The organism is Pedobacter sp. BG31 (genome assembly GCF_042464845.1).
In the GTDB taxonomy this organism is placed as follows: Bacteria; Bacteroidota; Bacteroidia; order Sphingobacteriales; family Sphingobacteriaceae; genus Pedobacter; species Pedobacter suwonensis.
The window spans coordinates 115,344-173,014 of sequence record NZ_JBHNZK010000010.1 but is presented as its reverse complement, the minus strand read 5'-3'; the positions used below and the strand labels follow the sequence as shown (position 1 = coordinate 173,014).

Genomic DNA, 57,671 nt, shown 5'->3' with positions numbered 1-57,671 from the left:
CGCTGCCAGCCATAGCGCCAGCTTTCAAGTAAATACATTGGTGTACGGGTACCTTTGGGTTTAAAAGTTTTGCGGTCGAGCTCTACACCATACATGGGGTAATTATTGCTACTACCGTTGTACATATAAAACTTACCATCATCATCGGTAAAAAAGGCTGGATCCCAGCCACCTATTTCCAAGGAATCAACTAAAGGAAACCATTTGTTGCCTTTAGGGTCTGTACTGCCCCAAAGAGTGAAGTTTTTAGTATAAGTGCTGCCAAAAACCACCATGGTATCGCCAACAATGCCCACGCCGGGCGCACAGAGTTCATCTTTGGTTTTGTTCCATGGACGCAAAAATTTTCTTTCGTGGAATTTCCAGTTCAGCATATCGGCACTATGCCAATAACCCCATTGGTTGGTACTAAACAGGTAGAAATCGCCCTTATAGTTTACAATAACCGGATCGGCTGTAGCCCTGTGTTTGCCCCATTCAGTAAAAGACTCGAAAGGCGTATAACCATAATCTACATTGATGGGATTACAGTAGGTTTTTTGCTGGGCCCGTGATGTAATAGTTAAGCTGATTAATATGATGAATAGGATATTCTTCATTTGATGTAATGATTATCAATTTTTCTTCAATGCCGGGCTTTCAAATCCCAATTTAATTAAGCCTTTCTGTACGTCTGGATTGTTCATAAATAGTTTCCAAAGTAATCCCGACCGGTAATTTTCAATCATCACCACAATTGGTCCCTGATCAATACCCAAATATCTTTTAGGATACCAATTATCGGTCTCTGAAAACGCATCGTAGAAACCGTATTTTCCCCAAACTTTGTCGCCCAGATCTTCATAGAGGTGCCTGATCACTTTAATCGATTCTTTTGGGGTATAGGGGATAGAGGATATGGCTGCGGTAGGAGAGATTACGCCAAAATCCTCTTGTATACTGTGAGCGGCATATCCTTTTACAGAATAACTGGCCGTTAAACCCCAGCTATTTTGGCCATAGCCTTTAAATTTCTTTGGATTAGTTACGCAATAATCATGTATGGCTAATGTTTGATTGACATTATTTTGCCAATAATCGGCATAGCGGTCTTTTAATCCTTTTGGATTTAAACCTAAATAGGAATAGTGCGCCCAGAATAACGGACCCACAGAATTTTTTGCACCTTGATAATCTAATGGGATATGATGCCCGTATAGATCGAAATTTGCCTTGATTGCTCCATTTCTTGCCCAGCCTTCATGGTAAACTTCGGCTGGTATACTATGGGTAGGGGAAGAGGCTCCCAATACGTACATAATTAAACATTCGTTATAGCCTTTAACAGGAAAATTCATTTCCCACTGGTATTCCGGCGACCAATGCCAGTACAATACATTCTGGCTACCATTGCGGTACCAGTTAAAATCAATACCTTTCCAAAGTTTGTCAGCTTTTTCAGCTAAAGCTTTTTCGGCATCTGTTCCGTTTTTATAATATTCTTTAATGCAGATTAATGCCTGTGCAACAAATGATGTTTCTACAAGATCGCCCCCGTTGTCTTTTTGTCCGAATGGACGTACTTTACCGGTTTCGCCATAAATCCAGTGTGGCCAGGCACCATGAAAGCGATCTGCTTTGGATAGAAAATCCAATATTTTATTTAACCGGTCTAAACCTTCTTTTTTAGACACATAATTTCTGTCAATCCCGCTTAAAATAGCCATCAAGCCAAAACCAGTAGCACCGGTTGCAACGGTGTTCTTGTCATTTTCGGGATAAACATTATCTACATGATAACGTTCGCGACCGGCACCAGATGTCGGTTCTGCACCATCCCAAAAATACTGGAAAGTCTGTTTTTGAACGAGGTCAAGCAATTGCTCATCACTAAGGTTTTTTTTAATGCTGAGGTCAGGATTATAGACCTGAGTTTTGGCTTTAGAGCATGCACCGAAAACCAACAACGAAACCAAGATAATTGATAATAATGAAATTCTTGTAGGATAGATTTTTAACATCATAGAAGTGTGAAAAAAGGGTTGCCAGTTATCTGGCAACCCTTTAAAATTATGTTTTAGTAACCAGGATTTTGCTTAAGCAAACCTCCACTTAAATCAATTTCAGTTTGTGGAATTGGCCAAACTTCATTTTTATTGGCTTTCCATCCTTTAGGACCAAATACGGTCAATGCTCTTCCTTGTCTGATTACATCGAAATAACGATCGTTTTCCATCGCAAGCTCAACCTGTCTTTCTTTCCAGATAGCTGTTCTTAATGCCGTCTGGTCCGTTGTAGTCACATCAGGTAAAATTGCAGGATTTGAACCTCTGGCACGTTTACGCACTCTGTTTAATGAGGTAAGTGCCTGTGAAGGATTTCCTAATTCGTTAGCAGCTTCCGCATTCATTAGCAAAATATCTGCAAATCTTAATACCCTTATGTTCTGTTGAGCGCCTTCATTGAAGCCTGATACTCTGGTGTTAAACGGAACATAAGATTTTTGATTATAACGTGGATTCGGTACAGAAGTTGGAACAAGGTCGCCTTGTGGAGTAGTCTCTCCTCTGAAAAGAATGGTCGCATCTTTCCTTGGATCTCCGGTTTCATAAGCGCCTTCCAATTCTGCAGATGGTGTGTTAAAACCCCATCCCATTACGCCTGCCACTCCCTGAACCTGACTGTATTGAGAATTAGATGCAGCAGCGTTGCCTTGAATTAAAGAAGCTTGTACTTCAAATAAAGATTCTACACTGTTTTCATTTGCTTCCCTAAATCCTTTTTCATAATCAGGAAACAGATCGTATCCCAAAGTCATTACCTGATTGGTTAGCGCCAGTACATCAGCCCATTTTTTCTGATACATGGCAACTTTTGCTTTCATGCCCAATGCAGCGCCTTTTGTTGCTCTACCTAAATCAGTTGCCGGATAAGACTGTGGTAACACAGCAGCCGCCTCTGTAAGGTCTTTTTCTATCTGCGCATATACAGCTGCTTTATCAGACTGAGGAAGGTTGTATTCTGAATTATCTTTAGGAACGTTTAATCTTAACGGAACGTTTCCGTAAGCCCTAACTAGTCTGAAGTAAGAGTATGCACGTACAAATTTTGCCTCGGCAAGATATCTGGCTTTTAATGTAGCGTCCATATTGATGTTGGGTACATTATCCAACACCTGGTTACAAAGATTTATATTTTGATACTGCCCCGTCCAAAAGCCCAATAAAGATCCTTGAGTAGAAGTTACTGTAAACTGATCAAAAAGGTTAAAGAAAGTTGCATCGGTAGGGGTACTGCCTTTGTCTGCCTCATCTGATCCGGTACTTTCAATAGCAATTGCGTTAAATGCCACGTTATCCCAGCTACGTAAATTGGCATAAATGGCATTTACACCTTTTAAAGCATCGTCACCTGTTTTCCAAAAGGTAACAGATGGTTGCTGGCCTTGTGGCGGAACATTAAGGAAGTCTTTTTTACAAGATGCGGTAAAAAGCATTGTACCTAAGGCTGTAGCCACAAGGCAAGACTGTATATTTATATTTTTTTTCATTTTGATGTCGATTAGAAAGTTACGTTAACTCCGAAATTATAAGTTGCGAACAAAGGATAAACGTTTGTATCTATACCTGCATTGGTTGGCGTTCCACCTACCTCTGGACTAAATCCTTTGTATCCAAAAATGTTAACAGCATTCTGAGCATTTAAAAATAACCTTAAACGTTGCATTTTCCATTTATTAACAATTGCAGTTGGTAAGCTATAACCCAGTTGGATGTTTCTTAATCGGATATAATCACCCTTTTCTACATAAAAGGAGTTAGGTGCATTGTTTAAGCCTCCCGCTAGGTTTGCTGAAGCATAGGTATTGGATGTACCCGCACCAGTCCAGCGGTGATCAAAGAAATCTTTGGTGTAGTTTTCATTACCAAAACGGTTGCTTAGATTAGCGTTAAATACATCAACATCGGCAACACCTTGAATATCGAGTGTTAAATCGAAGTTTTTATAGGCAAAGTTTGTATTTAAACCATAGGTGAATTTAGGATTTGGGTTACCCAGAACAATTCTATCAGAAAGGTCAATTTTTCCATCACCATTAATATCAGCATATTTAAAATCGCCTTTTTTGAAACCTGGGCATGCTGCTGCCTCCGCATCTGTTTGGAAAACGCCTATAACCTGATAGCCGAAAAACTCGCCGATAGGGCGGTTATTAATCGTTCTTGTAGATCGATACCCACTAGTGATTCCATCTCCACCTTTGTAAATTGGATTCGCGCCAGATGTTACATTCATTACCTTATTATTGTTGATGCCAACGTTTCCACTGATCGAGTAAGTAAAACCGCCCGCTGTTTTATCTGCCCATGTGGCCAAAAACTCAAAACCACGATTGCGGATATCTGCCTGGTTGGCAATTAATGAACTATTTACAGTACCTAAACTACCTAATACAGGGATATCGAAAATAGCCTGTTCCGTTTTTCTGTTGTAATAATCAGCTTCAATGGTTAACCTGTTGTTTAAAAAGCCCATTTCTAAACCTACATCTGTACCCGCACTTCTTTCCCAGAATAGTGTAGGAGGTACTAAAGATCTGATGCTTGCGCCAGTATAGGGTATGCCACCAAAAATGGCGATTAAGGCTGCTGATTGATCTACCGTTTGAGTAGAAGGGTTGAAAGGAACGCCGGCATTACCCACTTTACCCCAGCTTCCCCTTAATTTTAAATTGCTGAAGATTTTTTGATCTTTCATAAAATCTTCATTGCTGATTACCCAGCCTGCACCGATTGAAGGGAAGTTACCCCAAACATTATCAGAACCAAAAAACTGTGAAGCACCATCTCTTCTAACAGATGCATTGATTAAATATCTGTTTTTGTAACCGTAATTTACCCTGGCGAAATAGGATGCAAAGGTTGATAACTCGCCCCTGTCTACTATACCTCGGCTAGCTGCATCACCCAATGCCAGATACAAATCTCCTTCTGAAGTATAGGGTACGTTTAATGCTTCTGCATTAATGGCATAAAGTTTATTGCGCTGAGCGGTTTGTCCCAATAAAACAGTTAAGCTATGATCTGCCCACTTTTTATCATACGTCAGCGTATTTTCGATAATCCAGTTTCTGTTTTCAACGCGATCTATATCCAGTTTACTGTTTGTATTTTGCTGGGTATTACTTGCTTTGTAAACCGGTACATATCCCCTAACTTCTTCCTGGCCAAAATCACCGCCAAAGCTCGTTTTAAAGGTAAAGTTCTTTAGGAATTTTAATTCCGCATAGATATTACCGGTAACTTTATACTTTGTGGTGTTTTGATTAAAGAAATCAAGTGTAGCCTGAGGGTTCATGTTACTTCCGTTACCAAGTTTAAATGCATTTGGATCGCCGTAGCTGCCATCTGCATTAAACACAGGAACCACTGGTGATGCTGCATATAGTGCCCTAAAAATACCTGAAGGGGCATCTTTTGATTTGCTAGAGGTAGCAGTTACATTATAACCCACTTTTAAGGGCTCAAAAATTTGGAAATCGTTTGATAATCTTGCTGTATATCTTTTATAGTTATTGTTTTTTACGATACCATCCTGATCTAAATAACCAAGCGATAGGTTGTAAGTGGATTTTTCTGTTCCACCACTTACGGATAGCTGGTGGTTGGTTACCAAAGCTTCCCTTAAAATTACATCGTACCAGTTTGTGCCTTCGCCCAGATTGGTATTTGCGAATAAAGGAGCCACTGGTGGATCTTGTAAGCTGTATGCCTCATTTACAGCAGTGGCATATTCCGATGCATTTGCCATTTCAACCTGATTGGTTACTTTCTGAAAACCTACCGTTCCGTTGTAGTTAATAACCGCATCGCCTCGTTTTCCCTTGTTGGTAGTTACCAAAACTACTCCATTTGCAGCCCTGATACCGTAGATAGATTGAGAAGAAGCATCTTTTAATATACTGATGCTTGCGATATCTGCAGGATTTAAGAAGTTAATGTCGTCATACCAAACCCCATCAACCACGTATAGTGGGCCAGTTTTGCCATAAATTGTTCCGGTACCCCTAATGGTAATGGTTGGTGAAGCACCTGGAGTTCCTACGTTTGTGATGGAAACACCGGCAACCTTTCCTTGTAATGCACTTACCGGATTGACAGAAGGTTGTTTGGAAATATCCTCGCCCTTAACATTTGCCACAGATCCAGTTACATCAATTTTTCTTTGTGTACCATAACCTACCACCACAACCTGCTCTAATTGCTGTGTAGAAGATGCCAATGATACATTAATGGTAGTTTGATTGTTTACAGCTTGCTCAGTTGCTGTGTAGCCTACAAAGTTGAATACTAATGTAGCGTTGGCCGGCGCGCTAATAGAGTAGTTGCCATTTACATCTGTTTGGGTGCCACTTTGTGTGCCCTTAATTAAAATAGATACGCCAGGTAATGGGGTCTTGTCACCGCCATCGATTACCTTACCTTTTACAGTAATGTTTTGCGCTAATGCTACGTTAATTGTTAGCAAACAAAATGCAGCGAGAACAGAAATTCTTGTAAAGATTCTTTTCATGCTTTATTATAAATTTAGTTTAATTGTTAGTTAAATGTGGGGTTGTTTTGGTAGATGTGCAAGTGATTTTACCTCTACATTAATACATCATCATAGCCGTTGGAGTTTCGAAGACAAATAAACCAAGCGCGATTTCAGGTCAAAAACAGAGTTTTTTCCAGTTTTAATGGAATGTTAGCATCTTGCTTTGTGTAAAAAGTACACCAAGTATTTTGTGGGGATCGCAAAATTGTGATGAGAGGTAATGATGTAGTCCCTGACGAACCGAAAAATCGTAAAAAGCCGCGAAAACGATTTTTTAAAATAATAATCGTTAAATGATGATGTGTTGGCTTTGCATGGATAATCATTAAAAAAATGAAATCCAAAGGCTAGAGTTCCATTAAAAATTCGGTTAAATTTTTGTCGTGTGGCACCTCGAGTTTTTTACGTAAACGGTACCGGCGAATTTCAACTCCTCTTAAACTGATATTCAATAACGACGACATCTCCTTACTGCTCATGTTCATCCTCAAATAAGCACATAGTTTTAAATCATTCGGGACCAGATCAGGATGCTGGGCTTTTAACTTTTTAAAGAAGCTCTCATGGGCTTCGTTAAAACTGTTCTCGAACAGGTGCCAGTCGCGTTCATCATTCATCCCGTCGTTGATCACCTTTTGTATTTTACGGGTCTGCTCTTCCGAAAGTTTCTTACCATTTTCATCCTTTAACTTGGTAATGTCGTCAGCCAGTTTTTGAAGCAACTCGTTTTTGTATACCAATGTCATTGCAGAATTAGCCAACTCCCTATTCTTCGAAGCAAGTTCAGCCTGGAGTTTTTCCGTTTGTAATTTAATAATCTGCTTTTCGCTTATTTCAGCTTCCTGCCTCAATTTTTCTTCCTGCTCTGCTTTTAAACGATCGGTAATTTTCTGACTATCACGCTGCAGTTTCTTTTCGTATATTTTTTTACCTAAAATTAAAACTGCCACAAACAGGATGGTATATAATAAAATAGCCCAATTGCTCAAATACCATGGTCGTAGGATGGTAAATGTATAAATGGTTTCATTACTTATTGTATTATCGTCAACTTTTGCCCTCACTTTAAAGGTATAAGTGCCTGCGCTTAAATTGGTGAAATCTTTTTGCGTAGCCGAAGACCAATCAGACCAGCTGTGTGAATAGCCTTCCAGATAAAACTGGTATTTCACTTTAGCTTGTCGGTAATAAGGAAGCGCATAAGAGATGCGGATATTGTTTCTGCTATTATGGATTTCTGCTTCTTCGTTGCTATTTCCACCTTCACTGATTAGTGAGAATTTGTCAGTAATATCTTCTACCCGTCTGATTAAAACAGAAGGTAGTTTTTTCTTTTCCTGGTTGAGCTGTTCAGTAGGATTATAGATTACAAAACCATCATCAACACTGATGAGATAAATGGAGTTACTGATGCGACTGATATTTTCATAGTATTGCACCATCCGGCCATCCAAAATGCTGAATTGATTAGAATCTATTTCAACCTTGCCCGGCTCACTAAAGTTAACCATTGCCGTTTTGCCATGATTAATAAACCAGTATTTTTTACTTCCTGCGGGGATGATTTTATTGGAAGTTTCGAATGAACCCAGGCTTTTATTGAGTGCCTCATATTTGGTGAATTTGTTGCTGAGTTCATCATAGGTATAAAAGCCTGCATCAGACGAAAAAACAATTTTATTCTCCAGGTTGAAAATGTTAATGTTATAATTACCGGGTAAGCCATTCTTCTCATCAAAGTATTTAGTGCTCGTTACTCTGGTGTAATCGGGGCTAAGGCTTAATTTAAATAAACCTTTATAGGCATGTCCAACCCAGATGTCTCCTCTGTTATCTTGTTCAACATATCTGGAAGGCGCTTCAAAGCCAGCTATTTTAGTCGCGAACTTTAATCCAGAACCTGGCGACTTAGTAAATAAAGATAAGCCTGTATAAGTTCCCTGAACAAGGTAATTTGGATTTGAATTTAGTTTTTTGATGGTCCAGCCACCGGCCGACCTCGATATCCATTCTATTTTATCGCCCAAAACTTTAAAGGTACCGCTGTTATGACCGCAAATTAGCTCATTATCGATAACTGTCAGCTCCCAAACCTGACCCTGCGAATTAGGAATTAAACGGAAATTGAAAGGCAAAAGATTATCTGGCGACCACTCGCTGTAAAACAGCCCTTGATTAGTGCCTAAGTAGATTTTATTGTTGAAAATAATACTGGAATAGACCGTTCCAAACTGACCAGTTTTATCGAAGTAAAAATATAAGGGCGAATTCAGTTCTATCCGGTCGATTCCGTTGTCAAGTCCTGTCCAGAGATTTTGCTCGTTATCCGCGTATAAGCTTAAAACCGTATTATTCTGCAAACCGCTAGATTTATTGATCCGCTGTACAATTTTTCCATTTTCATCGAGTATGATCAAACCGTTAAGAATGGTACCATATGCGAAATACTTGCCCAACAAACTTACTCCATTGTTGAGCTGGTAGGTTTTCAGGTAGTTATTAGCGGGAGTATTTAAAGGCGTAAAATCGTTGCCATCATAAGTAAACAATCCCTGTTTGCTTGTCCCGATAATCAGGCCAGTATGCTTATAGGGAAGAATAGATAATATACCCTCTTTGCCTAGTTTGTCACTATTGTGAATATAGACTAACTTGTTGCCGAGCAGTTCAAATAAGCCTTTTTCCAGCACTTCTATAAAGTATCTGTTATTTACCTTATGCAGAAATAGAAATGATGCCGGTGACTTTATCACCTCTATTTTATTATTTTTATAGATAAATATTTTGGAAAAGGACTGGAAGATTACCCTATCCGGATCGACATAGATTTTCCATACCTCATCATCTATTTTTATCCCTTTCGGCAGCAGACTGGTAAGTGAATGGTAGCTTAATTTATTGTTTTTAATTGCCCAGTAACCAAATTCGCCAAAACTACCGGTATAAATTTTTCCACTTTTATCGGTGGCTACAGCTCTAACAATCTGTCTGTTCGGCATTCGGTATTTCTGCCAGTAACGTCCATCGAAAGTTAACAATCCTTCCGCATTGCCAAAGTACATTACACCATTTTTATCTTTGGCTATGCTCCAGTTCTGATTTCCTGACGCATAAACCGCTTTTGGATAATTTTCAATGTAAGGAACGCCAATACTTTTAATTTCTGATGCGGCGCTGGTTATAGTAACGCAGGATAATAATAGTAAAAGCCTGAAGTAGTTTAGCATAAAGTGATATTGGGTACACCCATTATGCCACAAAGTAAAGAAAAATTGTTAGAACATGCGAGAGGTGATGGATGTTAAGGATTCAAGCATGAAAAGATCGAAATTTTAGTAGTTCCTAAAATTGCCGACATTTCGAGGGGTAATTTATTGCATTAAATCAATATTAGTGATATAAAATTTAAGGAAGTAGCGCACTAAACCTAAAGGATCAGCACGCTACACTGGCTAGTTCTTGACCGCCCATGAAACAAAAATAAAATATTTTATTTGCAAATCGGCTGCAACGAAGTCGAGAACCACGTAAGTGCTCAGCGAAGCTAAATCTGTTTCAACAGCGCTTTCCATTTCACTGCTTTCCAGTCGAAATGACGATCTTTCTATTAATTTTCTCTACCCTTTTACCGCTACCGGCTGCGGAACCTTCACATAGTAACCTGTACCATCGTAAGGGCGTTTGCGCGGATTGGTTGTGCATGCTACCGAGCAGCAGCCCTGAAGCTGTTCTCCACAGGCGTCACATTGGGTAATATGCTCATTGCACTCAGGATTGGCACAGTTAATCATTTTTGGCGTCGTAACTCCGCAATTATAACAAACTGAAACCACTGTTGGGTTAACCTGGTTCACATCCACCGCTATTCGGTTATCGAATACGTAACATTTACCTTCGAAATCTTTTCCGCCAGCTTCCTTGCCATATTTGATGATGCCACCATGTAATTGATAAACATCGTTAAAGCCATGGTGTAACAATAGGGCAGATGCTTTTTCGCATTTAATCCCACCCGTGCAATAAGTAAGTATTTTTTTGTCTTTATATTGGGCAAGCTGGTTAATCTGCTCAGGAAAATCACGGAAATTCTCTATGTCGAGGGTTACCGCATTTTTAAATTTGCCAAGATTATGTTCATAATTGGAACGTACATCCAGGATTACTACATCCTCGTCATCCTTCATTTTCATAAAATCGACCGGTTCTAAGTGCTTACCGGTTTGTTTGTTGGGATCGATAATTGTCGTGTCCCTTAAACCAGAATGCACAATTTCCGATTTGTAACGGCAATGCATTTTCAAAAATGAAAGCTCTTCTACGTCGTCAATTTTAAATTCTGTTTTGGCAAACCTTTCATCAGCATGTATCGCTTTCATATAAGCTTCGCAGGCTTCCGGAGTGCCCGATATGGTACCGTTTAACCCTTCGTCGGCCACGATGATACGGCCAACAAGACCTAAAGATTTGCAAAATTTAAGATGATCGGCTGCAAATTGCTCTGCCTCTGCTATGTGGCTATAGCAATAGTAAAGTAGTGTCTGATATTTTTTCATAACGCTGTTGATACCGTTGCAAACGGCGTTTAAAGCGGTGCAAAGATAGTAAAAAAGGTTGAAGGTAGAAGGGGCTTAAGAAGGAAGGTTTTTTATGATGTAAAATGGAAAATGTAGAATGGATTGCAAACCGCCCTTTCAGCAACTTCTTTACTGAATAGATAAATTATATAAAAAAGTAAGATGGAAAATGTGTTGTCTACCATCATCCATCTTACATAAAATATCTTCCCTATTAGAATCCGTACGCGATCCTGAATCCCTGCGTCAACTTACGTCCGCCATCATAGGCAAAGCCGTAGCTGGCACGCAATACCAGGCGTTGGATACCGAAATAGAATTCTTTATAATTCCTTTTTTCGGGAGACGATAAATAACCTCCACCAATAAATTCCTCCAGTTTTGCTTTACGCAACAAGGGAATTTTATTCATAAAGAAACCCGCAAAATTATGTTCTAAATGGGCTTCGAAATACTGTTGATTGGTGCTAAACTGATAGAAGTCGAGGTACTGAAATTTTCTGATATTAGGAGGGAAAATAGTCGAGATGTTACCTGCGAAATGTTTGAAGTCAGGATAATACATGTTTTTATTGTTCAAAAATTTACCCACACCGGCCAAAAAAGAGGTATAGCCCCATAATCCCATCCCGATCCTGTCTTGAGAAACTTCCAGCTTCACAAAATCGTAGTCAATATCGCTGTTCAATACACCATTAAAACCTTTTTTATATAATAATGTAATTTTTGGGAACTTCGATTCGGTATAAAACTTGCCATCCGGACGGGTGATATACTGCTGTCCGAAGGTATAGGTTAAACTTGCCGTTGCGCTGAAAGAATTATATGTAGGGAACAGCGGTATCTCTTCATTTGGACTGAAAGGGTTGTTCGAAGTAAATTCGAGGTCCTTAACGTCTATAAATTTGAAGTTGGTATTATTGGTGAGGTTTTTATTCCTGCTATAATCCAAGGCCAAACTTCCCTGAAGGCCGGAGACGAGCTCGCGGGTGGTATTAATATTTATAAAGCTCTTTTCGTAAAATTTGGCAAAGTTTTTTTCATAAAATAATGAGTTAATGGTATTGCCAAGCTGTGTCATAGAGCCCAGATTGTTCAGATCGAATATCCCATTTCCGAATGATGCGCCAACACTGGCCCGCTTACGTGGGTTGTAATAATAGCTTCCGCTCAGACTTCCGGTAAGCTTCTGGTTGGCGAAACCAAACCTCAACTCAGGTCGGATGGAATAAGATCTTCTGTTCTCAAAATCCTTACGATAGGTAACACCATATTTTATGGCAAATCCTTCTACTGTATTGTAAAATATAGCTTTTAATACAGGGTCGAAACTCCAATACTCTTTATCGTACCGATCATTGATACTTACACCCCTGAGCAAAAGCTTACCTATTCCGAATTTGTTATTTTCTCTTTCAAGAGAATCGAGATATTTTTTCGATTCTTTTAGTTTCGCTATGCTATCTTTTTTGACATAGTTGATCTTTTCGTCTTCCGTTAGCGGGATAGGCCTGTTGTTTTTCCAATAAATGGAATCTTTTTTATTTACCATTTCGGTAACTTTTAAGATCTCCCCATTAAAAAAGTGTTTTGGGAATTTAGGATCAAGGTTATAATTGCTGTAAATACCAACATAATAACCGTCTATTTTAAATCCCAGCACATTACCGCCAAATTTAAAGTTAATGGCAGTAGGCATATACGCTTCATTAACCTTGGTAAACTGCTGGCTGATGTGCAGCGTATCAATAAAATTGATGCCTGCTTTTTTGGTGAGGTAAACATCGGTATTGTAAATTCTCCAGCTATTATCGATAATATAAATAATTCCCCTGAAAACAGGGTCGTTCTCGCGACGTGGAATCACTTCTATTTTATGGATAGTTTCCCCATTTTCATTGCTTTCCCCTAATAATTTATATTTATAATAAAAAAGGGCATTATCTGCGATAGGTGAAATGTATCCTCTTGTACTCAATTTGTTTTCGAGCAGGTAATTATCGTAAAAATTGATGATCAGATCGGATGCCTTATTAAAACTGAATGTATTGTTTCGGCCGGCAACTTTTGATGAAATCATTTCTTCGTGTACCTCATTGGGCCGTCTGAAATTAAATTTGCTCTGCGATTCTGAAAGGTAAATAATACCCCTCCGGTTAGTGTCAAGTTCCAAAATTTTCTGTATATCCTGACCGAAGAATTTTTTAGGTGCGCCTTTTAACCTTTGCACTCCTTTAATGTATACATCACAGCTAAACGCTTTAACTTCATTCAAGTGTGCTTTTCGTTCTTTAATGGCTTTGCGGATAATGGCATAGGCCGGATCTTCAGCACTGGCCGTGATATTCACGTTTTCTAGCGTATAACTTTCTGATGTTAAGATAACGTTGAGCGATTGATCTGCAGATAAATTGACAATATGATCTTGTTGTTTATAACCAACAGCCCTAAAACTTAAAGTGTATTGACCATTTTTGAGTTTTAACGCATATTTTCCATCAACATTTGCTGATGTTCCTTTGGTGGTATTTTTTAAATAAACAGTTGCAAAAGGAATAGGTTGGCCGCTATTATCTTTAACCATTCCGGTGATGGTAGATTGCTGAGCTAAAATAATATTGGTAAATCCGCAAAAAAACAGGAGCGATAAAATTCTTATCATATGTTGGGTTAGTAAGCTATAAATATCGAATAACTTTAACACTATACACATAGGTGAGTGTTAAAGTTTGTTAAGATCGAAAAAAAAATAATCAGGATAGATGTTGTTTAAAGATTCGTCATAGAAATGCGGAGCTGATCAGTGAAATATTTGTATTCAAAATGTTGGGATAAAATTGCCCTTTTGGGTCGGAAAAGACTTTTTTTTATAACTTTGGTGCTAAATCAACCATTAAAAAAAGGCCATGTACAAAACATTACAACCTGTTCTTCAAAAGGAACTTGAAGAAATCGAAAACGCTGGATTATTTAAACGCGAACGTATCATCATCACCCCTCAGGGTGCCGACATTAAAGTAAGCGGTGGTACTGAAGTGGTTAACTTTTGTGCTAATAATTATTTAGGCCTTTCTTCTCATCCCAAAGTGATAGAAGCAGCTAAGAAAGCAATCGACGATCATGGCTATGGAATGTCTTCAGTTCGTTTTATCTGTGGTACACAAGATGTGCACAAAGAACTTGAAGCAAAGATCTCTAAATTTTTAGGAACTGAGGACACTATTTTGTATGCTGCTGCTTTTGATGCAAACGGAGGGGTTTTTGAGCCATTGTTTAGTGCTGAAGATGCTATTATTTCTGATGAGTTAAATCATGCGTCAATTATAGATGGGGTAAGGTTGTGTAAAGCACAGCGTTTCCGTTATAAAAATGCCGATATGGACGATTTGGAAAAACAGTTAATCGCGGCCAAAGATTGCAGGCACAGGATTATTGTAACTGATGGCGCTTTCTCTATGGACGGTTCTGTAGCACCACTGGATAAAATTGCAGATTTGGCTGATAAATACGAGGCATTAATTATGATCGATGAATCGCACTGTACTGGTTTTATTGGTAAAAACGGTCGCGGAACTCATGAGCATTTTAATGTAATGGACCGTATCGATATCATTACCGGTACATTGGGTAAGGCTTTAGGCGGTGCATCGGGTGGTTTTACTTCAGGCAAGAAAGAAATTATTGATATGTTACGCCAGCGTTCACGCCCGTATTTGTTCTCTAACACTTTAGCGCCGGCAATTGCAGGAGCATCTATAGCGGTATTAGATATGCTGAGCGAAACCACATCATTAAGGGATAAATTAGAAAAAAACACCAAATATTTCCGTGCAAAAATGACAGAAGCAGGTTTTGATATTAAACCTGGTTTCCATCCAATTGTTCCGGTAATGTTGTATGATGCTAAAATTGCACAACAATTTGCTGCTAAAATGTTAGCAGAAGGAATTTATGTAATCGGGTTCTTTTATCCAGTTGTGCCTCAGGGCAAAGCCAGAATCCGTGTACAATTATCTGCCGGGCACGAGCAGCACCACTTAGATAAAGCCATTGCCGCATTTACTAAAGTGGGAAAAGAATTAGGGGTAATTTAAAATCCATAAATTTATATAAACAACAAAAGCCGCGGTAAGTGGCTTTTGTTGTTTATGGGTTCATTTTCTTTTATAATGGCATTGTAAACAGATTATTTGAACCGGTCAAGCTTAAAATTATTGAATAATTTGCTGTATATTTGATGCCATGTTACAGGACAAAATAGCACAGTATACCGAGAAAATTAATGCTTTCGTAACTGAAAAGGCAGACGAGTTAGAGCAGTTCCGCATTAAATATTTAGGAAGCAAAGGCATCATTAAGGAGATTTTCGACGAATTCAAATCTGTTTCTGTTGAAGAAAAAAGATCGTTGGGCAAGGTTCTAAATGAATTTAAACAATTAGCCGAATCAAAATACATTACACTAAAAGAAGCAACCGAAAGTACTGATGCTAAAAGTGAAAGTACGCAATTGGATTTAACTTTGCCTGGCGAAGGTTTCGAGATCGGTTCGCGCCATCCTCTGGCTCTGGTGCGTAGAGAAATTGTGGAGATTTTTGCCAAACTGGGTTTCACTGTAGCAGAAGGCCCCGAAATTGAAGATGATTGGCATAATTTCTCGGCCCTGAACTTTCCGGAAGAGCATCCGGCAAGAGATATGCAAGATACTTTCTTTATTAAAAAGGGAGGTGAGAAAGGAGATATAGCCTTACGTACACATACTTCTTCGGTGCAAGTAAGAATGATGGAACAAGGCCAGCCGCCATTCAGGGCAATTATGCCAGGCCGTGTTTACCGAAACGAAGCCATTTCTGCGCGTGCACACTGCTTTTTCCACCAGATAGAAGGTTTATATGTGGATGAAAATGTTTCATTTGCAGATTTAAAGCAGACTTTGTTTTATTTTGTGCAGGAATTATATGGAGAAGGTACGAAGGTGCGTTTCCGTCCATCATATTTCCCTTTTACCGAACCGTCTGCAGAGATGGATATTTCTTGTACCATTTGTAAAGGCTCCGGTTGCCAGCTTTGTAAATACAGTGGTTGGGTAGAAATTTTAGGCTGTGGCATGGTAGATCCGAATGTTTTGGAAAACTGCGGTATTGACTCAAAAAAATATAGTGGTTTTGCATTTGGAATGGGGATTGAACGTATTGCCAATCTAAAGTATGAAATTAAAGATTTGCGTTTATTTTCTGAAAATGATGCACGTTTCTTAAAGCAATTTAAATCTGCTTTAATTTAATGACGAAATATCTATATAGCATATTGTTTGTACTCCTTATGGTTACGGGTTGTGGTAAAAACCAGGGTTTTATTCCTGAGGTACCTGTAAACTATAACGTAACGATAACGGAATTTAGCTTAAAGGCAGTAAACAATGTCTTGGTTGTTTCAAACAATGGAGTGGGTGGATTGCTGATTGTAAAAACGCCGCTCGGTGGATATGTTGCCTTTGATCGATGCAGCACGGTAAATCCGGAAAAGATTTGCAAAGTAACACCTGACGATAGCGGTGTAACGGCTACCGATCCTTGTTCGGGCGCCAAATTTTCGCTGCTTGATGGTAGTCCACAAAAAGCGCCTGCCGAAAGAAGCCTGAAAGCCTATAATATTTCTTTGCAAGGCAACACATTATTACACGTAAGCAATTAAGATGGAAGCTGAAAAAATAAAAGAAACAGTAAAAAAAGCTGCCAAAGAATTATTTCGAAAATACGGTTACCATAAAACCAGTGTAAATGAAATTGCAAAAAAGGCCCGTATAGCCAAAGCAACCATTTACAAATATTTTGAGAGTAAAGAACAGGTTTTGGATAGTATTCTGATGGATTATCTGGACCAGAATCTTTATGAGATATTAAACAATAAGGTAAGTTACGCTTCAGAAGAGGAACACCTGAAAGCATTGGTAATGAAAACGAGCCGTTTGTCATTTACTGCCTGTAATGAGTTTATCGGCTGGGATTTTGTTCGTGAAAATGCAAATTCGCAAGAGTTTTTGAAACATCTATCAGACCAGTTAGAGGCTTTATTGTTGGCTGCTTACCTGCAACTGGATAATTTTAAAAACAATCCGGCAAGAAGAGAAGGACTGGCATTTTTACTTAAAGCAAGTAAAAGTATCGTATTTTCATTTGCCTTTACCTCAGTTAGCGATTCTGATGTACGTAAGAATTTTGTGAGTTTTCAGAAAGAAATATTGCCATTTTTAGTAAAAGCAGCACTGTAAATTGAAAAGTCGTCCTTCTCGACTGAAGCATAGCGAAATGGAGAGATCTATCAAAGCAGATTTAGCTTCGCTGAGCACTTCTTGGTTCTCGGCTCGTTGCGCTCCGCTAGAAATGACGGTAACTTTGGCTATTGATTATAATAATCTTTCATCTTAAATTTTTGCACCGTTCTTTTTACTTTTTCATCAACATTTTTTTGTGTAATTACCGTCACGATATCGGCAATGCTGGAGTCTTCAATAACTGATGAGTCTTCGTAAAGTACGTTCTTAGTGTTAAATTTATAGTTTATGGTTTTATCAAAGCAACAACCATCTTTTTGATGGGTAGCAATTTGCTTTGTTTTTTTGTCAAAATCAAACATGCCAAGGTTTTCGCTGGCCAGTTTGGTCAGTTCCTCGCTTTTTAGAAATTTATTTTCTTTTGATGATAAATAAACGTCGTACGATGGGCTATCATAAGCGCCATTACTACCGTTTCTGATGGCAAGATCTTCAAGACCGTCAAAATTAAAATCGCCGAAAATTAAAGGCGTTTGGTATTTGCCAAGTTCCAGCCATCCAAGTTTGGCATTTTGAGTGGCTGTTAAGCCGAAGTCCAGGTCTTCAGAGTGAAAAATATCTGTTTCTCTATCTGTAACTTTTTCATAAATAATAATTGTGGCTTTTCCGCTACAGGCATTTCCTTCACATTTCTCGACAAAAATTTTGGCCTTGTATTGGTCAGAACTGTTGTTTGCCAGAAACTTAAATTGAGCTTGTGAACTACTGAAAAGAAGCAAAATACCACAAAAGATGAACAGACTTTTCATTAACTATTTTTGGGTAAAATTACGCCAATATCATCTACCAAAAAGTTAAAAAAGGTTAACGTTTTCTTTTCCTCGTTTTGATATAGCTTTGTACAGCAGCTTTAGTGGTAAGCCAATCTCTACCCTCTTTATAAGCATCTATTTTTCCTTGCCTGGCCAGTAAGCTCACATACTCCTGGCCATAAGGAACATCAGGTTCTGAAACGATATTGGAGATGGGTTCATAATCACCATAATGGTTTCCTGGTAATGCATTTATATAGATATTTAATGAGCGTTCTAGAGCTTGCAACATCAATAAACAAAGTTTATGGTAATTGCCCTTGTTTGCCTGGTTAAGCGCTTCGTAGTATTTCTTTCTATCGTTTTTGAGGATGATAGCAGGGGGGAAGCCTCTTCGCATAAGTAATAAATTCATGGCAAGCCTAACGGTACGCCCATTCCCATCAAAAAAAGGATGTATCCAAACGAGTTTATGATGAAAAATACTGGCTAATATGATATCGCTTAAACCTAATGGGTTATCGTTTATGAAGGTGATCAGTTGATCTAACAAATCGGAAACCTTATTGGCACTGGGTGGCGTAAAATTTGCGCCTACAATGCGCACACCGCCATTTCTTAAACGGCCCGCGTAATCATCTTCAATACTTCTGAGTACCAGGCCATGAAGCGATAAAATGTCAATGCTTCTGAGGGTATAATCTTTATTAACCAAAGTGTACAGGTAATCGATAGCTTTTTCGTGGTTATAAGCTTCGAAATGTTCCCGTAACGATTTGCCTTTAACTGTTATACCCTCCTGTAAAACCATCTGGGTTTCTTTCAGGCTTAAAGTATTTCCCTCTATGCTATTGGAGTTATACGTCCACTCGAGGGTGAGATCTTCTCTGATACGGTTTAGAGCGCTATTAGGCAAAGGCCTTGAAGTTTCTAACCTGGCCTTTTTCTCATATAACCTTTCTATTTGCGGTAATAGCTCTTCTAAATCGCTTAAATCAAAATCCCACATGCCCAAAGGTAATAATATCGGATGATATAAAAAATTAAACTATCCGATATTAAAATTTTTCCTTCAAAAAAAATGATAACAATGTGTTATCATTTCAAAATGCTTTCAGGCTGTCTTATTCCCACTTAAATACTTTTACCGCGACGGCGTAAATACCAATTCCCCAAAGCAATAGAATCATAATCTGAAACTTAACATCCCATAATTCTAAACCTTCGAAAGCTACTTTGCGCATGGCATCATTTAAATAGGTAAGCGGTAACGCCCTGCTGATTGGCTGTAGCCAACCCGGGAAAGCCTCGATAGAAAAGAATGTACCCGATAGTAAAAACTGTGGCAAGGTAATGATATTTGATATTGGAGGTACCATGCTTTCGCTTTTGGCGATGCCTGAAATAATAAAACCAAAGCCCATAAAAACGATGACCCCAAGGGTGGCCAGTATAAGCATGTTGACGACCGTAAGCACTCCGTGGACGAGTGTGAAGCCAAAAAAGAAATGGCCAATTAAAATGATAAATAAGGCGCCGATTAAGGCAAAGCCTATACGGGCAATCCCTTCGCCGATAACAATGCTCGATCGCCTCACAGGAGTAGCAAAAAAGCGTTTGATTACTAAGGTTTGGCGCAGACTTAAAAATACGAATGCCGTTCCGAAAACGCCCGTGCTTAATAGCGAAAAGCCCAATTGGCCGGGAAGGATAAAGTCAATCGTTTTATACTCTCGACCTGTAATGGTACTTTCTTTAATTTCTGCAACGGCGGGCTTTAATGTCTTGTCGTAAAAGATGTTGTTTAAAATTGATTTTAAAATTCCACCTTTATCTCTCGATGCCGAAGTATAAACCACATTAACCGAATAGGCGGCAGAATTTACTTTTCTATGTACATCAATCATGGCATCAACATTGCCCTTTTCCAGTAACTTATCGAACTCGGTTTTTGATTTATCTTTTACCAAACGGATCATGCCTGTTTTTTCCAGCATACCCATTACGGGGTTATTTACATCCGAACCTGGCATTACTCCAACATCGATACGGGTTCCGCCGCCACCTAAGAATCCAAAAACAAGTATGAATATCAGGGGAAAAGCCAGGGTAAAAACCACCGCAGAGGGGCTCCGCATAATAGAACGGAAACTTGCTTTGGCAAGGGCAAGAGTTGCTGTAAGATTATTGTACCCCCCAGCCCCTGAAGGAGAGTTTGATTTTTTTTTGTGTATATCTGTTTGCATATTGGTTTCGCTGGATTTATTTAAAAAATGTATGAAGCACATTAGGTTTCAAGTTCCCCTTTTAGGGGATAGTGGGCTATTCACGCCATTCCTGACCTGTAAGATGAATAAATACATCTTCCAGATTAGCCTTTTTAACCTCTTTTTTACGTTCAAAACCACTATTTACTAAATTATCTATCAAGTTATCAGGCGTGTCCAGCGCAATAATCTGTCCGCGTTCCACAAAGGCAACGCGGTCGCAAAGCTGTTCAGCCTCATCCATGTAGTGTGTGGTAATAACCACCGTTGTACCTGCATTCCGGATTTCTGTAATCAGGTCCCAAAGATTCCTGCGTGCCTGTGGATCTAAACCTGTTGTGGGCTCATCCAGAAAAATAATTTTTGGTTGGTTGATTAGGGTCGTAGCTATTGAGAAGCGTTGTTTTTGCCCACCTGAAAGTGCTTTGTATTTAGCTTTTGCCTTATCCTGAAGGTTTACTTTTTCCAACATCTCCATGGGTTTAATGTTGGCACCGTATAAACCGGCAAAAAGTTCAACGAGTTCGATCAGGTTTAGATTTGGATAATAACCGGCTGCCTGTAGCTGTACACCAATAATCTGTTTGATATCCTGTGGATGTTTGTCAACAGAAAAACCATCAACAATAATTTCACCAGATGTTTTGTCTCTCAATGTTTCGATAATTTCGAGTGTTGTGGTTTTTCCTGCTCCGTTAGGACCAAGCAGTCCGAAAATTTCATGCTCGTAAACCTCAAAACTAAGCCCTTGAACGGCTACAAAATCATCATATTTTTTTACCAGGTCTTTAACACTGATAATGGCTTTTTTTGTTTCCATATTGCGAATGTAAGGAGCTTTAAATGAATAGGGAATGAATTTTTGAATACATTGATGAAAATGTCGGTAAAATGATGTTTAAGGTAGGTAAAACCATCACTTAATATTTTTTAGGGTTACAATGATAATGCTTTAATTTATCGAATCTGTTTTATAGTTGTTTTTGGTTAATTAAAAGCTTCATCAAAAACAATATTATTTTTGAAAAAATGAATGTATCACTGGTTGGGACTCTATTGCTCGGCATAGCATATGATTTTCTGTAAATGCAGTCATATTGCAACCTTTGTTTCTCGGGATTTTGGTAACCCGGTATCTTTTTTCCAAAGTGAGTGCCTAGAGAATTTTAATTTAAATAAAAAAACACTGCCAACAGAAATGAGCAGTGTTTTAATGCTTTAATATAAAAAATAATTTTTACCAGGCTAATTCGCCTTTCATTACTTCAACGAAATCATCGAATAAGTAACGTGAATCGTGTGGACCTGGCGAAGATTCTGGGTGATATTGAACCGAGAATGCTTTTTTGCCTTTAACACGGATGCCCTCAATTGATTTATCGTTTAAGTTAACATGTGTAATTTCTACCTTGTCAGAGTTTCTAACTTCATCGGGTATTACACCAAAACCATGGTTCTGTGAGGTAACCTCGCAGTGGTTTTTGATGATATTTTTAACCGGATGGTTTAAACCACGGTGACCATTAAACATTTTCATGGTGCCGATACCGTTAGCTTCGGCCAATAGTTGGTGACCTAAGCAGATCCCGAATAATGGCTTGTCAACTGCTAGAATTTCTTTGATCGTTTCCACTGCATAAGGCATTACCGAAGGATCGCCGGGTCCGTTTGAAATAAAGTAGCCATCAGGGCTAAATTTTTCCATTTCGGCAAAAGTGGTTTTAGCCGGAAAAACCTGAACATAGATGTCGCGGTTTTCAAAGCTGCGCAAAATGTTTTTCTTGATGCCTAAATCAAGTGCTGCTACTTTCAAGCTCGCCTCAGGATTGCCATAAAAATATGGTTCGCTGGTGCTTACTTTAGAAGAAAGCTCTAAACCTTCCATTGAAGGTACTTCAGCTAATTTTTGTTTTAATTCTTCTAAATCAGTGATTTCTGAAGAAATAATCGCATTCATGGCACCTTTGTCTCTAATATGGCGCACCAATGCACGTGTATCGATATCTGCAATAGCAACCAGGTTATCGTTCTGGAAATAATCCTGGATAGATTCAGTAGCTTCTTTACGGCTGTAAATGATATTGTAATTTTTACAAACCAAACCAGCAATTTTGATTGATCCCGATTCGATTTCATCTTTGTGGATACCATAATTACCAATATGTGCATTTGTGGTAACCATTATCTGTCCAAAGTAACTTGGATCGGTGAAAATTTCCTGGTAACCTGTCATCCCGGTATTAAAACAAATTTCGCCGGTAGTAGTTCCAATTTTCCCGGCCGCTTTGCCGTAAAAAACCGTGCCATCGGCCAGTAATAAAATCGCAGGTAACTTGGTGTAGTTAGTCATGGTAATTACAATATGGATTTTGATTTAAAAAAGAGTTGAAAAAAGAATGGCTTTCGGCATTAAAACCGTATTTGCAGGGTACAAAAAAAGATGAAGATATCCCGTCCATTTCGGGGTACAAAGATAGAATTTTAGATTGGAAATCTAAAGAGAAAAATGAAATAAGGCAGAAGCTAAAAGCAAAAAGATTAAAGTATTAAAGCCACATCAGTATAAAAAAGATTTTAGTTTGAGACCGCTTTGGTCTTTTACCTTTCGTCTTTCAGCTTAATTAAAGAAAAAACAATACTTTTGGCAACACAAAACAAATCCCATGTCGGTACATAAAGAAATCAAACGCGTTACCACGCATATTTTACAGGAAATGAAAGAGCGTGGTGAAAAAATATCAATGCTTACGGCTTACGATTATTCGATGGCAACCATTTTGGATGATGCAGGATTGGACGTTTTATTGGTTGGCGATTCTGCGTCAAATGTAATGGCTGGTCATGAAACAACTTTGCCCATCACGTTAGATCAGATGATTTACCACGCTGCATCTGTAATCAGAGCCGTTAAACGAGCCTTTGTTGTGGTTGATTTACCTTTTGGCTCTTATCAGGGAAATTCAAAGGAAGCTTTGAATTCAGCGATCAGGATTATGAAAGAATCAGGTGCTCATGGTGTTAAACTGGAAGGCGGAGAAGAAATTATCGAATCTGTTCAACGAATTATTACGGCAGGAATTCCTGTCATGGGACACCTGGGTTTAACTCCCCAGTCTATTTATAAATTTGGAACCTATACCGTTCGTGCAAAGGAAGAAGAAGAGGCTAATAAGTTGAAAACCGATGTTTTGGCTTTGCAGGCTGCGGGTTGTTTTGCCATTGTATTGGAAAAAATCCCTGCTGCACTAGGTAAAGAAGTTACAGAAAGTCTACATATTCCAACTATTGGCATTGGTGCCGGACCAGACTGCGACGGACAGGTTTTGGTGGTAAATGATATGATTGGTTTAACCAAAGGATTTAAACCACGCTTTTTACGCCAATATATTAATCTTTACGATGAAATTTTAGGTGCAGCGCAGTCTTATATCCGCGATGTAAAAGGAAATGATTTCCCGAACGAAAAAGAACAGTACTAGGTTGGAGTTTGGCGTTTTGAGTTTGGCGTTTTTTAAGGCGCAGATAACCTTCCAACCATCAATAATTAGTAGCTAAATGATTAACCAATAAACTTTCGCATTAGCCGATTTGCTTTATCAAATAAACTAATGACGGATGAACCAATGAACTAACCAATGCCAATTACCGATAACGACATCCTTTTTGAAGACAATCATTTAATCGCTATTAATAAAAGAGCAGGTGATATTGTGCAGGTTGATGAAACTGGCGACGAGCCATTGGACGAGCAGGTAAAAAAATATATCGCTAAAAAATACAATAAGCCAAATGGTGCTTTTTTAGGGGTAGTACACCGTTTAGACCGTCCAGTGAGCGGCGTAATTTTATTTGCTAAAACGAGTAAGGCTTTAGAACGTATGAATGCCGTATTCAAAAACAGAGAGGTAAAGAAAACTTATTGGGCTGTGGTGAAGAATAAGCCGGAGAAAGAATCGGCTACATTGGTACACTGGCTGGTTAAAAATCCACAAAAAAATGTGGTTTCTTATTACAATACAGAGATTACGGGCAGTCAACGTGCCGAGCTTTCATATAAAGTAAAAGCTAAAGTAGGCGATTATTATCTTTTGGAAGTTGATCCTTTAACAGGCCGCTCACACCAGATTAGGGTTCAGCTATCCTCAATGGGCTGTCCAATTATGGGTGATAACAAATATGGTTATCCACGTGGAAGCAGAAAAGGAAGTATTTGCCTGCATGCCCGTAGATTACAGTTTATACACCCCGTAAAAAAGGAACCGGTAAACATATTTGCCAAATTACCTGTTGACGGATTTTGGGAAAGATTTGAGGATTTATAGTTCAATGCCAGGATAAGTAATTCATAACTTCCCGGGATATTTATTTAATAATTTCTTTGGAGTTACCCTCGTTTCGAGCGAATTGCAGCGAAGTCGAGAAATCTATGGTACCAGACAACAGATTTCTCCACTGCTGTCGAAATGACAACTTTTGAATGAAGATGACGAAGTATTATTTACAATCAATTTTTTCGAAAGTCATCGATCCATCAAACTTTAGTTTGCTCAGATCTTTAAACTTGCTTTCTCCATTTACTTCCTGTACATCACCAAATCCCTCTGTTAGCTGATTACCCTTTTTCAAAAAGGCTACTTCTCTTACCGATGTTTTGCCTTCAGATTGAAAGGTGTAGTTCGCAATGATGGTATCACCTTTGATAATACCGGCTATTGTACCCGCATTTTTATCTTTTTCGTATAAATTATAGCCTAGCGTACCTGTTAATTTATTATCCACTGTTTTTAACGATAGGGTAGCGGTATCACGGTTTTTAATGTATTGGTAACACTGAACCGAATCAGTTGTCACGGCTGCATTGGCTACAATAGTGGAATCTATTTTGGCCTGTGTTTTTTTGGCTGTTCCGCCCTGGCATGATGCCATCATTAAAGTGGCGGCTCCTAGTATGGGGATAATGTTTTTCATTACAATACGTTTTGCTTATTAAAAATGAATTAACAATAAGCAAAGCCCCTGCCAAAATTTTATACTGTTTGCAGGGTACCGCTGGTTTTAAAGCCAGGCAATACAAACGTATTTTATTCGGTTTAATAATTTGATCAATAAAGTCTTATATTGAAAAGGATAGGGAAATGCTGGTGCCTTTTTGTTCTTCGGATTTGATATCAACATCTATTTTATGGAACCGGGCAATACTTTGTACAATGGCCAGGCCCAGGCCAAATCCATTTTCTTCTGAATTTCCTCTTTTAAAACGATCAAAAGCATTTTCTACCAGTTCTTTGCTCATACCTGTTCCGGTATCGCTGATGGTGAGGATATATCTGTCACTTTCGGTTTTATCAGTTATGGTAATCGTTCCATTATCAACGTTGTATTTAATGGCATTGTTGATGATGTTGATTAAAAGCGTATGTATCAGTGCTTTGTTTCCTGTAAAATGAAAATCTTTTGAAAGGCGGGCACTGTAACTAATGTTTTTATCCGCTATCCGATCTTCCAGATCCTCATGTATATCATCAATTTCTTGGTTAAGGCTGATTTCTTCCGTTTTTAGGTACTGATTGTTTTCAACTTTTGAAATGAGTAGCAGACTGTTGATAATCAGCTTTAAGCGGTTCAGGGTTTTTAATGAGGCGTATATTTTATTTTCATGCTCAACGGGAATATCCGGTGTATTAAGCATATTTTCAAATCGTGTACTTAAAATCGAAATAGGGGTAAGCAACTCATGCGAAACGTTGGCAATAAACTGCTTTTCTAAGGCAAAAAGTGTATTTATTTTTCGCATTAAAGAGTTTATGCTGTTGTCAAGGATTTTAAAATCGCTGGTGCTGGTTGGGATGTTCTGGTAATTATAATGGCTGGGATCATCAACCAGGTTAATCTTTTTATCGATAATCCTATAAAATGGTTTAAGTAAAAAGTTAGAAAAAGTGTAATCGGCTATCAATGTAATCAGCAATGCAGCCACAAGTACGATCAGCATATAAAAACGGATCGAATTTTTGATAGACTGAAGTGCTGTCATGGTTTCACCGATCTCCAGGTTATACCAGTTTTTGTGATAAGAGAATTTATAATTTAAAATGCGGTATACTTCAATATCACCTTCAATCTCTCTTTTTTCCGTAAATACCTTTGCTGTCGAATCCTTTTGATTGTCGGGAAGAACTGTTAATACAATAAATTCTTCCTTCAAAATATTATAGTCAGTAAATGATTGTTCTTTATTTAAAAGGCTGTCGATTTCATTATCATTCAGGTGTTTGATGATTTTGTTCTTTTTTTTAATCAAACGGTTATCAAGCTGGTTGTAAGCCAGTCTATCTAATGAAAATAAAATGATAGCACCTAATACCAGAATGATGGCAACCTTGGTTACGGCATTATATAAAGAAAACTTAACCTGTAGTTTCATTTAGATGATGATGGTTTATGTAAGATGGATGAGGTTTCATTTTGGTTGGGTGAACGGGCTAATTGGTTAATTGACGCCCTGCGCCAAACGCCCAACCCTAAAACTCACTAGCAATTGATTCTATAACCTATGCTTCTTACCGTTTCAAACCAATCTATTGGCGTAACCCCGGCGAGTTTTTTTCGTAAGTTTTTAACATGTACATCCACAAAGTTTGAGTCAGAGTTGACCTCTAAAATATCGCCCCAAACATGTTCAGTTAAACTCATTCTCGATACTACACGATTTTTGTTCAACACCAGATAGTTAAATATTTCGAACTCTTTTTTGGTGAGGTTTAATCTTTCATCGCCATAAGAAACTGTTCTGTTCTGAATATTGAGCAAAAAGTTGTGGATGTTTACCTCGTTTTTTTCTAATTTATGTTTTCTACGCGTAATGGCATGTATACGTGCTAAAAGTTCATTTAGGGAAAACGGCTTTGGCAGATAATCGTCTGCACCCTCATCAAGGCCTTTAATCCGGTCATCAACGGCACTGCGCGCTGTTAAAATAATTACGGCATCATCGCGGTCTTTCGTCGCTTTCAGCTGTTTTAAAATCTCAAAACCATCGCCATCCGGCAAGCCCAGGTCTAATAAAATGAAGTCATAATTATTTACAAAAATCTTTTCTTCAGCAGAAGATTTTTTCCAGGCATGCTCTACAATAAATCCTTCTTTGCTCAGGAATTCATCCATTTCAAGCGCGAGGCTTTTTTCATCTTCAACGATTAATACATTCATTTCAGCTAACTTTGTTTAATTTTTTACCGCCATGCGCTTTGCACTCAGCGCTATGCGTTTACCCTGCAACTAAGTTAATGTTTTTTAAGATGGTCTCGCAAGCATCTTTAATTTCTTCTTTGGTAATAATTAGCGGGGGGGCTATCCGCATAGAATTGCTGCAATGTAAAAACCAGTCTGACAATACGCCGTCTAAAATACAGGCATCGATAATTTTTTTATTAAGTTCGAAATTCTCAAACTCAACAGCGAGCATCAAACCTTTGCCCCTGATTTCTTTAATAGCCGGATGTTTTAAAAGCTGTTTAAATAACTGGCCTTTTTCTTCTACTTCCTCTACAATATGATTATCAACCAGGGTGCGTAAAGTTGCTAAGCCGGCAGCACAGCAAACCGGATGACCTCCAAAGGTAGTCATGTGGCCCAAGATTGGCGTATGCGATAATACCGACATAATCTCTAATGAGCTGATAAAAGCGCCTATTGGCATTCCGCCGCCAATTCCTTTTGCCAGTAACAGCACGTCTGGTACAACCTGGTAATGTTCAAAGGCAAACATTTTGCCACTGCGGCCAAAACCTGACTGTATTTCGTCAAAAATCAACAAGGTGCCTGTTTCTGTACATTTTGCCCGCAAAGCCCGCATGTAGCTTAAATCAGCCACACGTATTCCGGCTTCACCTTGTATAGGCTCGATAAACACAGCAGCAATGTCTGAAGTGATTTTTTCCAGGTCAGTAAGATTATTATGTTCAATAAAACTTACGTGCGGTAGGAAAGGACCGTATCCAGCAGAATAAAAATCACTTTCCATTAAACTTTCCGCGCCTTGGGTACTGCCATGATAAGCATTTTTACAGGCAATAAAACCTTTGCGGCCGGTATAACGTTTAGCCAGTTTCATGGCACCTTCTACAGCTTCTGTTCCAGAGTTTAAAAAATAGGTGCAGCTTAAACTTTCGGGTAAGATTTCGGCAAGTGCCTTTGCAAAATTAACCTGCGGTGTTTGAATATATTCACCATAAACCATCAGGTGCATATAGGTTGCTGCCTGATCTTGAATGGCTTTCACTACAGCAGGGTGGCAATGGCCAACATTGCTTACCCCGATGCCGGCAATAAGATCAATGTGTTTTTTATCCTGTGCATCGTAAATGTAGATGCCTTTTGCCCTTACGAATTCGAGCATCAGGGGCTCTGGAGAGGTTTGTGCATTATGTTGTAAAAACAACTGACGTTGGGTAAGCATGGTACAAAAGTACGGAAATGAAGAGTGCTTTAAAACAAAAAGACCTACATTTGCTGTAAGTCTTTTTCGTTAAGGCTTTTGCCCGCCCCTGTATCTGTTAAGCAACTCACGTTTAAAACCTTCCTGCGCCCTATAGAACTTACCTACCACTTTTATAGGCAAAGAAGACTTGAATTTGTTGTAATATTTTTTATTTAGATTCAGTTCTCTTTGTCTGAAATCAAACTCACTGGTAATTAAGTTCTGCACCTGCGCATCCGTTAAGTTATCAATTTCATCCACTTTTCTGAAAGAGATCATTTTCTGCATGCGTTCTTTGTGCAAAGAATTTAGCTCTGCCTGCATATCATTATAAATCGGCCAAAAAACCTTGGCTTCCTCTGGTGATAAATCCAGCTTTTGAGTAAAAAAAGCTATTTTAAGCGATTCTATTTCTTCTCCCCTTGGTCTTTGTGCCAGTAAGGTAGTGGGCAACAAAAACATTAAAGCAACAAAAAGTAAATTCTTCATTTCTGTATTAATTGTTTAATTCCTGGGCTAAATCCGATGATGAGAAATTGCTCAGAATGTAGTTTTCCATTTCTGTATCTGACGCAGAATTTGTTTTTATATTAGATGAGGTGGTATTTTGCGTTTCTAAATGATCAATGATCGTACTTTCGTCTATATCATATAATAACTGTTCGTTTGCCATTGCTTCTGCCGGTAATTGCAAACTGGCAGATGTTGAGTTATTCTGATAAAAATAAATACCAAAAGAGGCCATTAACAGGAAACAGGCTGCACTTACATATTTAACCATGTTTCTTCTCCATAAAGGAAGAACTTTGACTTCCTTTTTAGGTTCTAATGTAGCAACTCTGTCAGTAATTCTGCTTTGTAGTGTGTTGAAATAATTGTCAGGTACGGTGAATGCCTTTTCTGCAACAGGTATTTCAGACAGGGTAATTTGGGTTTGTATGCGTTCCGCTAAATCTTCAAAATACAGCTGCGGAACTTCAAAATCGTTGTTACTTGTTTTCTGCTTTAATCCATCTAAAAATATGGCAGAAAAAACGCCTTCTTCACAATTTTCGAAATATCCATCAGGAACGGAGAAAGGATTACGCTTCTCCAGAGCAGCAAGCGCAGGAGCTTCATTCATCCAATCGTTATTTTCTATATTTTCGTTCATCACAGATATATGATACAATTATCATGAAAAGGTTTAATAGTCTATTTCATCATTTGTAATAAAAGCTTCAATTTTTTTTGCAGCAATGTGAAATGAAGCTTTTAATGCCCCTACAGAGGTTCCTAATACTTCCGAAATCTCTTCATATTTCATATCATCAAAATATTTCATATTGAAGATAATGCGCTGTTTTTCCGGTAAGGTGAGGATTGCTTTTTGCAGTTTGAGCTGGAGTTTGTCGCCGTTAAAATAAGATGTTGCTACCAAATTATCGGCAAGTTCGGACGATACCTCATCCAAAGGTGTATTGTTTCGCTGCTTTTGTTTGTTAAGGAAAGTGATGGATTCGTTAGTGGCAATGCGGTAAATCCAGGTATAAAGCTGGGAATCATTTCTAAATTTATCGAGATTCTTCCAGACTTTAACAAATACCTCCTGCAAAAGATCATCACAGTCATCATGGTTTAAAACCAGCCTGCGGATGTGCCAATATATTTTTTGCTGATATTTTTTTAGTAACAGGTTAAAAGCTTCATTACGCGTTTGCTCAATGGCAAACATGGCAAGAATTTCTGAATCTTCAACTTGTTTCATTACATATAGATTTGAGATATGAGAATTGAGATATGAGATTTGATAGTTTCTCAAACCTCATATCTAATTTCTCAAATCTATTTTTTTCTGCCAATTACTTTTTGAGCTGCTTCAACAATGTTTATGGCATCCAAACCATATTTAGACATTAATTGATCTGGTGTTCCGCTTTCTCCAAAAGTATCGTTAGTGGCTACAAACTCTTGTGGAGTTGGTAGTTCAGTTGTTAATAAACGAGCTACGCTTTCGCCTAATCCGCCAAATTTATTGTGCTCTTCACAAGTAACCACGCATCCGGTTTTCTTAACGGATGTTAGAATGGCTTCATCATCCAAAGGTTTGATGGTATGGATGTTGATAATTTCAGCATCGATACCCAATTCAGCCAATTTTTCACCAGCCTCAATTGCTTTCCAAACCATATGGCCGGTAGCAATAATGGTCACATCTTTTCCTTCATTAACCATCCAGGCTTTACCAATTTCAAATTTTTGATCCGGATCTGTAAATACAGGAATTACCGGACGGCCAAAACGCAAATAAACCGGACCTTCGTACTCTGCAATGGCGATGGTAGCTGCTTTCGTCTGGTTATAATCGCAAGGATTGATTACGACCATACCTGGCAGCATTTTCATTAAACCAATATCTTCCAGGATTTGGTGTGTTGCACCATCTTCGCCTAAGGTTAATCCGGCGTGAGATGCACAAATTTTTACGTTTTTGTTCGAATAAGCTACCGATTGACGGATCTGGTCATAAACACGGCCAGTAGAGAAGTTGGCAAAAGTACCGGTAAAAGGAATTTTACCGCCAATGGTCATACCCGCTGCAATACCGATCATATTTGCTTCCGCGATACCAACCTGTGTAAAGCGCTCAGGGAAATCTTTAATAAAAGCGTCCATTTTAAGCGATCCAACTAAATCGGCACACAAGGCAACCACATTTTCGTTTTTCTTTCCAGCTTCATGTAAGCCAGCTCCAAAACCCGAACGTGTATCTTTTTTTTCTGTATATGTATATTTTTTCATTTTGTTTTAGATATGAGATATGAGATTTTAGATGTGAGATCAGGCGAACAATCGTCTCAAATCTCATATCTAGTGTCTCAAAATCTAATTTATAATCTAGGTTAATTATTTCTTAAATAGGAGATTTTAGATGTAAGATCGGACGAACACATGTCTCAAGTCTCATATCTATTGTCTCAAATCTAATTTAATAGTCCCCTAAAGTTTCTGGTAATTGTGCTAATGCAGCAGCTAATTGTTCATCATTTGGCGCTGTACCATGCCATTTATGGGTACCCATCATATAATCTACCCCGGCACCCATTTGTGTGCTCATTAAATTTAAGATCGGTTTACCTTTTCCTGTTAAGGTTTTTGCATAATGTAAACCCTCAACTATGGCCTTCATATCATTTCCATCAGTGTTGATTACATGCCAACCGAAAGCTTCGAATTTAGCTTGTAGATCATCCAGGGCAAGCACTTTGCTGGTAGGGCCATCAATCTGTTGTCCGTTATAATCAACTGATGCAATTAAATGGTCAACTTTATTAAAAGGGGCAAACATAGCTGCTTCCCAGTTTTGTCCTTCCTGTAATTCCCCATCACCTAATAGGGCAAAAATATAAGATTTATCGCCGTTCAACTTTTTAGCCAAGGCAGCACCAATAGCTACAGATAGCCCTTGACCTAATGAGCCTGAAGCAATACGGATTCCTGGTAAATGTTCGTGTGTGGTAGGATGACCCTGCAATCTCGAATCGAGTTTACGGAATGTCGCCAGTTCGCTTTTATCGAAATAACCGGCATGAGCCAATGTACTGTACCAAACCGGAGAAATATGGCCGTTCGAAAGGAAGAATAAATCTTCGCCTGCACCTTCCATCGTGAAGTCGGTTTTGTGGTTCATCACTTCAAAGTACAAAGCAGTAAAAAAGTCTGCGCATCCAAGCGAAGCGCCGGGGTGACCAGATTGGCATCCGTGAACCATTCTTACGATATCTCTTCTGATTTGAGAGGCAATATCTTCTAGCTCTTTAATTGTATGTTTCATTAAAATAAGAGGTTGTTGTTGTATAACAAAGGTAATATTTTACCCGCTATATCATAATTAGTTATTGATTAAATTGAGGACTTGTTGGGTGGCGTTTTTGGTATCAACTTTTTTAATGATATGGATAATTTTTCCATCCCCATCAATTATAAAAGTGCTGCGAACCGTGCCCATGTATTTTTTGCCATACATATTTTTTTCTGCCCAAACTCCATAGTCATTTACAATTTTCTGGTCGGTATCAGCCAGGAGGGTAAATGGTAAATTGTGTTTGGTTACAAACTTTTGATGCGATTTTTCATCGTCAACGCTGACGCCTAATACGACAATTCCCTTGTCCTGTAAGCCTTGATAATTGTCTCTGAAATCGCAGGCTTCAGCAGTACACCCCGGGGTATCATCTTTGGGATAAAAATAAAGTACAACTATTTTTCCTTTATAATCGCTTAACGAAACTTCGTTTCCATTTTGATCTTTTGATGTAATTGCAGGTGCCTGATCACCTTCTTTTAACTCTGCCATATATAAAATGATTCAATTTTTATGTTCATGGATTTATTAATTAATGCTGCAATGTAAACAGTTTAAATTACTATCCTGTTCGTGTGAATTTAAAAGATGACATTTTAAAACATTTTTACCACTTATTTGGAAAAATGTATCGGATATCGTCTGGTGTTTTCTTTCATATCCGTAACCACCAGTTCAAACGAATGTTTGCCAGATGGCGTTCGCTCATCAAAGCTGTGCCAAAGTGTTGCAGTTTTGGTATCAAATTCCATCAATACCCATTGACCATCGATATAACCATCAAAACTTTTTATTCCGGATAGATTATCGCTGATCTTTAAAATGATTTTAGATAAACCTGCCATACTTTTCCCCTCCGAGATGTTTACAGGTGATATTCTTGGCGCAATGGTATCAATGGCAATATAAAAGCTCCCAAAGTTTTTTGGTCTGGCCTTAACATAACCGTTCTCGAAAAAACCACCCTGCGATGAACCGTTTGCATTTACAATTAGTGCTTTACTCCTGAGGTTTTCCGGAAGCTGATCAGCCTTGATGGAGATGTCAAATCCGATATGCAATGGTGTATATCTGTTGTGAATCTGATGAACAGCCGACCAGGCATTACCTGCAGGTTTTGGTAACTTTTTATAAGTGAAGTTTAAATCGCTATACAATGTTCCAAGCGGGAAAAACACCTTGATATCATCAGTAGTAAATTCGTTTGTTTTATTGTAGGGATAAATTGTTCCGGAAGGAACAATAGGGGCTGTAGCAGTTGCTACGCCCGCATTTACCGTAAAATGGAGAACAGAAGTATTTCCTTTTGAATCGGTAATAATATAGCGAAGCTGATGTGAAGCACCATCATTGAAGTTAATCCTGCCGCTATTTACCAAACCACTGTAAATTTTTAACGGGTTGCCAGGTTCAACAAAACTTTTCTGGATACTTCTTTTGGTATTGAGGTAGGTAGGATAGTCGATATGTGAGTTGATGGCTTTGCTGTTCTCAAAAGCAAAACGTTCTAAAGCCGAAGTATAAACCTTTTTTCCATCAACTTCCAATTCGATGGAATAAACGCCATTAGTGCCTGACAAACCGTTATGCCTGTCGGTTACCACAATGCCGAAACCAACCTCACCGGTTAAACTAATGGGCGCAACGGTTTTATAACTGCCATTGGCACCACTAATGCCAATAGCCTGTTTCGGCGTATTTTCATTAAAAGTTTTGCCGTTTAACCGATATACATACAATCCATGGATTACAGGGGGGATATTATCGGGAATGATGATCCCGAAAAACTGGGGATTAATGGTTTCTTCAGTTTTGGTATCTCTGATTTCGAAATGCAAATGCGGGCCACCAGAGCTGCCACGGTTACCAGACCAGGCAATGATTTCTCCCTTATGTACAGGGATTAATGTGGCATCAGGAAATTCATCAATTTCGAATGATTTCTTTTCATATTCAAGGTTTTTAACAATCGTAGCAATTTTCGGAGCAAAGCGCTGTAAATGACCGTAAACGGTGGTAAAACCATTGGGGTGATTAATGTAGAGCGCCTGTCCAAAACCGCTGTTCTGTACCCTTAACCTCGATATATATCCGTCTGCAACCGCATAAACGGGGTAACCTTCACGCTGGTTGGTCCTGAAATCGACTCCTGAATGAAAGTGATTGGCTCTGATTTCTCCAAAAGAACCTGCCAGGGCAGGAGGGGTAATATCCAAAGGTTGTCTGAAATCGGTAATCGGATATTTGTTGTTGCTGAAGATCTGTTGTGCCTGAACGAAAGTAGATGCGGCTAAAAGGCAAACTGAAATGTAAAATTTTAATTTGTACGGGATCGGGTTATTAATCATTCGTTACTTAACATCAAAATTTAAAAGTTGTTTTTCTTCCAACCAGGCTTCCAGCTTGTCCCCTCTATTTATTTTTCCTACACCCTGTGGTGTTCCGGTAAAAATCAAATCGCCTTTTTTTAATGTAATGTATTGAGAAACAAAACTGATTATCTTTTCGAACGAGAATAACAAATCTTTGGTATGCCCAATCTGCCGGCTTTCGCCATTGACCTTTAATTCGAAATTCAGATTGTAAAGATCTTTGTAATCGCTTTTAGGCATGAAAATACTAACTGGTGCCGAATTGTCAAAAGCCTTAGCCAGCTCCCAGGGCAAACCTTTTTCTTTGTGTTTTGCCTGGATATCGCGTGCGGTGAAATCAATGCCCAGACCCACTTCATCATAATAATTAGCCGCAAATTTTTCAGCAATGTGTTTTCCTTCCTTACAGATTTTTAGAACTACTTCTAGTTCGTAATGCACATCATCAGAAAAATCGGGAAGGTAAAAGGGCTTATTGTCTTTTAATACGGCTGTATCTGGCTTCAGGAAAATTACAGGAGCGGTTGGAACCGGGTTGTTCAATTCTTTTGCATGCTCTGCATAATTTCTGCCAATGGCTATGATTTTCATTCTTAATTATAATATATGTGAAAATAACTGGGGAATTAACCCGAATCATTCAAAAATAGAAAAGAAAATGGTGTTATAAAACTGAGATCCGTTTTACCTGGCTTTCTGAACCTGCAATGACCCTTAAAAAGTAGATGCCAGGGTTGATCCTGCTGGGAACGGCAAAGTTCTTGGTATGCTCACCCGCATTTAAACGTTCGTTCAAAAGCGTTGCTACTTCATTTCCCAGTAAATCGATAATTTTAATCGTAGTCTGAGTGCCGTCTTTTCCAATAGATAGGATGATATTTAACTGATCTTCTACCGGATTAGGATATATTTTTAAAATATTCAACAGCTTATCTTTAGCTACAACGGTTGTGCTTTTAGTAACTGTAGAGTAAGTATTGAACATTCCTGAACCGCCAGTAGTCATAAAGAGTGGCTTGTAAGGGGTAATATTGGCTTTAATTTCAGGAATCCGACCAGCTTTTTTTGTCCGGCTTTTTAGGCTGATGTGGATGCTATCCGTTTGTTGCGACCAAGAATTTGAGCTGCATAACAAAACAATGCACCATGTGCATACAAGTTTTGTGAGCAACGTTATCTTAGTGTAGAGTTTCATCAAATTGGTATAGCAAATGTATTAATTTAAAACAAAGAAATTAAACATTTTGTTTAAAACCCATAATTTAACACAATTTAACAATAAAATTTAATTTTCATAGTGTTAAAAATACACAATAATTTGGTTGTTAAATTGTTATAGTTAGTTTACTTTTGCCGCACTAAATAATCAACGAAGTGTCAAATCATAAAAATGTCAACGCGTTAACCGCCGGCGGTGTTCTAATTAGTTTAGGAATTGTATTTGGAGACATTGGTACATCACCCCTTTATACCTTAAATGCGATTTTCACCACAATTTTAGGAGGGAAGCAGGATATCAATCCGTTAAATGTTTTGGGTGTTTTATCCTGTATAATTTGGACATTAACGTTACAAACCACCGTTAAGTATGTTATCATTACCCTTAGGGCAGATAACAAGGGCGAGGGTGGTATTTTCTCTTTATTTTCTCTGGTGCGTAAAAAGGCAAAGTGGTTGGTTGTTCCGGCCGTTGTAGGTGGCTGTGCCTTGCTTGCAGACGGTATTATTACGCCAAGTATCACCGTTACATCAGCCATTGAAGGGCTTACCAATAAATTCGATGTGCCGGTTATTCCCATTGTGCTTACCATTTTAACTATCCTGTTTGTTATTCAACAGTTCGGTACCAATATGGTGGGTAAACTATTTGGTCCGGTCATGTTTGTTTGGTTTGCGGTACTGGGTGTGGTAGGCGTATCTTATGTAATCAAGGATTTTAGCATTCTCAAGGCATTTAATCCTTATTATGCCATACATCTATTAGCTACCAATAAACTGGCATTTTTAATTTTGGGCGGCGTATTTTTATGTACCACCGGGGCAGAGGCCTTATATTCTGATCTGGGCCACTGCGGTAGAAATAATATTCGGATCAGCTGGATTTTTGTAAAGCTCACGCTTATTTTAAACTATTTAGGTCAGGGCGTTTGGATTTTGCAGAACAGTGGCAGTTACGTTCCGGGCGCAAAAATGAATCCGTTCTTCCAGATTGTTTCCAGTCAGTTTCAAATTCCGATGGTGATATTGGCTACAATGGCTGCGGTAATTGCCAGCCAGGCTTTAATTAGTGGCTCTTTTACGCTAATTGCAGAGGCGGTACGTTTAAACCTTTGGCCAAAAATTAAAATTATTTATCCATCTGTTTCAAAGGGCCAGTTATATGTGCCATCGATCAACTGGATGTTGTGGATTGGATGCTGTGGTATCGTACTGTTGTTTCAAAAGGCAGAGAGAATGGATGCGGCCTATGGTTTATCCATCACCATTGCCATGCTGATGACAACAATTCTGGTGAGCTTTTATTTAAGAAGCAGGCGTTTTCCGAAATATTTAATTGCCTTATTTTTCTTTACTTATGTAATTATTGAGGGCACATTTTTGATCAGTAATTTAACCAAGTTCTTACATGGCGGATGGGTAACGGTAATGATTGGTTCTTTATTGTTTACGGTAATGTGGAGCTGGTTTGTAGCGCGTAAAATTAAAAACCGTTTCGTTAAATATGTCGAAATAGAAGATTACTATGAGATTTTAACCGAATTGAGCAGTGATGAATCTGTTCCCAAATACTCCTCACAGTTGGTTTATTTAACCAGTGCCAACTTCAAAACAGAAATTGAGTCGAAAATTATTTATTCCATTATCCAAAAAGAGCCAAAACGTGCTGATGTGTATTGGCTGGTGCATGTTGACGTAATGGATGAGCCGTATACGATGGACTATAAGGTTGAATTCCTGATCCCGGGTAAATTGATCAGGATTGACTTCAGGCTAGGTTTCAGGATTGAACAACGGGTAAATTTATTATACCGTAAAGTGGTTGAGGAGTTGGTGAAAAATGGAGAGATCGACATTACCAGCCAGTACACCTCTTTAAACAAGCATAAAATTGCGGGTGATTTCAGATTTGTACTGTTAGAAAAGCATTTATCGAAGTTTACTAAACTGAGTTTCTATGAAAGGCAGATTATGGATTACTATTTTATCCTTAAAAAATTAAGTTTATCTGAAGAGCGAAGTTTTGGTCTGGATAGCAGTTATGTGGATGTGGAGAAAGTTCCGTTAATTTTTGTGACACCGGATGATATTGAATTGCATAGATTACCAGTTTAAGCAATGAGAACAGCATTGTTGATTTTGGGTACTGTGCTATTTATAGCAGGTCCCGCAGCCAAAATATACCACCTTGATCATGCGAATAGCTACATGATCGCGTCTGGATTAGGCCTTGTGATGATCACTTCTCTGGCATTTATAAAGAAGAAGTAACATAATCCTCTTTCTGTCAAAGAAGGAGGATTTCTCATTTTTCAATAAAACATATCCTCATTCCACATCTATCGGTTGGTGTCCCACCAACCGAAACAATTAATCTCTAAAATGTGTCAGTATCTTAAATTGATCAATCCCAGTTTCATAAAAGTTTGCACTACTCCACTTATAATCTTCAGGATATTTGCATAAGTTCCATTTTTCTTTAATCGGATTATCATGTATATAATCTAATTTTTGTATCCAAATGCTTTCTTTACTTAATGGAATGGCTAGCGGATCTCTTTTCCAAAACTGAAAAACTCTATCATTCTTTTGAGATCGATATTGATTTATGAGCATCGGACTATTAACCAAAAGATATTTTCTGAATTGGTGCGCTGTGAATTTAGTAAAACTCGCAGCTGGAGATTCTTTTCCATTTAATTTGAGGATGTTCCAAATTAAATGGATATGATTAGGCATGATGACGTAACCGTAAACTTCTATAAGTTTTTGATCGACTAGAAATTTCAGCGAATTTATGATAATCATTTTTAGATTGTCATCACTTAATAAGTGAGCGAAATTGCAGATGGTATCGGTATAAAAGTATGGATAGTTGTAATCCATTTGTCCCTGTCTTTTGTAAAAGATATGCATTGTTCATTTCATATTTGAGGTGCAGGGACAACCTAATACAATATACAGATATAATGATTAACATCAAATTATTTTCTGTCGGTGAGACACCGACCGATAGAATGAAGGGGGGCGGTTGGTGTCTCACCAACCGAGGTAATTGCTTTTTTTTTGAATAAAATAGGCTGAAATAAATTCTAGAAAAATGTATAGGTTATTAAGTAATAATTTACTGCTTTTTCCTTAAGTATTTGGTCATTGTGTTGGTGTAGTGATCATCAAAGCCTACAGCAGAAATTTCCTTATATTTTACCTTGGTCGGTTTATCATCCAGATAACCCGCAGGATCGAAGTTCAAAATCTTTAAACTTCGTTTCTTTACTTTTACAATCTCCCCAATTTTAAAAAAGAATCTTTTATCGTTTTCATTTTCTACCGTGCAGTTTAAATTTTTGTCTTTAATGGAATTGAATATAGTTTCCCAACTCTCCAGATCAATTTGATAAGGCATTTCGATCAGCTTTTTCTGTCCCTCCTGTTCCATTATAGAATCGAAAAATTGATCATAGTTGTTGTGTCTGATCTTGGTAATAGAAGATATTGGAAAAATGGTAAATCCGTTAAACAGAAAATCATCGTTCACTTTAAGGAAAACGAAATCAAATGAGTGATCTAAGATATAACCGTGAGAAAGTATGTAAGATTTGTTACCAACGTCTCTTTTAAATTTGACATAGTTTTTATCTTCCTGATGTTTCTCTATTTTCTCAAAAATTGTCATATCATTCATCTATAACTTAAACCTCTGGATTTGCCAATTTACTATGCTTGTACCCATAGGCAAAATAAACTACTAAGCCCACTACCAGCCAGATACCAAAGCCAATCCAGTTTGAAATGCCAAGCTCGCACATCATATATAAGCAGCTAATTAAGCCCAAAACCGGAATCAACGATAAGTTTTTGGTAATGCAATAGTAAGTTATCACTACACAGATGATTAAGAAAATCCACATCGGAATTTTATGCTTAAATAAACCCCAGCCGCTTTCGTATTTTTTCTCTACGGGAACTTTAGAGGCAGAAATAAACTGTTCATAACGATCAGCTGGTAATGCACTCAGGTAAGATTCTGCATCTACTTTCTCGGCCAGTACAATCTGTGGCGCAGCATTTTTAACAATTTCTTCTTTAACAATTTTCAGTTCATCGCCACTTAAGGAGGTAACAAAAGTTACGGTTTGAATGGTTTTAGGTGAATTGAAAAAGAATGCTTTGGTTTCTTTACCAAATTTGGTGAATGCGAAGATCAAGGCACCAATTAAAACAAATGGAACAATAAATTTACTGTTTACATAAGGTATTTTAAATTTTCCACGTTGAACGTCGGGCCTGTTCTGTAACACTAAAACCCCTGCGCAAACCAATACAAAAGCAAATAGCGTTCCGATAGAACAGAGATCGGTCACAATGGTAAGGTTCATAAACAATGATGGTACAGCTACTACAAAACCTACTACTATGGTTGCAAATGAAGGTGTTTTGTATTTCGGGTGGATTTTCGAAAAAGATTTCGGTAGCAATCCATCTCTGCTCATACTCATCCAGATCCTTGGTTGACCCATCTGAAATACCAAAAGTACACTGGCCATTGCAAATACCGCACTTACGGCAATAATACCGCTCATTAATTTTAAATCAATCTGGTCAAAAACAAATGCTAACGGATCGCCAACAGCTAAGGTATCTGATTTAACAATACCGGTTAAAACCAATGCAATTGCTACATAAAGAAGGGTACAGATAATAATCGCCCACATCATTCCACGCGGTAAGTCGCGTTGAGGATTTTTACATTCTTCAGCTGTTGTGGATATGGCGTCGAAACCGATGTAGGCGAAAAATACCGCTGAAACGCCTTTTAAAACACCTGAAACTCCATTTGGAGCAAATGGATTCCAGTTTTTGGTATCGACATAAAATATACCTACCGCCAATACCAAAAGAATTACTGCTAGCTTAACCACCACCATAGCGTTACTGGCATTGCGACTTTCTTTCATACCGCGGTAAATTAACCAGGTAATCAAAATAATGATACCAAGAGCCGGAATATCTGCTACAATATGAAAACCACCGATAGTTGGTGCTGTAAGCCAGGCATTATTGGCCAAGGCTGTAGCCGGATCCAAATCTGCTAGGTTTTTGCCAGCGGCTAATAGCGCTTCGGCATGTTGATGCCCGTTGTAGGCGCTTAAATAATCCATAGTCATCCAATCAGGTACGTGGATGCCATCAATGCCGAGCGGAGGTATTTTGATCGTGGAAAGTAACCCGGTGAAGTAATCAGACCAGGAGATGGCTACCGTGATATTACCGATGGAATATTCCATAATGAGCGACCACCCAATAATCCAGGCCACCAGTTCACCAAAGGCTACATAAGAATAAGTGTAGGCACTACCCGAAACAGGTACCATTGATGCAAACTCGGCATAAGCAAAGGCCGCAAAACTACAGGCAACCGCGGTAAAAATAAATAAAAAGATTACTGCAGGGCCGCCATCTGCACTTGCCTTACCAATCGTACTGAAAATGCCCGCTCCAATAATCGCTGCAATTCCAAAAGCTGTTAAATCGCGTACACCGAGTGTTTTATGTAGTGTATTTTCATGATCGCCATAGCCTTTTGCCGCATCTTGTAATATCTTGGAAATAGATTTCTTTCTGAATAGCTTTTCGAACATCTTTTGTTTGCTTGTTTGCTCAAACTTATAAAAAGTTTGGCTAAAAACGTTTAAAGCAAGATATAATTTTCAATACGCTATACCATCACACTACTAAAATGCAGCGAAAAAGAAGCCTGTTTATGGGGTTAAAGTCAAAATTTAAAATTATTTGCCTTGAATTGGCCTTTGGTTGATTGGTAAAATTTTACGCTGGTTAAAAGTGCTAAGTTTGTTGCCGAAAATCAATCAGATCAATATGCGCTATTAATTAGATTTTTAATCTGACCATTTTTTACGATAACAATATTAAGATGAATGCTGATACCACAAAAATAAAATATATTAAAGAGCGTCACCAGGGCCTGGCCACTATACTGGCCTTTGCCTTAATTCCATTGTCGGGTTTTGCTACCGATATTTATATCCCCTCCTTACCAACAATGGCAGGCGAAATGCAGGTAAGCAGTGTTCAGGTTCAACTTACTTTAAGCATCTTTTTAATTAGTTATGGTGTTGCACAGCTTTTTATCGGGAGCGTGCTTGATAGCTTTGGCAGGTACAAAATCTGCCTGTATTCGTTATTGATTTTTGCAGCAGCAAGTATAGTCATTGCTACAACGCATCACATTTACCTTATTTATTTGATGCGCGTTATTCACGGACTTACTGTAGGCGCAATTGTAGTAGCCAAAAGGGCATACTTTGTTGATCTTTTTGAAGGCAATCAGTTAAAACACTACCTCAGTCTGTTTTCCATCATTTGGTCTACCGGGCCAATTGTAGCACCTTTTATTGGCGGTTACCTTCAAACGGTATTTGGTTGGGAATCTAATTTCTATTTCCTGGCTGGTTTCGCCCTCGTTTTTGCTTTACTGGAGTTGCTTTTCAGTGGTGAAACCCTAACGTATTTTACCGATTTTCAGCTGAAAAAGATCACAGGCATTTATATCAAAATGATTAAAACACCCAGTTTTACTTTAGGCATTGTAATGTTAGGCCTAGCCTATTGTATGGTGATGGTTTACAACATGACCGGTCCGTTTATTATCGAACACCATTTTAAGTTCTCACCCGTTATTGCCGGTTACAGCTCGTTGTTTTTAGGTTTTGCGTGGATGGTAGGCGGTTTTATTGGCAAGGCCACCATCAACAGGCCCTTCTTTAAACGATTAATGATCAACTCGCTGTTGCAGGTTGTTTTTGTAGCTTTAATGATCGTAAGCTTAAATTTTATTTCCAACCTTTGGTCGTTAATTTTCTTCGCTTTTTTGATCCATATAGGGGCTGGTTTTACCTTTAACAATTACTTTACTTTCTGCCTGAGCAAATTCCCGAAAAATGCAGGCATTGCAGGTGGATTAACGGGAGGCATTACATATGTAATTGTATCATTTTTAAGCTACGGAATTGTGAACCTGATCCCCGCAAAAGATGAACGTAACCTGGGTTATAGTTATCTGATCATGATCTTGCTGTCGGTTTTAGTGATGTTTGTGATTCTTAGGATCAGCAAAAAGGATCAGGCTGTAGATTAATGATTATATGCATCTATGTGAAGTTAATTTTTTTGAAGAGCAAAGCCTGTGAGGTATAGTTTAGTAAAATCCTTTTAGAAAGTTTTGGATAAAAATAATTATCCTTTTCCAAAAGGCAATCCATTCCATCTGTACTATTCAGCGGTGTACAGAGAATAAATTACTGATTTTGATCATCTATTCTAAGACTGTGGTTCCGTGCCAGTTATGTTTCGTGGCAAAGAGCTGGAATCGAGTCTTATGGGGGGCACTAAGACCAGGTATAGTAAATCGGATAAAATTGACTTTAGTTGCCTAAACATCATTTAAATACATTGGCGGTTCTGCATTATTGTTTAGTTTCCGTGTCTTCTGTGTTTCGTGGCAAAGAACTGCAATCAAGTCTTAGCGAGAAGCTAAGACCAGGTAAGGTAAGTATTAATCTGTGTTCATCCTTTTTATCCGTGGTTATAAACCAAAAAAGTCGTGGTAAATACCACGACCCTTATTATATTTATATTACAGGGAAGCCTTCTAGCCTCCGCCTTTAAACCTTCAACCTTTCATTATCCCAATTTCTCCAGTTCCGATTTCACAAAACCGGCCAGTTCTTCTACATATTCAGCACTGAAATCAAATTTAATTCCTGCAGTTTCGTAGATCTCGTTTATAGGCTTGGTGTAACCCAAAGAAAGTGCTTCCAGATACTGTGCTAAAGCTTTTTCCGGATTTTCTTTATAGTTTTTCCAAACGGCTATGGCACCTAACTGGGCAATTGCATACTCGATATAGTAAAATGGAACTTCAAATAAGTGCAGTTGTTTTTGCCATACGTTTCCAAATTGCTGCTCCAGATCTGTCCAATCGGCAAACCCGGCACCAAAACGACTGTAAATCTGTTTAAATGTCTCTTCACGGTCGGCCGCTGTATGGTTAGGATTGGTGTAAATCCAATGCTGAAACTGGTCAATTACCGCAACCCAGGGCAATGTTTTTAAAACGTCGGCCAACTGTTCTTTTTTGGCACGCTTTAAATCTTCTTCATTATCAAAGTAAACATCCCACTTGTCCATTGAAATTAACTCCATACTCATAGATGCGAGTTCGGCTACTTCAGATGGACAATGCTTAAAATCATTGAGCTCTAAATTTGCGGTTAAAAAAGTGTGGATGGCATGGCCACCTTCGTGAACCATAGTCGTCAAATCGCGTAAAGAATTGGCCGAATTCATGAAGATGAATGGTGCCCCTGTCTCGGCCAATGGATAATTGTAACCGCCCGGTGCTTTACCTTTTCTGCTCTCTACATCAAAAAGATTATTGGCTTTCATGGTAGCCAATTTTGAACCCAATTTTTCATTAATGGCATTAAAGCAGGCAATGCTTTTATCAATCAGTTCCTCGCCGTTGCTAAACGGTTTTAAGGCTGGTTTACCACTTACGCTAACTTCCAGATCCCAGGGCTTTAGCGTTTCTAAACCTAGTGCCTCTCTACGTTTTTCTGCCTGTTCTTTTAAAATCGGGACAATTTCCTTTTCAATTGCATTGGCAAAATCATAACAATCCTGTGGGTTATAATCGAAACGTCCTAATGCCTGGAACATATAATCGCGGTAGTTTTCAAAGCCTGCATTTAAGGCAACCTGATTACGCAGCCTGATCAGCTCATCAAACAAAATGTTTAAATCATCTTTGTCAACCAAACGGCGTTGTTGGATCGTCTTCCAGGCATGTTCGCGCACCTCGCGGTTTAAATCTTTAATAAAAATAGAGGCTTGCTCCAAAGTATACTCTTGCCCGTTTAACTCCACACTCATGGCGCCGGTAATACTTTGGTATTTTTGCTGCTTTACCTGAAGCTCGGTAAAGAGTTCAATGTTTTCGTCGCGGTAAAGTTCTAAGGCTTTTTTAATGGCACGACTGTACACGAAATATTTTTCTTTGTCCAGATCATCCATAAATGGGCTTTCGACAAATTTTTTGTTCAGTTCGTTCGATAGCGGAGAGATCTTTGGCTCAATTTCCGTCGCAAAATATTGGAAGTTTTTGACCAGTTCATCATTCGCCGTATCACAACTCATTTTAATGTATCTCCAGGCAAAATCTTCTTCCAGGGCAGCTTCGAGTTCCGAACGGTCTTTTAACCATTGCTCTAACTCAGCGGTAGTTTTTATTTCGCGGTTTTGCAGTTCAGTAAAAAGTGGTGCTAAATTTTCCCAGGTAATGTTCAGTTCCTGAGGAATATATGTTCTTGGTTTCTTAGTGATCATAGTAATTAATTATTTAATATGGGAATGATTGAAGGCGTGAATGTTTTTATGACGCAATGTTATAATCTCTCATTCAAATTCAATCATTCATTCAATTATTTATGTCTTAAATACGCGTCTATTAAAAAGCATATGGCAAACACTACAGATGCATAACCGTTTAAGGTTTGAAATGCCCTGTTTACTTTGCTGATATCATTTGGTTTTACCAGTAAATGCTGATAAACAAGCATTGAACAGAAAAACACAATACCTACGTAATAAACCCAGCTAAAGGATGAAAAAAACACAGGCAAAATAACACAGGCGGCTGAAAGTATATGCAATAGCACAGAAACATTCAAAGCATTTTTAATGCCAAGTGCCGATGGGATGGAATGTAATTTTTCTTCTCGGTCAAATTCTTCGTCCTGAAGTGCATATATGATATCAAATCCACTTACCCAGAACAATACAGTTAACGAGTAAAGTACAGGCACCAGTGCAAAATGTCCGGTTACGGCAATATAGGCACCAATAGGGGCAAGGGCGAGTCCAAGGCCCAATACCAGGTGGCAAAGTGCAGTGAAACGTTTGGTGTAACTATAAAACAAAACCACAAATAAGGCCACGGGAGATAAATAGAAACATAGTGGATTAATAAAATAAGTGGTAATGGCAAATAGCAGGCAATTGATGATGACAAAAGTAAGTGCCTCATTGGCCGAAACTTTTCCTGCCGGGATATCGCGCATTTTGGTTCTTGGGTTCTTCGCATCAATATTCCGGTCGAGGTAGCGGTTAAAAGCCATGGCCGAATTTCTTGCAAAAACCATACAAAGCAAAACCAGAATAAGTTTATACCATGAAAATGGATTTTCTGTTGTAGTTACGCCCAAGAAGAAACCGATCATGGCGAATGGCAGCGCAAAAACAGAGTGAGCGAATAATACGAGTGAAAAGTATTTTTTCATTTTTTTAAGATGATGACACAGATTATCTGATTACACAGATTTTAGACGTTAAACTGAAATTGTGTACTGCAGACTGGAAAATGTTTAAAACTTCTTATAGTCTGTCGGAACGACGAAATCTTTATTTACCTCATAAATGAAGTTTAAAACTTCATCTTTCCCGGTTCCTTTTTCAGCAGAAGTGATAAAAGTAGCTGGAATTTCTTCAAAAAATTCGCCCAGCTTTTTCTTAAAGGCCGCAACGTTTTTCTGGGTGGTAGTCATCCCTTGTTTATCTGCTTTGGTAAAAATCAGCGAAAAGGGAATTTGTTTTTCACCTAACCAGTAGCAGAATTCAATATCAATTCCCTGTGGTTCTAAACGGCTGTCTATCAAAACAAAAACGCATTGTAAGCTTTCTCTTTTAGTGATGTATGCCCGGATAAATTTCTCCCATTTCTCTCTGCTGGTTTTAGAAACCTTCGCATAACCATAACCCGGCAAATCGACAATATACCAGGCCTCGTTAACTAAAAAGTGATTTATCAACTGTGTTTTTCCGGGGCGCTGAGAAGTTTTGGCCAATCCATGTTGATTAACCAGCATGTTGATCAATGAAGATTTACCCACATTAGAGCGGCCAATAAAAGCATATTCAGGCATAAGTGGTGCCGGTAATGCCGAAATCTGTGTGTTGCTGCAAACAAATGTTGCCGTTTTGATAATCATAATGCAAAGGTATGGTTTTGAGTCCGAAGTCCGAAGTTCGAAGTCGGAAGTACAAACTGATGTTCTTTAATCTGATTTTTGACACTACGGTGAATACTTTGCACCAAAGACTTGGGACTCCGGACTAAAGACTCCCGACTTTTATCTATCTTTGCTTCATATCATGAATCAGAATATTACTCCATACCAGGTAGAAAATGCAACTAAAAAAGAGCAGGTTGCAACCATGTTCAACAACATTTCTGGTACTTACGATTTTTTAAACCATTTTCTTTCTTTAGGAATTGATGTTTTATGGCGCAAAAAAGCCATTAAAGAACTGGTATCTATCCATCCAAGAACTTTACTTGATGTGGCCACCGGAACTGGTGATTTTGCTTTTGAGGCCATAAAAAAGCTTCATCCGGAACGCGTAATTGGTGTTGATATCTCGGAAGGCATGTTAGACGTGGCCAGGAAGAAAATTAACGAACGTGTTTTAAATGAAGTTTTTACCGTTCAGGTAGGCGATTCTGAGGGGCTGCATTTTGAAAACGATACGTTCGATGCCATTACCTGCGCATACGGGGTGCGCAACTTCGAAAATCTTGAAAAGGGATTAGCCGATATGTACAGGGTATTAAAGCCCAACGGTAAAATGGTGATTCTGGAATTTTCGAAACCAAAAGTTTTTCCGGTAAAACAGTTGTATAGTTTTTACTTTAAGCAGGTAACGCCTTTTTTTGGAAAACTCTTTTCGAAAGACCATAGAGCCTATACATATCTGCCAGAATCGGTAGCCGCGTTCCCAGACGGAGAGGATTTTACCAGCCTGATGGAAAAAGTTGGGTTTAAAAGTACCAAACAAAGAATTTTAACGTTTGGAATAAGTTCGATATATGTAGGAACTAAATGATCAGAAAATTAAGCTTCATTCTTTCACTTTTGATGGTTTCTACAGCCACCTTTGCGCAAAACTGGGGCGGGGGGATAGATGATGAAGACTGGAGTTTTGGTTTTAATTTTCAGTACATATCGGCCGAATACAAAATTCTTAAAAAGCCGAATTGGCGATCGCCTTTTTATGAAGTGCCAAACGCGCTTGATCCGTCATATGATCCAAATTCGGGCATTCCAATTACTCCAAACTTAAATGCTATTTCCAGTGCTCCCTCTCAAGGCTTTGGGTTAGGGTTTGTGATGAACAGAATGATATCAGACAACTTTGATATCCGTGCAACACCTTCGCTTATTTTTAGTGATCGGGTAGTTACTTATGAGTATGAGCCTATGGCCCCGATTGATGTGGGCAACGGGCAAACTAAAAACTTCCAGGCAATAGTTGACAAGAAAGTACAGGCTACCATGTTCGAATTTCCCTTAGGCATAAAGGTTAAATCGAACCGCTTGAATAATTTTAGGGTGTATTGGCTTGGCGGAGCTAAATATTCAGTTGATATCGCTTCTAAAAAGAAAACCTTCGATGAAGGAGAGGCGGCGGTAAACAAGTTTTTAAAAAATAAAAGGAATTACCTGTCGTACGAAACAGGTATTGGTTTTGATATTTATTTTGAGTATTTTAAAATGTCGCCCGAAATAAAACTCTCCTATTCGGCCAACGATTTGCTGCAGCATGACAATACCGTTTATGCCAATCCGATAGATAAGTTGAAATTACGTCAATTAACATTCAGTTTGATTTTTCAATAGTCAGGCAATCCAAAAAAACTTACCTTTGTTGGTATAGGTAAATTAAAGCTTTTTTAAAAAGCTTTACCGAGACTTAAAATTCATAGAAATGTCTAAAATAGCATTAATTACAGGTGCAACCTCTGGTATTGGTGAGGCTTGTGCCCATACATTTGCTCAGCAAGGTTACAACCTGATATTACTGGCCCGCAGAAATGATCGTTTGGCAAAAGTTGCTCATCATTTGGCAGATAAATATGCCATTAACATTCAGCAGGTTTTGTCTGATGTCCGCAATAACGAAAGCCTCACGGCTGCTTTAGAGGCCTTGCCCGCAGAATGGAAAAAGGTTGATGTTCTGATCAACAATGCGGGCTTAAGCCAGGGTTTAGATCCTATTGATAAAGGTGACACAAATGATTGGGACACCATGATTGATACCAATGTGAAAGGTTTGCTTTATGTAACTAAAATTGTTTCCAATTGGATGATTCCCAATCAGTCAGGACATATTATCAACATTGGTTCTATTGCCGGTAAAGAAGTTTATCCAAACGGAAACGTATATTGTGCCAGTAAACATGCGGTAGATGCTTTGAGCAAAGGCATGCGTATCGATTTATTGCCCCATGGCATAAAGGTTACTGAAATTAATCCGGGTATGGTAGAAACTGAATTTTCGGTGGTGCGTTTTAAAGGTGATGAAGACCGTGCAAAAAAGGTATACGAAAACCTGGAACCACTAATTGCCGATGATATTGCCGATGCCATCTGGTACGTGGTGAGCCGACCAAAACATGTTAATATCAACGACATGCTCATTATGCCAACTGCACAAGCTACCGCAACGATAGTAAATAGAGGTTAGTTAGGTTAACTGTGTAAACTGTATAAATTGGTTAACTGCTCTGGCGACTAACCTTTGAAACTGTTTAAATTGATAACTGTACAATTAACCGGTTTGAAAAAATAACCAACTACAAAAAAAACAAATTAGGTTTTAGGAGTATGTGTTTCTGCGATTAACCGATTTGAACAATTAACCGATTAACGATTAAGAGAAAATGATATCAAATACAATAGATCAGGAAATTAAAAAAGCCATGCTGGCTAAAAATAATGCACAGTTAAGAGGCTTAAGAGCAATAAAGGCAGCTTTACTGTTGGCTAAAACAGAAAAAGGGTCTTCAGAAGAAATTACAGAAGAAGCGGAAATCAAAATTCTTCAGAAACTGATTAAGCAGCGTCGTGAATCGGCTGATATTTATAGGCAACAAAACCGTGAAGACTTATATCAGGTAGAAAACGAGGAAATTGAGGTAATTAATCAATTCCTGCCAAAACAATTAGACAGGGAAGAGGTAGCCTCAATTATTGAAGGGGTAATCAAACAATCTGGCGCCACATCGGTTAAAGATATGGGTAAGGTAATGGGGATGGCAAATGCAGCACTTGCCGGCAAAGCTGATGGTAAATTAATTGCAGAGATCGTTAAAGAAAAACTCGCTTAATTGCGGTAAAAGTTTAAAGGCAGAAGGTTAACAATCGCCGACGCTTATCGCTTTACGCTTTGCAAAAGACGTTTTTATACCGTTTTCGATTTTATTTCAGAAAAATGGCTGATAAATGCATAAATTTAATTTTACTCTACTAACTTAGTATTACAATACCATCTAAAATAGATATGACTTACCCGATAAAAGAAGAAGACGGATTTAAATACATTGAAGCTGGAACAGGCGAGACACTGGTATTGCTACACGGCCTAATGGGCGAACTCAGCAATTGGGAACAGGTTATAGAACAGTTTAAAGATCGTTACAGGGTAATTATTCCAATTTTACCAATTTACGAACTGCCTATTTTAACATTGGGCGTAAAAGCATTATCAAGATATCTTCACCGCTTTTTAAAATATAAAAATTTAAACCAGGTAGTGCTTATCGGCAATTCGCTTGGCGGTCATGTTGGCTTAGTGTTTACAGTGGCACATCAGGAGTTTGTTAAGGCGTTGGTACTTACAGGTAGTTCTGGCTTATATGAAAATGCTTTTGGAGGGTCTTTCCCGCGTAGAGAGAGCTACGATTATATCAAGGAAAAAGTAGAGTTTACTTTTTACGATCCTGCAACAGCAACCAAAGAACTGGTTGATGATGTTTTTAAAACAGTTAACGATAGATCAAGGGTGATCCGTATTTTGACCATGGCAAAATCGGCAATACGCCACAACATGGCTAAAGACCTTTCCAAAATTACCATACCGGTTTCATTGATATGGGGCAAAAACGATAAGGTTACACCACCGGAAGTGGCAGAAGAATTTCACCAACTGTTGCCTAACTCCGAATTAAACTGGGTTGATAAATGCGGGCATGCGCCTATGATGGAACACCCACAGATATTTAATGCATTTTTAGAAAAGTTTTTAGATAGAATATTGTTAAAGTAAATGTTTGCAGCAGAAATCATATCAGATGCAATTCCATCATTAAGCGCCGATGACACGGTACAGAAAGCTTTAGATCGTATGAACGATTTTAAACTAAAGCATTTGCCCGTTGTTAACGAGGGAACTTTATTGGGGTTGGTATCTGAAGATGATTTGTTGAACATTGTTAATCACGATACGCTTCTAAGCGATAATGGCATAAACATACTTCATGTATTTGTGTTTAGTAATGCTCATGCTTACGATGTACTCCGGTTGTTCAACCAGTTAAATTTAACAGCCGTTCCGGTTTTGGATCAGCATAAAAACTACGCCGGTTTAATCCCTGTAATCTGTATGGTGAATGCCATGGCCGAACAGTATGCCGTAAACGAGGCAGGCGGAATTATTGTTCTGGAAATCGGTAACCGCGATAATTCATTGGCCCACATTGCCCAGATTGTTGAAGCCGATAATACACAGGTGCTCTCTTCGTATGTAAATTCTTTCGAAGATTCTACGCGTTTAGAGGTAACGCTCAAAGTAAATAAAACAGAAATTACTTCATTGGTAGCCGCTTTCGAAAGATATGATTATCTGGTTAAAGAGGTATACAATAACACCCAGATTGATGATGGATCGCAGGAGCGTTACGATTCTTTCATGAACTATTTAAATGTATAAACCTGCTTTATGAGGATTGCAATTTACGGAAGGGATTTTAATGATACGGTTTTGCCCTATGTACAAGAGGTTTTTAATCATTTAGCCGAACATCATATTCAGCCTGTTTTATATGCTAAATTTAAAACATCGCTACATGGGAAGATAAAACTTCCGGCCAATACCATTATTTTTCATAACCATACCGAACTAAAGGAACGTGCAGATGTATTGTTGAGCTTAGGTGGAGACGGTACATTGCTTGATACTTTATCATTGATTCGCAATTCAGGCATCCCTGTAATCGGGATCAACTTTGGCCGCCTTGGCTTTCTGGCCAGTATCAATAAAAATGAAATCGGATCGGCACTCCATGCCTTGATCAATAAAGAATATACCTTAGATTCCAGATCGCTCTTAAGGCTGGAATCAGATAATGGTTTATTTGGTGAAGAGAACTTTGCCTTGAACGATATTACCATTCACCGCCGCGATAATTCGGCGATGATGATTATTCATGCCTCAATGAACAATGAATTCATCAACTCTTACTGGGCCGATGGATTAATTATTGCAACCCCAACAGGTTCTACAGCTTACTCTTTAAGTTGCGGTGGACCAATTATTTATCCGGATTCTAAAAACTTTGTCATTACACCTATTGCCCCACATAATTTAAATGTACGGCCGGTTGTTGTGCCAGATAGCAATAAGCTCTCTTTCGAGGTAGAAGCCAGGGAATCAAAATTTTTGGTTTCATGTGATAGCCGGACAGTTACAGTAGAGCGTTCAGTAAAAATTAGCATTAAAAAGGCAGATTTTTGCTTAAATCTTATCCGCCTTAATAATGAAACCTATTTAAACACGTTAAGGAATAAATTATTGTGGGGTATAGATACCCGTAACTATTGAGTATGACTCCAGGTAAACAGCTGTTAATTATTCTACTTCTCATTGTTAATACGCAGCTGGTTAGCGCACAGCGTACAGTGGTGGGCAACCCTTCCTGGGAAGTTGGGATGATGGCTGGCGGAGCAGGTTATATGGGCGATCTTAACCAGAATAATCCCTTGCAGGTAAGTGGTTTCTCAGGCGGTGCTTATGTAAAACGGAATTTTAATCAATATGTTGGCATCCGTTTAAATTACACCTATGGACAGATCAGGGCAGATGATGCCGATTCGCGTAATGAACAGTTCCGCCAAAGAAACCTGCGTTTTAAAACAACGTTAAATGAGTTTAGCGGACTGGTAGATTTCAATTTTTTTAATTTTAACCTGGGCGGCGGAACGCGTCAGTTTACGCCCTATCTTTTTACAGGGCTGGGTTTTCTTGTGTTTAAACCAACTGTAAATGTTTATGGTGAAAAATACCGGTTAGACCGATTAGCCACCGAAGGTCAGGAAAATGGCTATAATAATGCAGTATTAACTATTCCGTATGGCCTTGGGCTACGGTATAATTACAAATCTACATGGAGTGTTTTTACCGAATTGGGGTACAGGACGCCTTTTACAGATTATATTGATGACGTAAGCGGAAGGTATCCAACTAATCCAGCTTATGCTAAAAGCGGAGATTACTGGGTTAATTTATCTGATCCTTCAGCTAACCAGATTGGAATGCCAGGCACCCAAAGAGGCGATTTTAGAAAAAGGGATACTTATCTATTTGTTAGTATTGGCATATCTTTTACCTTTGTATCCTCAAAATGCTATTCCTTTTAAGCTGATTTTGACATAATTAATGGGATTTAAAGAACAAATAGACTATAGCCGCCTGCCAAAGCACATTGCCGTAATCATGGATGGTAATGGAAGATGGGCTAAAGGCCAGGGCAAAGTGCGGGTTTTCGGACATGAGCATGGTGTACTTTCTGTAAAAGATATTGTAGAAGGTTGTGTGGAAGTGGGTATCGAATACCTTACCTTGTATGCTTTTTCTACCGAAAACTGGAACAGACCCAAAGAAGAAGTAGATGCTTTGATGCAGATTCTAATTTCAACCATCAACAGAGAAACTGAAACACTTAATAAAAACAATGTTAAGCTGAATGCCATTGGCAATATTGCATCTTTGCCTCAGGAGTGTATTGATGATTTAAAAGAAGCGATGGAGAAAACCGCCCATAATGAAAAATGTACTTTAACACTTGCTTTAAGTTATAGTGCAAAATGGGAGATTATCGAAGCCGCTAAAAAAATTGCATCAGCTGTAAAAGAAAATGTCATTTCACTGGATGATATTAACGAAGACCTGTTTGCATCTAAACTCACAACCGTAAATATACCCGATCCTGAACTCATGATCAGGACCAGTGGCGAACACCGGATCAGCAATTACCTGCTTTGGCAAATGGCTTATACCGAGTTTTATTTTACTGATGTTTTATGGCCGGATTTCAGACGTGAAAATCTTTTCGAGGCTATTGTAGACTATCAAAAACGCGAACGCCGTTTTGGTAAAATTAGTGAACAGTTAAACTAATTTTTCTTTTAACACTTTTTAACAAGCGTTTAAACTAACTTAGCACCACTTTTATACGATAAATGAAACCATAATAAGGGAACAAGATAAAGGCAATCTGCTTTATAAAACATCGTTACCTTTTGGTCATTACTGAACAAATAATTTTAATGAAAAGAATATTTCAGGTTTTAATCCTACTCATTTTAGCCGCTCCGGCCTTCGCTCAAATACGTCCACAAGGTCAGGCTCCGGTAACCCCTTCGTTAAAGGTTGGTGGCTTAGATCTCGATTATTTTAGTCCGAAAGAGTATATTATCGGAGGTACAACTGTAACAGGTACCCAGTATTTAGATAAAGAGGTATTAATCACCTTATCTAAGTTGACCAAAGGCGATAAAATCGTTCTTCCTGGCGAGGCTACTTCTGATGCAATTAAAACATTGTGGGCGCAGGGCCTGTTTGATGATGTTAAACTTAACGTTGAAAAATTTGTTCAGGATTCTGTTTATTTTGAAATTGAAGTAGTAGAACGTCCGCGTTTGAGTTCTATCGATTTAAAAGGTGTTCGCAAATCTGAAAAAACCGCCATTCAGGAAAAGCTGAATGATAAAACAGGTAAAATCGTAAACGATAACCTATACAATACCACATCCGCTATTGTTAAAAAGTATTTATTGGATAAAGGCTTTTTCTTTACAAAAATCGATTACAAAACGCGCAAGGATCCGAATGCAGAAAACAGTGTAGTCCTGGAAGCTTATATTGATAAAGGACACCGTGTTAAAGTACAACACATCGATTTTACCGGAAATAAGGATTTCAAATCAGCAAAACTCAGAAAGTTCCTTAAAAACCCTAAACAATTTGCCTGGTGGCGTTTCTGGGGTTCCGGAAAATTCTCAAAAGAGAAATATGAGGAGAACAAGATAAAAATGGTTGCTAAAATGCACGAGAAAGGTTATCGCGATGCAGAATTGTTAAAAGATACCATTTACCAATATAATGATAAAAAGGTTAACATCAGAATGGACCTTTACGAAGGCAAAAAGTATTATTTCGGTAACATTACCTGGGCAGGTAACGCCATCTATCCGGATAGTATTTTAAATAAAGTATTAACGATTGAGAAAGGTGATGTTTTTAGCGAAGAAAGATTAAATAAAAAATTAAATGGCGGTGGTGAAAACGGTGGAGACATTAACAGTATGTATACTGATAACGGATACTTAACTTTTAATATCGATCCGGTACAGACCCGAATTTACGGAGATACCGTTGATGTGGAATTACGTATGTATGAAGGACCGCAGTACACCAACAACCGCATTACGCTGAAAGGAAATACCATTACAAATGACAAAGTTGTTTTACGTGAGATCCGTACTAAACCGGGACAGAAATTTAACAAAAGCGATTTAATCCGTACCATTCGCGAAATTGGTCAGTTAGGTAACTTCGATGAGTCTAAAACAGTACCTACACCTCGCCCTAACCCGGCTGACGGTACTGTGGATATTGAATATGCGGTAGAAGAAAAACCTTCAGATCAAATTGAGCTATCTGGTGGGTTTGGCGGTGGCCGGATCATTGGTACATTAGGTTTAACTTTCAATAACTTTTCGCTACGTAACCTGTTCAATTTAAAAGCATATAAACCATTGCCAAAAGGCGATGGACAGAAATTAAGCTTACGTGGGCAAACCAACGGTAAATATTACCAATCATATAGCTTCTCCTTTTCGCAACCATGGTTTGGTGGTGAGAAACCGGTAAGCTTTGGGGTAAGTGCATTTACTTCATTACAATCGAACGGTTTAAGTAATGGCGACGCTCTATTTCAAAAAATCCGTTTAAACGGGGTAACCGTGAGTCTCGGAAGAAGATTAAACTGGCCTGATAACTATTTCCAGTTGTCTCATGCGGTAAGTTTACAACAGTATATTTTGAACAATTATTCAGGATATTTATTTAATACAGGTACATCTTATAACCTGAGTTTATCACAAGAGATCAGCCGTGATTCAAGAGATTCGCCGATTTTTCCTAAATCAGGATCGTTTTTACGTTTCACCGTTCAGGCTACACCACCGTTTTCATTGTTGAATAAAACAAACTATGCTACGGCATCTGACAAAGAGAAATACCGTTTTACAGAATACCATAAATGGAAATTTGATTCGCAATGGTATCAGAGAGTAGTCGGCAACCTGGTAGTTAAGGCCCAGGCACAATTTGGTTTCCTGGGGCAGTATAACAAAGCCGTTGGCCAGTCTGCATTCGAACGTTTCAAACTGGGGGGTGATGGTATGCAGGGATTCGATTTCTTACAGGGTTCTGAGTTAATTGCTATGCGCGGTTATGCCAACAATGCCGTGATACCAAATGGTTCTGACCCAAGAATTGCACAACAATCTGGTAGCCCGATTTATACCAAATATGTATTGGAGGCCCGTTATCCGGTAATTGCGAGTCAGCAGGCAACAGCCTTCGTTTTAGCCTTTGCTGAAGCTGGTAATACCTGGAATAGATTTGGTGATTTTAATCCTTTTAATGTGAGAAGATCAGTTGGTGTTGGTGCTCGTATTTTCCTGCCTATATTTGGTTTATTGGGTATCGATTACGGACATGCATTTGATAGGATCCCTGGCGTTCAGGATGGCGGTAAACAAAACTTTACTTTCAGTATCGCACAACAATTAGGTGGATTTTAATTGATAAAGAACAAAAAATTAACTAATTATGCAATAAATCATTGCAATAAGAGTTTAAAGAAAGCTTAGGTTATTAACGATATCATTAAAACACATACACAAATGAAAAAGTATCTTTTTATCGCATTCCTGCTTTGCACTTCTTTTGGTGCTTTTGCGCAAAAGTTTGCTTACGTAGACAGCGAGTATATATTGAAACATTTGCCAGAATATAAATCGGCACTCAGCCAGCTGGATGTGGCATCTAA

General features: G+C 38.5%; 50 protein-coding genes (2 of these 50 cut by a window edge). 19 read left to right on the top strand and 31 right to left on the bottom strand.

Annotation, left to right across the window (positions count from 1 at the left end):
* The 7 genes from ACFE6N_RS13935 to ACFE6N_RS13905 all read right to left on the bottom strand — a co-directional run.
* A protein-coding gene (locus ACFE6N_RS13935) for a discoidin domain-containing protein (RefSeq protein ID WP_378937388.1) crosses the window boundary here: on the bottom strand, positions 1 to 599 show its 5' portion. Its footprint begins 1,141 nt before the window's first position; 599 of the gene's 1,740 nt are visible here — the first part of the coding sequence; the start codon lies at positions 597 to 599; its stop codon lies off the left edge, out of view.
* Between the two features lie 15 nt (positions 600 to 614).
* A complete protein-coding gene (locus tag ACFE6N_RS13930; protein ID WP_378937386.1) occupies positions 615 to 2,003 on the bottom strand; it encodes a glucoamylase family protein in 1,389 nt (462 codons plus the stop codon).
* Positions 2,004 to 2,056: 53 nt separating this feature from the next.
* The gene (locus ACFE6N_RS13925) at positions 2,057 to 3,529 is read right to left on the bottom strand and encodes a RagB/SusD family nutrient uptake outer membrane protein (RefSeq protein ID WP_378937384.1); all 1,473 of its coding nucleotides are present in this window, start codon (positions 3,527 to 3,529) and stop codon (positions 2,057 to 2,059) included.
* A gap of 11 nt (positions 3,530 to 3,540) precedes the next feature.
* Positions 3,541 to 6,552 (bottom strand): SusC/RagA family TonB-linked outer membrane protein, encoded by a 3,012-nt coding sequence (locus ACFE6N_RS13920; protein WP_378937382.1) that lies wholly within the window; start codon positions 6,550 to 6,552, stop codon positions 3,541 to 3,543.
* A gap of 371 nt (positions 6,553 to 6,923) precedes the next feature.
* The gene (locus tag ACFE6N_RS13915) at positions 6,924 to 9,803 is read right to left on the bottom strand and encodes a triple tyrosine motif-containing protein (protein ID WP_378937380.1); all 2,880 of its coding nucleotides are present in this window, start codon (positions 9,801 to 9,803) and stop codon (positions 6,924 to 6,926) included.
* 390 nt (positions 9,804 to 10,193) lie between these two features.
* Positions 10,194 to 11,129, bottom strand: coding sequence for a rhodanese-related sulfurtransferase (locus ACFE6N_RS13910; RefSeq protein ID WP_378937378.1), 936 nt, complete (start codon positions 11,127 to 11,129; stop codon positions 10,194 to 10,196).
* Positions 11,130 to 11,364: 235 nt separating this feature from the next.
* Complete coding sequence (locus ACFE6N_RS13905; RefSeq protein WP_378937376.1) at positions 11,365 to 13,812, bottom strand: DUF5686 and carboxypeptidase regulatory-like domain-containing protein; 2,448 nt, start codon at positions 13,810 to 13,812, stop codon at positions 11,365 to 11,367.
* A gap of 244 nt (positions 13,813 to 14,056) precedes the next feature.
* Between ACFE6N_RS13905 and kbl the strand changes: the two genes are divergently transcribed.
* The 4 genes from kbl (at position 14,057) to ACFE6N_RS13885 (ending at position 17,420) form a co-directional block, all read left to right on the top strand.
* Entirely contained in the window at positions 14,057 to 15,244 is a 1,188-nt protein-coding gene (gene kbl, locus ACFE6N_RS13900; RefSeq protein WP_378937374.1) for a glycine C-acetyltransferase, read from the top strand.
* Positions 15,245 to 15,392: 148 nt separating this feature from the next.
* Positions 15,393 to 16,433, top strand: a complete 1,041-nt coding sequence (gene pheS, locus ACFE6N_RS13895) for a phenylalanine--tRNA ligase subunit alpha (protein WP_378937372.1) — start codon at positions 15,393 to 15,395, stop codon at positions 16,431 to 16,433.
* On the top strand, positions 16,433 to 16,843 hold the full coding sequence (locus tag ACFE6N_RS13890) for a hypothetical protein (RefSeq protein ID WP_145860245.1): 411 nt from the start codon (positions 16,433 to 16,435) through the stop codon (positions 16,841 to 16,843). Before pheS ends, ACFE6N_RS13890 begins: the two co-directional genes overlap by 1 nt.
* Position 16,844: 1 nt before the next feature.
* Complete coding sequence (locus ACFE6N_RS13885; protein WP_090501759.1) at positions 16,845 to 17,420, top strand: TetR/AcrR family transcriptional regulator; 576 nt, start codon at positions 16,845 to 16,847, stop codon at positions 17,418 to 17,420.
* Positions 17,421 to 17,548: 128 nt separating this feature from the next.
* Here ACFE6N_RS13885 and ACFE6N_RS13880 read toward each other — a convergent pair whose 3' ends face one another.
* The 5 genes from ACFE6N_RS13880 to carA form a co-directional block, all read right to left on the bottom strand.
* The gene (locus tag ACFE6N_RS13880; RefSeq protein WP_378937369.1) at positions 17,549 to 18,232 is read right to left on the bottom strand and encodes an XAC2610-related protein; all 684 of its coding nucleotides are present in this window, start codon (positions 18,230 to 18,232) and stop codon (positions 17,549 to 17,551) included.
* A 55-nt stretch (positions 18,233 to 18,287) separates the two neighbouring features.
* On the bottom strand, positions 18,288 to 19,244 hold the full coding sequence (locus ACFE6N_RS13875; protein ID WP_378937367.1) for a Fic family protein: 957 nt from the start codon (positions 19,242 to 19,244) through the stop codon (positions 18,288 to 18,290).
* 115 nt (positions 19,245 to 19,359) lie between these two features.
* On the bottom strand, positions 19,360 to 20,481 hold the full coding sequence (locus ACFE6N_RS13870) for an ABC transporter permease (RefSeq protein ID WP_378937365.1): 1,122 nt from the start codon (positions 20,479 to 20,481) through the stop codon (positions 19,360 to 19,362).
* A 76-nt stretch (positions 20,482 to 20,557) separates the two neighbouring features.
* Complete coding sequence (locus ACFE6N_RS13865) at positions 20,558 to 21,322, bottom strand: ABC transporter ATP-binding protein (protein ID WP_293744317.1); 765 nt, start codon at positions 21,320 to 21,322, stop codon at positions 20,558 to 20,560.
* A 417-nt stretch (positions 21,323 to 21,739) separates the two neighbouring features.
* Positions 21,740 to 22,852 carry a glutamine-hydrolyzing carbamoyl-phosphate synthase small subunit gene (gene carA, locus ACFE6N_RS13860; protein WP_090986133.1) on the bottom strand — a complete coding sequence of 371 codons (1,113 nt, stop codon included), beginning with the start codon at positions 22,850 to 22,852 and terminating at the stop codon, positions 21,740 to 21,742.
* Between the two features lie 313 nt (positions 22,853 to 23,165).
* Between carA and panB the strand changes: the two genes are divergently transcribed.
* Positions 23,166 to 23,981, top strand: a complete 816-nt coding sequence (gene panB / locus ACFE6N_RS13855) for a 3-methyl-2-oxobutanoate hydroxymethyltransferase (protein WP_090986131.1) — start codon at positions 23,166 to 23,168, stop codon at positions 23,979 to 23,981.
* A 156-nt stretch (positions 23,982 to 24,137) separates the two neighbouring features.
* Positions 24,138 to 24,824, top strand: a complete 687-nt coding sequence (locus tag ACFE6N_RS13850) for an RluA family pseudouridine synthase (protein ID WP_378937361.1) — start codon at positions 24,138 to 24,140, stop codon at positions 24,822 to 24,824.
* A 172-nt stretch (positions 24,825 to 24,996) separates the two neighbouring features.
* Here ACFE6N_RS13850 and ACFE6N_RS13845 read toward each other — a convergent pair whose 3' ends face one another.
* From ACFE6N_RS13845 to ACFE6N_RS13785, 13 genes are all read right to left on the bottom strand, one after another.
* A complete protein-coding gene (locus tag ACFE6N_RS13845; protein ID WP_378937359.1) occupies positions 24,997 to 25,470 on the bottom strand; it encodes a hypothetical protein in 474 nt (157 codons plus the stop codon).
* A gap of 145 nt (positions 25,471 to 25,615) precedes the next feature.
* Positions 25,616 to 26,926, bottom strand: coding sequence for a sensor histidine kinase (locus tag ACFE6N_RS13840; RefSeq protein WP_378937357.1), 1,311 nt, complete (start codon positions 26,924 to 26,926; stop codon positions 25,616 to 25,618).
* A gap of 107 nt (positions 26,927 to 27,033) precedes the next feature.
* The gene (locus ACFE6N_RS13835) at positions 27,034 to 27,711 is read right to left on the bottom strand and encodes a response regulator transcription factor (RefSeq protein WP_293744321.1); all 678 of its coding nucleotides are present in this window, start codon (positions 27,709 to 27,711) and stop codon (positions 27,034 to 27,036) included.
* 58 nt (positions 27,712 to 27,769) lie between these two features.
* Positions 27,770 to 28,960 carry an aspartate aminotransferase family protein gene (locus ACFE6N_RS13830; RefSeq protein ID WP_378937355.1) on the bottom strand — a complete coding sequence of 397 codons (1,191 nt, stop codon included), beginning with the start codon at positions 28,958 to 28,960 and terminating at the stop codon, positions 27,770 to 27,772.
* A gap of 69 nt (positions 28,961 to 29,029) precedes the next feature.
* Positions 29,030 to 29,470 carry a hypothetical protein gene (locus ACFE6N_RS13825; protein WP_090986121.1) on the bottom strand — a complete coding sequence of 147 codons (441 nt, stop codon included), beginning with the start codon at positions 29,468 to 29,470 and terminating at the stop codon, positions 29,030 to 29,032.
* Positions 29,471 to 29,477: 7 nt separating this feature from the next.
* Complete coding sequence (locus tag ACFE6N_RS13820) at positions 29,478 to 30,134, bottom strand: hypothetical protein (RefSeq protein WP_378937352.1); 657 nt, start codon at positions 30,132 to 30,134, stop codon at positions 29,478 to 29,480.
* 33 nt (positions 30,135 to 30,167) lie between these two features.
* Positions 30,168 to 30,728 carry an RNA polymerase sigma factor gene (locus tag ACFE6N_RS13815; protein ID WP_378937350.1) on the bottom strand — a complete coding sequence of 187 codons (561 nt, stop codon included), beginning with the start codon at positions 30,726 to 30,728 and terminating at the stop codon, positions 30,168 to 30,170.
* A 77-nt stretch (positions 30,729 to 30,805) separates the two neighbouring features.
* Positions 30,806 to 31,762, bottom strand: a complete 957-nt coding sequence (locus ACFE6N_RS13810) for a transketolase family protein (protein WP_090986115.1) — start codon at positions 31,760 to 31,762, stop codon at positions 30,806 to 30,808.
* A gap of 187 nt (positions 31,763 to 31,949) precedes the next feature.
* Positions 31,950 to 32,795, bottom strand: coding sequence for a transketolase (locus ACFE6N_RS13805; RefSeq protein WP_090986113.1), 846 nt, complete (start codon positions 32,793 to 32,795; stop codon positions 31,950 to 31,952).
* 57 nt (positions 32,796 to 32,852) lie between these two features.
* Positions 32,853 to 33,317 (bottom strand): thioredoxin-dependent thiol peroxidase, encoded by a 465-nt coding sequence (gene bcp / locus ACFE6N_RS13800; RefSeq protein ID WP_145860265.1) that lies wholly within the window; start codon positions 33,315 to 33,317, stop codon positions 32,853 to 32,855.
* Positions 33,318 to 33,439: 122 nt separating this feature from the next.
* Complete coding sequence (locus ACFE6N_RS13795; RefSeq protein WP_378937346.1) at positions 33,440 to 35,173, bottom strand: M23 family metallopeptidase; 1,734 nt, start codon at positions 35,171 to 35,173, stop codon at positions 33,440 to 33,442.
* A gap of 3 nt (positions 35,174 to 35,176) precedes the next feature.
* Complete coding sequence (locus ACFE6N_RS13790; RefSeq protein WP_378937344.1) at positions 35,177 to 35,788, bottom strand: fumarylacetoacetate hydrolase family protein; 612 nt, start codon at positions 35,786 to 35,788, stop codon at positions 35,177 to 35,179.
* Between the two features lie 73 nt (positions 35,789 to 35,861).
* Positions 35,862 to 36,392 carry a T9SS type A sorting domain-containing protein gene (locus tag ACFE6N_RS13785; protein ID WP_145860271.1) on the bottom strand — a complete coding sequence of 177 codons (531 nt, stop codon included), beginning with the start codon at positions 36,390 to 36,392 and terminating at the stop codon, positions 35,862 to 35,864.
* Between the two features lie 179 nt (positions 36,393 to 36,571).
* Here ACFE6N_RS13785 and ACFE6N_RS13780 point away from each other — a divergent pair, with 179 nt between their 5' ends.
* On the top strand, positions 36,572 to 38,530 hold the full coding sequence (locus ACFE6N_RS13780) for a KUP/HAK/KT family potassium transporter (RefSeq protein WP_090986103.1): 1,959 nt from the start codon (positions 36,572 to 36,574) through the stop codon (positions 38,528 to 38,530).
* Positions 38,531 to 38,785: 255 nt separating this feature from the next.
* Here the strand turns inward: ACFE6N_RS13780 and ACFE6N_RS13775 are convergent, their stop codons facing one another.
* The 3 genes from ACFE6N_RS13775 to ACFE6N_RS13765 form a co-directional block, all read right to left on the bottom strand.
* Complete coding sequence (locus ACFE6N_RS13775; RefSeq protein WP_145860275.1) at positions 38,786 to 39,301, bottom strand: transposase; 516 nt, start codon at positions 39,299 to 39,301, stop codon at positions 38,786 to 38,788.
* Between the two features lie 238 nt (positions 39,302 to 39,539).
* Positions 39,540 to 40,091, bottom strand: a complete 552-nt coding sequence (locus ACFE6N_RS13770; protein ID WP_378937341.1) for a hypothetical protein — start codon at positions 40,089 to 40,091, stop codon at positions 39,540 to 39,542.
* A 16-nt stretch (positions 40,092 to 40,107) separates the two neighbouring features.
* Positions 40,108 to 42,057 carry an amino acid permease gene (locus ACFE6N_RS13765; RefSeq protein WP_145860280.1) on the bottom strand — a complete coding sequence of 650 codons (1,950 nt, stop codon included), beginning with the start codon at positions 42,055 to 42,057 and terminating at the stop codon, positions 40,108 to 40,110.
* A 293-nt stretch (positions 42,058 to 42,350) separates the two neighbouring features.
* Between ACFE6N_RS13765 and ACFE6N_RS13760 the strand changes: the two genes are divergently transcribed.
* On the top strand, positions 42,351 to 43,574 hold the full coding sequence (locus ACFE6N_RS13760) for an MFS transporter (protein ID WP_378937339.1): 1,224 nt from the start codon (positions 42,351 to 42,353) through the stop codon (positions 43,572 to 43,574).
* 545 nt (positions 43,575 to 44,119) lie between these two features.
* Here the strand turns inward: ACFE6N_RS13760 and ACFE6N_RS13755 are convergent.
* The 3 genes from ACFE6N_RS13755 to yihA all read right to left on the bottom strand — a co-directional run bounded on the left by ACFE6N_RS13755 (position 44,120) and on the right by yihA (position 47,484).
* Positions 44,120 to 45,823, bottom strand: coding sequence for a M3 family oligoendopeptidase (locus ACFE6N_RS13755; protein ID WP_378937336.1), 1,704 nt, complete (start codon positions 45,821 to 45,823; stop codon positions 44,120 to 44,122).
* Positions 45,824 to 45,918: 95 nt separating this feature from the next.
* Positions 45,919 to 46,776: a UbiA-like polyprenyltransferase gene (locus ACFE6N_RS13750; protein WP_090986088.1), complete on the bottom strand. Its 858-nt coding sequence runs from the start codon at positions 46,774 to 46,776 to the stop codon at positions 45,919 to 45,921.
* Between the two features lie 84 nt (positions 46,777 to 46,860).
* Positions 46,861 to 47,484, bottom strand: coding sequence for a ribosome biogenesis GTP-binding protein YihA/YsxC (gene yihA, locus ACFE6N_RS13745; protein WP_090986086.1), 624 nt, complete (start codon positions 47,482 to 47,484; stop codon positions 46,861 to 46,863).
* 163 nt (positions 47,485 to 47,647) lie between these two features.
* Here yihA and ubiE point away from each other — a divergent pair, with 163 nt between their 5' ends.
* From ubiE to ACFE6N_RS13690, 11 genes are all read left to right on the top strand, one after another.
* Positions 47,648 to 48,379 carry a bifunctional demethylmenaquinone methyltransferase/2-methoxy-6-polyprenyl-1,4-benzoquinol methylase UbiE gene (gene ubiE, locus ACFE6N_RS13740; protein WP_378937333.1) on the top strand — a complete coding sequence of 244 codons (732 nt, stop codon included), beginning with the start codon at positions 47,648 to 47,650 and terminating at the stop codon, positions 48,377 to 48,379.
* Positions 48,376 to 49,173 (top strand): outer membrane beta-barrel protein, encoded by a 798-nt coding sequence (locus ACFE6N_RS13735; protein WP_378937331.1) that lies wholly within the window; start codon positions 48,376 to 48,378, stop codon positions 49,171 to 49,173. Before ubiE ends, ACFE6N_RS13735 begins: the two co-directional genes overlap by 4 nt.
* Before the next feature lie 88 nt (positions 49,174 to 49,261).
* The gene (locus ACFE6N_RS13730) at positions 49,262 to 50,020 is read left to right on the top strand and encodes an SDR family NAD(P)-dependent oxidoreductase (protein ID WP_378937329.1); all 759 of its coding nucleotides are present in this window, start codon (positions 49,262 to 49,264) and stop codon (positions 50,018 to 50,020) included.
* A gap of 196 nt (positions 50,021 to 50,216) precedes the next feature.
* The gene (locus ACFE6N_RS13725; protein WP_090986080.1) at positions 50,217 to 50,663 is read left to right on the top strand and encodes a GatB/YqeY domain-containing protein; all 447 of its coding nucleotides are present in this window, start codon (positions 50,217 to 50,219) and stop codon (positions 50,661 to 50,663) included.
* A 173-nt stretch (positions 50,664 to 50,836) separates the two neighbouring features.
* Positions 50,837 to 51,601, top strand: a complete 765-nt coding sequence (locus ACFE6N_RS13720; protein ID WP_090986078.1) for an alpha/beta fold hydrolase — start codon at positions 50,837 to 50,839, stop codon at positions 51,599 to 51,601.
* Positions 51,602 to 52,264 (top strand): CBS domain-containing protein, encoded by a 663-nt coding sequence (locus ACFE6N_RS13715; protein ID WP_378937326.1) that lies wholly within the window; start codon positions 51,602 to 51,604, stop codon positions 52,262 to 52,264.
* A gap of 9 nt (positions 52,265 to 52,273) precedes the next feature.
* Entirely contained in the window at positions 52,274 to 53,155 is an 882-nt protein-coding gene (locus ACFE6N_RS13710; RefSeq protein ID WP_293744342.1) for an NAD kinase, read from the top strand.
* 2 nt (positions 53,156 to 53,157) lie between these two features.
* Positions 53,158 to 53,970 (top strand): DUF6089 family protein, encoded by an 813-nt coding sequence (locus tag ACFE6N_RS13705; protein ID WP_378937324.1) that lies wholly within the window; start codon positions 53,158 to 53,160, stop codon positions 53,968 to 53,970.
* A 19-nt stretch (positions 53,971 to 53,989) separates the two neighbouring features.
* On the top strand, positions 53,990 to 54,730 hold the full coding sequence (locus tag ACFE6N_RS13700; protein WP_090986071.1) for an isoprenyl transferase: 741 nt from the start codon (positions 53,990 to 53,992) through the stop codon (positions 54,728 to 54,730).
* A 149-nt stretch (positions 54,731 to 54,879) separates the two neighbouring features.
* Positions 54,880 to 57,423 (top strand): outer membrane protein assembly factor BamA, encoded by a 2,544-nt coding sequence (bamA, locus tag ACFE6N_RS13695; protein ID WP_293744344.1) that lies wholly within the window; start codon positions 54,880 to 54,882, stop codon positions 57,421 to 57,423.
* A gap of 102 nt (positions 57,424 to 57,525) precedes the next feature.
* Positions 57,526 to 57,671, top strand: the beginning of a protein-coding gene (locus ACFE6N_RS13690; RefSeq protein WP_090986068.1) for an OmpH family outer membrane protein. The gene runs 385 nt beyond the window's last position; 146 of the gene's 531 nt are visible here — the first part of the coding sequence; its start codon is at positions 57,526 to 57,528; its stop codon lies off the right edge, out of view.

Excerpts from the sequence above, each read along its gene's own strand:
- ACFE6N_RS13930 (WP_378937386.1), bottom strand. The coding sequence starts at position 2,003 with ATGATGTTAAAAATCTATCCTACAAGAATTTCATTATTATCAATTATC.
- ACFE6N_RS13925 (WP_378937384.1), bottom strand. The coding sequence starts at position 3,529 with ATGAAAAAAAATATAAATATACAGTCTTGCCTTGTGGCTACAGCCTTA.
- ACFE6N_RS13920 (WP_378937382.1), bottom strand. The coding sequence starts at position 6,552 with ATGAAAAGAATCTTTACAAGAATTTCTGTTCTCGCTGCATTTTGTTTG.
- ACFE6N_RS13915 (WP_378937380.1), bottom strand. The coding sequence starts at position 9,803 with ATGCTAAACTACTTCAGGCTTTTACTATTATTATCCTGCGTTACTATA.
- ACFE6N_RS13910 (WP_378937378.1), bottom strand. The coding sequence starts at position 11,129 with ATGAAAAAATATCAGACACTACTTTACTATTGCTATAGCCACATAGCA.
- ACFE6N_RS13905 (WP_378937376.1), bottom strand. The coding sequence starts at position 13,812 with ATGATAAGAATTTTATCGCTCCTGTTTTTTTGCGGATTTACCAATATT.
- kbl (WP_378937374.1), top strand. The coding sequence starts at position 14,057 with ATGTACAAAACATTACAACCTGTTCTTCAAAAGGAACTTGAAGAAATC.
- pheS (WP_378937372.1), top strand. The coding sequence starts at position 15,393 with ATGTTACAGGACAAAATAGCACAGTATACCGAGAAAATTAATGCTTTC.
- ACFE6N_RS13890 (WP_145860245.1), top strand. The coding sequence starts at position 16,433 with ATGACGAAATATCTATATAGCATATTGTTTGTACTCCTTATGGTTACG.
- ACFE6N_RS13885 (WP_090501759.1), top strand. The coding sequence starts at position 16,845 with ATGGAAGCTGAAAAAATAAAAGAAACAGTAAAAAAAGCTGCCAAAGAA.
- ACFE6N_RS13880 (WP_378937369.1), bottom strand. The coding sequence starts at position 18,232 with ATGAAAAGTCTGTTCATCTTTTGTGGTATTTTGCTTCTTTTCAGTAGT.
- ACFE6N_RS13875 (WP_378937367.1), bottom strand. The coding sequence starts at position 19,244 with ATGTGGGATTTTGATTTAAGCGATTTAGAAGAGCTATTACCGCAAATA.
- ACFE6N_RS13870 (WP_378937365.1), bottom strand. The coding sequence starts at position 20,481 with ATGCAAACAGATATACACAAAAAAAAATCAAACTCTCCTTCAGGGGCT.
- ACFE6N_RS13865 (WP_293744317.1), bottom strand. The coding sequence starts at position 21,322 with ATGGAAACAAAAAAAGCCATTATCAGTGTTAAAGACCTGGTAAAAAAA.
- carA (WP_090986133.1), bottom strand. The coding sequence starts at position 22,852 with ATGACTAACTACACCAAGTTACCTGCGATTTTATTACTGGCCGATGGC.
- panB (WP_090986131.1), top strand. The coding sequence starts at position 23,166 with ATGTCGGTACATAAAGAAATCAAACGCGTTACCACGCATATTTTACAG.
- ACFE6N_RS13850 (WP_378937361.1), top strand. The coding sequence starts at position 24,138 with ATGCCAATTACCGATAACGACATCCTTTTTGAAGACAATCATTTAATC.
- ACFE6N_RS13845 (WP_378937359.1), bottom strand. The coding sequence starts at position 25,470 with ATGAAAAACATTATCCCCATACTAGGAGCCGCCACTTTAATGATGGCA.
- ACFE6N_RS13840 (WP_378937357.1), bottom strand. The coding sequence starts at position 26,926 with ATGAAACTACAGGTTAAGTTTTCTTTATATAATGCCGTAACCAAGGTT.
- ACFE6N_RS13835 (WP_293744321.1), bottom strand. The coding sequence starts at position 27,711 with ATGAATGTATTAATCGTTGAAGATGAAAAAAGCCTCGCGCTTGAAATG.
- ACFE6N_RS13830 (WP_378937355.1), bottom strand. The coding sequence starts at position 28,960 with ATGCTTACCCAACGTCAGTTGTTTTTACAACATAATGCACAAACCTCT.
- ACFE6N_RS13825 (WP_090986121.1), bottom strand. The coding sequence starts at position 29,470 with ATGAAGAATTTACTTTTTGTTGCTTTAATGTTTTTGTTGCCCACTACC.
- ACFE6N_RS13820 (WP_378937352.1), bottom strand. The coding sequence starts at position 30,134 with ATGAACGAAAATATAGAAAATAACGATTGGATGAATGAAGCTCCTGCG.
- ACFE6N_RS13815 (WP_378937350.1), bottom strand. The coding sequence starts at position 30,728 with ATGAAACAAGTTGAAGATTCAGAAATTCTTGCCATGTTTGCCATTGAG.
- ACFE6N_RS13810 (WP_090986115.1), bottom strand. The coding sequence starts at position 31,762 with ATGAAAAAATATACATATACAGAAAAAAAAGATACACGTTCGGGTTTT.
- ACFE6N_RS13805 (WP_090986113.1), bottom strand. The coding sequence starts at position 32,795 with ATGAAACATACAATTAAAGAGCTAGAAGATATTGCCTCTCAAATCAGA.
- bcp (WP_145860265.1), bottom strand. The coding sequence starts at position 33,317 with ATGGCAGAGTTAAAAGAAGGTGATCAGGCACCTGCAATTACATCAAAA.
- ACFE6N_RS13795 (WP_378937346.1), bottom strand. The coding sequence starts at position 35,173 with ATGATTAATAACCCGATCCCGTACAAATTAAAATTTTACATTTCAGTT.
- ACFE6N_RS13790 (WP_378937344.1), bottom strand. The coding sequence starts at position 35,788 with ATGAAAATCATAGCCATTGGCAGAAATTATGCAGAGCATGCAAAAGAA.
- ACFE6N_RS13785 (WP_145860271.1), bottom strand. The coding sequence starts at position 36,392 with ATGAAACTCTACACTAAGATAACGTTGCTCACAAAACTTGTATGCACA.
- ACFE6N_RS13775 (WP_145860275.1), bottom strand. The coding sequence starts at position 39,301 with ATGGATTACAACTATCCATACTTTTATACCGATACCATCTGCAATTTC.
- ACFE6N_RS13770 (WP_378937341.1), bottom strand. The coding sequence starts at position 40,091 with ATGACAATTTTTGAGAAAATAGAGAAACATCAGGAAGATAAAAACTAT.
- ACFE6N_RS13765 (WP_145860280.1), bottom strand. The coding sequence starts at position 42,057 with ATGTTCGAAAAGCTATTCAGAAAGAAATCTATTTCCAAGATATTACAA.
- ACFE6N_RS13760 (WP_378937339.1), top strand. The coding sequence starts at position 42,351 with ATGAATGCTGATACCACAAAAATAAAATATATTAAAGAGCGTCACCAG.
- ACFE6N_RS13755 (WP_378937336.1), bottom strand. The coding sequence starts at position 45,823 with ATGATCACTAAGAAACCAAGAACATATATTCCTCAGGAACTGAACATT.
- ACFE6N_RS13750 (WP_090986088.1), bottom strand. The coding sequence starts at position 46,776 with ATGAAAAAATACTTTTCACTCGTATTATTCGCTCACTCTGTTTTTGCG.
- yihA (WP_090986086.1), bottom strand. The coding sequence starts at position 47,484 with ATGATTATCAAAACGGCAACATTTGTTTGCAGCAACACACAGATTTCG.
- ubiE (WP_378937333.1), top strand. The coding sequence starts at position 47,648 with ATGAATCAGAATATTACTCCATACCAGGTAGAAAATGCAACTAAAAAA.
- ACFE6N_RS13735 (WP_378937331.1), top strand. The coding sequence starts at position 48,376 with ATGATCAGAAAATTAAGCTTCATTCTTTCACTTTTGATGGTTTCTACA.
- ACFE6N_RS13730 (WP_378937329.1), top strand. The coding sequence starts at position 49,262 with ATGTCTAAAATAGCATTAATTACAGGTGCAACCTCTGGTATTGGTGAG.
- ACFE6N_RS13725 (WP_090986080.1), top strand. The coding sequence starts at position 50,217 with ATGATATCAAATACAATAGATCAGGAAATTAAAAAAGCCATGCTGGCT.
- ACFE6N_RS13720 (WP_090986078.1), top strand. The coding sequence starts at position 50,837 with ATGACTTACCCGATAAAAGAAGAAGACGGATTTAAATACATTGAAGCT.
- ACFE6N_RS13715 (WP_378937326.1), top strand. The coding sequence starts at position 51,602 with ATGTTTGCAGCAGAAATCATATCAGATGCAATTCCATCATTAAGCGCC.
- ACFE6N_RS13710 (WP_293744342.1), top strand. The coding sequence starts at position 52,274 with ATGAGGATTGCAATTTACGGAAGGGATTTTAATGATACGGTTTTGCCC.
- ACFE6N_RS13705 (WP_378937324.1), top strand. The coding sequence starts at position 53,158 with ATGACTCCAGGTAAACAGCTGTTAATTATTCTACTTCTCATTGTTAAT.
- ACFE6N_RS13700 (WP_090986071.1), top strand. The coding sequence starts at position 53,990 with ATGGGATTTAAAGAACAAATAGACTATAGCCGCCTGCCAAAGCACATT.
- bamA (WP_293744344.1), top strand. The coding sequence starts at position 54,880 with ATGAAAAGAATATTTCAGGTTTTAATCCTACTCATTTTAGCCGCTCCG.